Source organism: Antarctobacter albus (assembly GCF_900101505.1).
Taxonomy (GTDB): Bacteria; Pseudomonadota; Alphaproteobacteria; order Rhodobacterales; family Rhodobacteraceae; genus Antarctobacter; species Antarctobacter albus.
In genome coordinates, this window is the sequence record NZ_FMZI01000002.1 from 276,872 (window position 1) to 331,069 (window position 54,198).

At 65.5% G+C, this 54,198-nt stretch carries 63 protein-coding genes and 1 pseudogene (2 of these 64 only partly in view); 53 read left to right on the forward strand and 11 right to left on the reverse strand.

What is annotated here, in order from left to right; genetic code table 11:
• Positions 1-682, reverse strand: the 5' portion of a protein-coding gene (gene moaA / locus BLQ71_RS04465; protein ID WP_074620858.1) for a GTP 3',8-cyclase MoaA. The gene continues 326 nt to the left of window position 1, outside the view; 682 of the gene's 1,008 nt are visible here — the first part of the coding sequence; the start codon lies at positions 680-682; its stop codon lies beyond the left edge, outside the window.
• A gap of 55 nt (positions 683-737) precedes the next feature.
• On the opposite strand from moaA, the gene BLQ71_RS04470 reads away from it, so the two are divergent.
• Positions 738-1,250 carry a hypothetical protein gene (locus BLQ71_RS04470; protein ID WP_074620859.1) on the forward strand — a complete coding sequence of 171 codons (513 nt, stop codon included), beginning with the start codon at positions 738-740 and terminating at the stop codon, positions 1,248-1,250.
• Here BLQ71_RS04470 and BLQ71_RS04475 read toward each other — a convergent pair.
• The 3 genes from BLQ71_RS04475 to glmU are packed head-to-tail and all read right to left on the reverse strand — an operon-like array spanning position 1,247 to position 5,127.
• Positions 1,247-1,924 carry a DNA alkylation repair protein gene (locus BLQ71_RS04475; protein WP_074620860.1) on the reverse strand — a complete coding sequence of 226 codons (678 nt, stop codon included), beginning with the start codon at positions 1,922-1,924 and terminating at the stop codon, positions 1,247-1,249. The two genes, BLQ71_RS04470 and BLQ71_RS04475, sit on opposite strands and share 4 nt — an antisense overlap.
• Entirely contained in the window at positions 1,921-3,738 is a 1,818-nt protein-coding gene (gene glmS, locus BLQ71_RS04480; protein ID WP_074620861.1) for a glutamine--fructose-6-phosphate transaminase (isomerizing), read from the reverse strand. The genes BLQ71_RS04475 and glmS overlap by 4 nt, the downstream gene beginning before the upstream one ends.
• A 36-nt stretch (positions 3,739-3,774) precedes the next feature.
• Positions 3,775-5,127 (reverse strand): bifunctional UDP-N-acetylglucosamine diphosphorylase/glucosamine-1-phosphate N-acetyltransferase GlmU, encoded by a 1,353-nt coding sequence (glmU, locus tag BLQ71_RS04485; RefSeq protein ID WP_074620862.1) that lies wholly within the window; start codon positions 5,125-5,127, stop codon positions 3,775-3,777.
• Between the two features lie 113 nt (positions 5,128-5,240).
• Here glmU and BLQ71_RS04490 point away from each other — a divergent pair, with 113 nt between their 5' ends.
• Complete coding sequence (locus BLQ71_RS04490) at positions 5,241-5,906, forward strand: HAD-IA family hydrolase (RefSeq protein ID WP_043143556.1); 666 nt, start codon at positions 5,241-5,243, stop codon at positions 5,904-5,906.
• Positions 5,907-5,948: 42 nt separating this feature from the next.
• Here the strand turns inward: BLQ71_RS04490 and BLQ71_RS04495 are convergent, their stop codons facing one another.
• On the reverse strand, positions 5,949-7,253 hold the full coding sequence (locus tag BLQ71_RS04495; protein WP_074620863.1) for an MmgE/PrpD family protein: 1,305 nt from the start codon (positions 7,251-7,253) through the stop codon (positions 5,949-5,951).
• Between the two features lie 176 nt (positions 7,254-7,429).
• Here BLQ71_RS04495 and BLQ71_RS04500 point away from each other — a divergent pair, with 176 nt between their 5' ends.
• Positions 7,430-7,669 (forward strand): DUF2798 domain-containing protein, encoded by a 240-nt coding sequence (locus BLQ71_RS04500; RefSeq protein ID WP_074620864.1) that lies wholly within the window; start codon positions 7,430-7,432, stop codon positions 7,667-7,669.
• A gap of 49 nt (positions 7,670-7,718) precedes the next feature.
• A complete protein-coding gene (locus BLQ71_RS04505) occupies positions 7,719-8,915 on the forward strand; it encodes a DegT/DnrJ/EryC1/StrS family aminotransferase (RefSeq protein WP_074620865.1) in 1,197 nt (398 codons plus the stop codon).
• Positions 8,916-8,922: 7 nt separating this feature from the next.
• Here the strand turns inward: BLQ71_RS04505 and BLQ71_RS04510 are convergent, their stop codons facing one another.
• Positions 8,923-10,446, reverse strand: a complete 1,524-nt coding sequence (locus BLQ71_RS04510; protein ID WP_074620866.1) for a fused MFS/spermidine synthase — start codon at positions 10,444-10,446, stop codon at positions 8,923-8,925.
• A gap of 96 nt (positions 10,447-10,542) precedes the next feature.
• Positions 10,543-11,460, reverse strand: a complete 918-nt coding sequence (locus tag BLQ71_RS04515) for a Hint domain-containing protein (RefSeq protein WP_083342148.1) — start codon at positions 11,458-11,460, stop codon at positions 10,543-10,545.
• 196 nt (positions 11,461-11,656) lie between these two features.
• Here BLQ71_RS04515 and BLQ71_RS04520 point away from each other — a divergent pair, with 196 nt between their 5' ends.
• The 12 genes from BLQ71_RS04520 to BLQ71_RS04575 all read left to right on the forward strand — a co-directional run bounded on the left by BLQ71_RS04520 (position 11,657) and on the right by BLQ71_RS04575 (position 22,563).
• A complete protein-coding gene (locus BLQ71_RS04520; protein ID WP_074620867.1) occupies positions 11,657-12,820 on the forward strand; it encodes an isovaleryl-CoA dehydrogenase in 1,164 nt (387 codons plus the stop codon).
• A 43-nt stretch (positions 12,821-12,863) separates the two neighbouring features.
• Entirely contained in the window at positions 12,864-13,175 is a 312-nt protein-coding gene (locus BLQ71_RS04525) for a hypothetical protein (RefSeq protein ID WP_437438245.1), read from the forward strand.
• The gene (locus BLQ71_RS04530) at positions 13,172-13,651 is read left to right on the forward strand and encodes a lysozyme inhibitor LprI family protein (protein ID WP_069211575.1); all 480 of its coding nucleotides are present in this window, start codon (positions 13,172-13,174) and stop codon (positions 13,649-13,651) included. Before BLQ71_RS04525 ends, BLQ71_RS04530 begins: the two co-directional genes overlap by 4 nt.
• Entirely contained in the window at positions 13,651-15,198 is a 1,548-nt protein-coding gene (locus tag BLQ71_RS04535) for an AMP-binding protein (protein ID WP_074620869.1), read from the forward strand. The genes BLQ71_RS04530 and BLQ71_RS04535 overlap by 1 nt, the downstream gene beginning before the upstream one ends.
• Before the next feature lie 16 nt (positions 15,199-15,214).
• Positions 15,215-16,816, forward strand: a complete 1,602-nt coding sequence (locus BLQ71_RS04540) for a carboxyl transferase domain-containing protein (protein WP_074620870.1) — start codon at positions 15,215-15,217, stop codon at positions 16,814-16,816.
• A gap of 103 nt (positions 16,817-16,919) precedes the next feature.
• Positions 16,920-17,216: a hypothetical protein gene (locus BLQ71_RS04545; protein ID WP_043143576.1), complete on the forward strand. Its 297-nt coding sequence runs from the start codon at positions 16,920-16,922 to the stop codon at positions 17,214-17,216.
• Positions 17,209-19,146 (forward strand): ATP-binding protein, encoded by a 1,938-nt coding sequence (locus tag BLQ71_RS04550; RefSeq protein WP_074620871.1) that lies wholly within the window; start codon positions 17,209-17,211, stop codon positions 19,144-19,146. The genes BLQ71_RS04545 and BLQ71_RS04550 overlap by 8 nt, the downstream gene beginning before the upstream one ends.
• Positions 19,143-19,811, forward strand: a complete 669-nt coding sequence (locus BLQ71_RS04555) for a glutathione S-transferase family protein (RefSeq protein WP_074620872.1) — start codon at positions 19,143-19,145, stop codon at positions 19,809-19,811. The genes BLQ71_RS04550 and BLQ71_RS04555 overlap by 4 nt, the downstream gene beginning before the upstream one ends.
• Before the next feature lie 110 nt (positions 19,812-19,921).
• Positions 19,922-20,776, forward strand: coding sequence for a hydroxymethylglutaryl-CoA lyase (locus BLQ71_RS04560; RefSeq protein ID WP_074620873.1), 855 nt, complete (start codon positions 19,922-19,924; stop codon positions 20,774-20,776).
• A gap of 1 nt (position 20,777) precedes the next feature.
• Positions 20,778-21,386, forward strand: coding sequence for a class I SAM-dependent methyltransferase (locus tag BLQ71_RS04565; RefSeq protein ID WP_074620874.1), 609 nt, complete (start codon positions 20,778-20,780; stop codon positions 21,384-21,386).
• An 8-nt stretch (positions 21,387-21,394) separates the two neighbouring features.
• Positions 21,395-22,171 (forward strand): crotonase/enoyl-CoA hydratase family protein, encoded by a 777-nt coding sequence (locus BLQ71_RS04570; RefSeq protein ID WP_074620875.1) that lies wholly within the window; start codon positions 21,395-21,397, stop codon positions 22,169-22,171.
• An 11-nt stretch (positions 22,172-22,182) separates the two neighbouring features.
• Positions 22,183-22,563: an NADH dehydrogenase gene (locus tag BLQ71_RS04575; RefSeq protein WP_074620876.1), complete on the forward strand. Its 381-nt coding sequence runs from the start codon at positions 22,183-22,185 to the stop codon at positions 22,561-22,563.
• A gap of 6 nt (positions 22,564-22,569) precedes the next feature.
• On the opposite strand, the gene BLQ71_RS04580 is transcribed toward BLQ71_RS04575, so the two are convergent.
• The gene (locus BLQ71_RS04580) at positions 22,570-23,301 is read right to left on the reverse strand and encodes an ATP-grasp domain-containing protein (RefSeq protein WP_074621007.1); all 732 of its coding nucleotides are present in this window, start codon (positions 23,299-23,301) and stop codon (positions 22,570-22,572) included.
• A 307-nt stretch (positions 23,302-23,608) separates the two neighbouring features.
• On the opposite strand from BLQ71_RS04580, the gene BLQ71_RS04585 reads away from it, so the two are divergent.
• From BLQ71_RS04585 to BLQ71_RS04755, 37 genes and pseudogenes are all read left to right on the forward strand, one after another.
• Positions 23,609-23,974, forward strand: a complete 366-nt coding sequence (locus BLQ71_RS04585) for an NADH-quinone oxidoreductase subunit A (RefSeq protein ID WP_043143593.1) — start codon at positions 23,609-23,611, stop codon at positions 23,972-23,974.
• Complete coding sequence (locus tag BLQ71_RS04590) at positions 23,965-24,582, forward strand: NuoB/complex I 20 kDa subunit family protein (RefSeq protein ID WP_229754806.1); 618 nt, start codon at positions 23,965-23,967, stop codon at positions 24,580-24,582. The genes BLQ71_RS04585 and BLQ71_RS04590 overlap by 10 nt, the downstream gene beginning before the upstream one ends.
• Entirely contained in the window at positions 24,579-25,187 is a 609-nt protein-coding gene (locus BLQ71_RS04595) for an NADH-quinone oxidoreductase subunit C (RefSeq protein ID WP_074620877.1), read from the forward strand. The genes BLQ71_RS04590 and BLQ71_RS04595 overlap by 4 nt, the downstream gene beginning before the upstream one ends.
• Complete coding sequence (locus BLQ71_RS04600) at positions 25,184-25,387, forward strand: NADH dehydrogenase (protein ID WP_069086698.1); 204 nt, start codon at positions 25,184-25,186, stop codon at positions 25,385-25,387. The genes BLQ71_RS04595 and BLQ71_RS04600 overlap by 4 nt, the downstream gene beginning before the upstream one ends.
• Entirely contained in the window at positions 25,384-26,607 is a 1,224-nt protein-coding gene (locus BLQ71_RS04605) for an NADH-quinone oxidoreductase subunit D (RefSeq protein WP_052244579.1), read from the forward strand. Before BLQ71_RS04600 ends, BLQ71_RS04605 begins: the two co-directional genes overlap by 4 nt.
• Positions 26,604-27,164, forward strand: a complete 561-nt coding sequence (locus tag BLQ71_RS04610; protein ID WP_074620878.1) for a hypothetical protein — start codon at positions 26,604-26,606, stop codon at positions 27,162-27,164. The genes BLQ71_RS04605 and BLQ71_RS04610 overlap by 4 nt, the downstream gene beginning before the upstream one ends.
• 49 nt (positions 27,165-27,213) lie before the next feature.
• The gene (locus BLQ71_RS04615) at positions 27,214-27,522 is read left to right on the forward strand and encodes a hypothetical protein (protein ID WP_043143603.1); all 309 of its coding nucleotides are present in this window, start codon (positions 27,214-27,216) and stop codon (positions 27,520-27,522) included.
• Positions 27,523-27,613: 91 nt separating this feature from the next.
• Positions 27,614-28,819, forward strand: coding sequence for an NADH-quinone oxidoreductase subunit E (locus BLQ71_RS04620; RefSeq protein WP_074620879.1), 1,206 nt, complete (start codon positions 27,614-27,616; stop codon positions 28,817-28,819).
• Positions 28,820-28,898: 79 nt separating this feature from the next.
• Complete coding sequence (locus BLQ71_RS25915) at positions 28,899-29,471, forward strand: hypothetical protein (RefSeq protein WP_133066118.1); 573 nt, start codon at positions 28,899-28,901, stop codon at positions 29,469-29,471.
• Between the two features lie 189 nt (positions 29,472-29,660).
• A complete protein-coding gene (locus BLQ71_RS04630; protein WP_052244581.1) occupies positions 29,661-30,332 on the forward strand; it encodes a helix-hairpin-helix domain-containing protein in 672 nt (223 codons plus the stop codon).
• A gap of 13 nt (positions 30,333-30,345) precedes the next feature.
• A complete protein-coding gene (locus BLQ71_RS04635; protein ID WP_043143606.1) occupies positions 30,346-30,564 on the forward strand; it encodes a DUF5337 domain-containing protein in 219 nt (72 codons plus the stop codon).
• 3 nt (positions 30,565-30,567) lie between these two features.
• On the forward strand, positions 30,568-31,866 hold the full coding sequence (gene nuoF, locus BLQ71_RS04640; protein WP_043143607.1) for an NADH-quinone oxidoreductase subunit NuoF: 1,299 nt from the start codon (positions 30,568-30,570) through the stop codon (positions 31,864-31,866).
• Between the two features lie 38 nt (positions 31,867-31,904).
• Positions 31,905-32,273 (forward strand): hypothetical protein, encoded by a 369-nt coding sequence (locus tag BLQ71_RS04645; RefSeq protein ID WP_074620881.1) that lies wholly within the window; start codon positions 31,905-31,907, stop codon positions 32,271-32,273.
• Positions 32,270-32,380, forward strand: a pseudogene (locus BLQ71_RS26750) (DUF3291 domain-containing protein); the annotation flags it as partial. The gene BLQ71_RS04645 and the pseudogene BLQ71_RS26750, both read left to right, overlap by 4 nt.
• 104 nt (positions 32,381-32,484) lie before the next feature.
• Positions 32,485-32,742, forward strand: a complete 258-nt coding sequence (locus BLQ71_RS26755; RefSeq protein WP_229754805.1) for a DUF3291 domain-containing protein — start codon at positions 32,485-32,487, stop codon at positions 32,740-32,742.
• A gap of 76 nt (positions 32,743-32,818) precedes the next feature.
• The gene (locus BLQ71_RS04655) at positions 32,819-33,301 is read left to right on the forward strand and encodes a DUF3291 domain-containing protein (RefSeq protein WP_069211591.1); all 483 of its coding nucleotides are present in this window, start codon (positions 32,819-32,821) and stop codon (positions 33,299-33,301) included.
• Between the two features lie 173 nt (positions 33,302-33,474).
• A complete protein-coding gene (locus BLQ71_RS04660) occupies positions 33,475-33,810 on the forward strand; it encodes a hypothetical protein (protein WP_074620882.1) in 336 nt (111 codons plus the stop codon).
• A 1-nt stretch (position 33,811) separates the two neighbouring features.
• Positions 33,812-34,162, forward strand: a complete 351-nt coding sequence (locus tag BLQ71_RS04665; RefSeq protein ID WP_083242518.1) for a hypothetical protein — start codon at positions 33,812-33,814, stop codon at positions 34,160-34,162.
• Positions 34,163-34,288: 126 nt separating this feature from the next.
• Positions 34,289-34,681 carry a DUF5333 domain-containing protein gene (locus BLQ71_RS04670; RefSeq protein WP_043143615.1) on the forward strand — a complete coding sequence of 131 codons (393 nt, stop codon included), beginning with the start codon at positions 34,289-34,291 and terminating at the stop codon, positions 34,679-34,681.
• A gap of 212 nt (positions 34,682-34,893) precedes the next feature.
• On the forward strand, positions 34,894-36,879 hold the full coding sequence (nuoG, locus tag BLQ71_RS04675; RefSeq protein WP_074620883.1) for an NADH-quinone oxidoreductase subunit NuoG: 1,986 nt from the start codon (positions 34,894-34,896) through the stop codon (positions 36,877-36,879).
• 1 nt (position 36,880) lies between these two features.
• Positions 36,881-37,276, forward strand: a complete 396-nt coding sequence (locus BLQ71_RS04680; RefSeq protein ID WP_175459221.1) for a YNQ4 family lipoprotein — start codon at positions 36,881-36,883, stop codon at positions 37,274-37,276.
• 7 nt (positions 37,277-37,283) lie between these two features.
• Positions 37,284-38,321, forward strand: coding sequence for an NADH-quinone oxidoreductase subunit NuoH (gene nuoH / locus BLQ71_RS04685; protein ID WP_074620884.1), 1,038 nt, complete (start codon positions 37,284-37,286; stop codon positions 38,319-38,321).
• 56 nt (positions 38,322-38,377) lie between these two features.
• A complete protein-coding gene (locus tag BLQ71_RS04690) occupies positions 38,378-38,710 on the forward strand; it encodes a hypothetical protein (RefSeq protein ID WP_043143622.1) in 333 nt (110 codons plus the stop codon).
• A 1-nt stretch (position 38,711) separates the two neighbouring features.
• The gene (gene nuoI / locus BLQ71_RS04695; RefSeq protein WP_043143624.1) at positions 38,712-39,206 is read left to right on the forward strand and encodes an NADH-quinone oxidoreductase subunit NuoI; all 495 of its coding nucleotides are present in this window, start codon (positions 38,712-38,714) and stop codon (positions 39,204-39,206) included.
• Between the two features lie 6 nt (positions 39,207-39,212).
• A complete protein-coding gene (locus BLQ71_RS04700) occupies positions 39,213-39,710 on the forward strand; it encodes a hypothetical protein (RefSeq protein ID WP_043143625.1) in 498 nt (165 codons plus the stop codon).
• Complete coding sequence (locus BLQ71_RS26315) at positions 39,707-39,874, forward strand: hypothetical protein (protein ID WP_157923277.1); 168 nt, start codon at positions 39,707-39,709, stop codon at positions 39,872-39,874. The genes BLQ71_RS04700 and BLQ71_RS26315 overlap by 4 nt, the downstream gene beginning before the upstream one ends.
• Positions 39,871-40,278: a carboxymuconolactone decarboxylase family protein gene (locus BLQ71_RS04705; RefSeq protein ID WP_043143627.1), complete on the forward strand. Its 408-nt coding sequence runs from the start codon at positions 39,871-39,873 to the stop codon at positions 40,276-40,278. The genes BLQ71_RS26315 and BLQ71_RS04705 overlap by 4 nt, the downstream gene beginning before the upstream one ends.
• The gene (locus BLQ71_RS04710; RefSeq protein ID WP_043143629.1) at positions 40,275-40,877 is read left to right on the forward strand and encodes an NADH-quinone oxidoreductase subunit J; all 603 of its coding nucleotides are present in this window, start codon (positions 40,275-40,277) and stop codon (positions 40,875-40,877) included. Before BLQ71_RS04705 ends, BLQ71_RS04710 begins: the two co-directional genes overlap by 4 nt.
• Positions 40,874-41,068, forward strand: a complete 195-nt coding sequence (locus BLQ71_RS04715; RefSeq protein ID WP_074620885.1) for a hypothetical protein — start codon at positions 40,874-40,876, stop codon at positions 41,066-41,068. Before BLQ71_RS04710 ends, BLQ71_RS04715 begins: the two co-directional genes overlap by 4 nt.
• Positions 41,069-41,243: 175 nt before the next feature.
• Entirely contained in the window at positions 41,244-41,549 is a 306-nt protein-coding gene (nuoK, locus tag BLQ71_RS04720) for an NADH-quinone oxidoreductase subunit NuoK (RefSeq protein WP_023849383.1), read from the forward strand.
• Between the two features lie 6 nt (positions 41,550-41,555).
• Positions 41,556-43,682: an NADH-quinone oxidoreductase subunit L gene (nuoL, locus tag BLQ71_RS04725; protein ID WP_074620886.1), complete on the forward strand. Its 2,127-nt coding sequence runs from the start codon at positions 41,556-41,558 to the stop codon at positions 43,680-43,682.
• Positions 43,682-45,250: an NADH-quinone oxidoreductase subunit M gene (locus BLQ71_RS04730; protein WP_043143637.1), complete on the forward strand. Its 1,569-nt coding sequence runs from the start codon at positions 43,682-43,684 to the stop codon at positions 45,248-45,250. Before nuoL ends, BLQ71_RS04730 begins: the two co-directional genes overlap by 1 nt.
• Before the next feature lie 13 nt (positions 45,251-45,263).
• A complete protein-coding gene (nuoN, locus tag BLQ71_RS04735; RefSeq protein ID WP_074620887.1) occupies positions 45,264-46,706 on the forward strand; it encodes an NADH-quinone oxidoreductase subunit NuoN in 1,443 nt (480 codons plus the stop codon).
• 136 nt (positions 46,707-46,842) lie between these two features.
• The gene (locus BLQ71_RS04740) at positions 46,843-47,586 is read left to right on the forward strand and encodes a biotin--[acetyl-CoA-carboxylase] ligase (RefSeq protein WP_074620888.1); all 744 of its coding nucleotides are present in this window, start codon (positions 46,843-46,845) and stop codon (positions 47,584-47,586) included.
• A gap of 9 nt (positions 47,587-47,595) precedes the next feature.
• On the forward strand, positions 47,596-48,378 hold the full coding sequence (locus BLQ71_RS04745; protein ID WP_069211599.1) for a type III pantothenate kinase: 783 nt from the start codon (positions 47,596-47,598) through the stop codon (positions 48,376-48,378).
• Complete coding sequence (locus BLQ71_RS04750) at positions 48,375-50,042, forward strand: ribonuclease J (RefSeq protein ID WP_074620889.1); 1,668 nt, start codon at positions 48,375-48,377, stop codon at positions 50,040-50,042. Before BLQ71_RS04745 ends, BLQ71_RS04750 begins: the two co-directional genes overlap by 4 nt.
• Positions 50,043-50,113: 71 nt before the next feature.
• On the forward strand, positions 50,114-50,809 hold the full coding sequence (locus BLQ71_RS04755; RefSeq protein ID WP_074620890.1) for a hypothetical protein: 696 nt from the start codon (positions 50,114-50,116) through the stop codon (positions 50,807-50,809).
• A 46-nt stretch (positions 50,810-50,855) separates the two neighbouring features.
• On the opposite strand, the gene BLQ71_RS04760 is transcribed toward BLQ71_RS04755, so the two are convergent.
• The 3 genes from BLQ71_RS04760 to BLQ71_RS04770 all read right to left on the reverse strand — a co-directional run.
• The gene (locus BLQ71_RS04760; RefSeq protein ID WP_074620891.1) at positions 50,856-52,247 is read right to left on the reverse strand and encodes a DEAD/DEAH box helicase; all 1,392 of its coding nucleotides are present in this window, start codon (positions 52,245-52,247) and stop codon (positions 50,856-50,858) included.
• A gap of 199 nt (positions 52,248-52,446) precedes the next feature.
• Positions 52,447-53,397, reverse strand: coding sequence for a glycosyltransferase family 2 protein (locus BLQ71_RS04765; RefSeq protein ID WP_074620892.1), 951 nt, complete (start codon positions 53,395-53,397; stop codon positions 52,447-52,449).
• On the reverse strand, positions 53,394-54,198 hold the final stretch of the coding sequence (locus BLQ71_RS04770) for a glycosyltransferase family 2 protein (RefSeq protein WP_074620893.1). The gene runs 923 nt beyond the window's last position; 805 of the gene's 1,728 nt are visible here — the last part of the coding sequence; the start codon falls outside the window, past its right edge; the stop codon is at positions 53,394-53,396. Before BLQ71_RS04770 ends, BLQ71_RS04765 begins: the two co-directional genes overlap by 4 nt.

Consider the following 54,198-nt stretch of genomic DNA (forward strand, 5'->3'; position numbering starts at 1 on the left):
GAAGGTCGGTCACGGTATACTGTTCCGCCAGCCGCGCGCGCAGGTCGGTCAGTTTCCAGTATTGATCCAGCCGGTCCTCGTTGCCGATGTCGCCCATCGGCATGACCTCGATCCACGTCAGGTCCATGTCGCGTTCGGCGCACCATTCGGTGATCGAAAACAGCTCGTCCTCGTTGAAGCCCTTGAGCGCCACGGCGTTGAGTTTGACCCGGAGACCCGCAGCCTGTGCCGCGTCCAGCCCGCGCAGGACCTGCGGCAGACGGCCCCAGCGTGTGACGTCGGCAAATTTCTTTTCGTCCAGCGTGTCGAGCGAGACATTCACCCGCCGCACGCCCGCCGCGTAGAGATCCCCGGCGAAGCGTTCCAGCTGCGATCCGTTGGTCGTCAGCGTCAACTCCTTGAGCGCGCCGGAGTCGAGATGCCGCGTCATGCGGCGGAAAAACGTCATGATATCCCGGCGCACCAGCGGTTCCCCGCCGGTGATGCGCAGTTTCTCGACCCCCAGTCGCACAAAGGTCGAACACATGCGATCCAGCTCTTCGAGCGTCAGCAGCTCTTTCTTTGGCAGAAAGGTCATGTTCTCCGACATGCAGTAGACGCAGCGGAAATCGCAGCGGTCGGTGACGGAGACCCGAAGATAGGAGATCGGGCGCTGAAAGGGATCGATGAGCGATTGTGTCATGTGCGAGACACTAGTCCTCGGTCGGAAATTCGGCAAGAGTGCCGTGGGAAATGTCATGAAGGGGGAGGGACGCAAATTGCGCGGCATCCTGACGACACTGTTGATTTGCGCCGCTCTGGCGCCCGCAGGCTGCGGCAAACTGCCCTTCCTCAAGGACCGCTCGCAGGCCGAGGTGCCTGCACCACAGCCGCAGACCCCGCCGGAGGGCGCAGCCGCGGTCAGGCCGCCAGAGGGCGCGCGCACGGCGGAACAGTTCGATACGACCACCGCCGATGAGCGCAAGAAGGCAGCCGAGGCGCCAAAACCGGGGGGTGAGAGCCTGCTGGGCGAAACCGTGGCCAGCCTGGGCGATCCGGCGGCGGCCGGGTTCTGGCTGGAAACGCCGCTGGTGACGTCGGTGCGGCAGGGCCGGGTGGAAAACCCGGCAACCGGCAAATCCTCGCAAGTGGAACTGAGGCCGATCGAAGGGCCGAAAACCGGCGGCAGCCGGATCTCGCTGGCGGCCATGCGGCTGATCGGCGCCTCGCTGACGGATCTGCCGACACTCAAGGTCTTTGCCGGCGGCTAGGGCAGGTATTTGCCTGCCTCCTTGCGCGCAAAGGGTTTCATCGCTGCGCCATGCGAGTCGAGGAAACCCTGCGCGGCCCCGGCGTCATGTTTCGACAATTCGCGAATCCACCAGGCCACGGCCTTCTGGATGAACCATTGCGGGTCTGGAACATAGCGGGCGGCCCAATCCAGCACGCGCGCCCGGGCATCGGCCTGCTCGGGCTTGGGAAAATTCAGATGCGCCAGGGGCAGGGTGATGACCAGCGCCGCGCGTTTCGTCCAGAGATGGTCGCTGGTGGTCCAGCTCTCGACCTCGTCCAGCCGAGACAGATCCGCCATGATCCGGCGTTGCCCCGCCATGCAGGCGTGATCGGCCACCGCCCAGGCGTCGAAGGTCGGCACCCAGGAACAGATCAGCCGCCAGGCCTCGTCGTCGGGCCGCAGCCGGGCCTGTGTCAGCAGCTTGGCGGCCAGGATGCGCGCCTCGTGGATGTCACTGGCCCAGAGCGCACTGGCCAGCGCCACGCGGCCCGGCACGTCCATGACCTGCCGCCATTCCTTTGCCAGATCGTTCAGCACCGGGTTGGGCACGCCCAGATAGAGGCGGTCCACCTTGTGATAGCGCGCCGATCCCTCGGCGCGCTCTGCGTCTCCCTGAGCGCGCAGTGTGTCCAGAGCCTGTTCGGGCGTCACTCCACCGTCACCGATTTTGCGAGGTTGCGCGGCTGGTCGACGTCGGTGCCCTTGGCGATGGCCGTGTGATAGGCCAGAAGCTGCGCGGGCAGGGCATAGAGGATGGGCGCCAGCACGTCTGGCACCGTCGGCATCTGAACCACGCGCCAGACGTCCTGGCCTGCGGCGGCGGCGCCTTCGGCATCGGTGACCAGGCAGACCTTGCCACCGCGCGCCATGACCTCCTGCATGTTCGACACGGTCTTTTCGAACAGCGCGTCCTTGGGGGCCATGACCACCACAGGCACATGTTTGTCGATGAGCGCGATGGGGCCGTGTTTTAGCTCTCCAGACGCATAAGCTTCGGCATGGATGTAGCTGATTTCCTTGAGTTTTAACGCACCTTCAAGCGCGAGGGGATACATCAGGCCGCGCCCCAGGAAAAGGATATCGCGCGCCTCTGCCAGCTTGCGCGCCACGCCGGCGATCACCTCGTCGCGGTCCAAGGCGGCGTTGAAGGTGCCGGGCAGCGCGCGCAGGCCCTTGAGGATCTCGTCGCGGGCCTCGGGCGTCAGCCGCCCGCGCGCCTCTGCCGCCTTGAGTGCCAGCAGCAGCAGCACGTTCAACTGGCAGGTAAAGGCCTTGGTCGAGGCAACCCCGATTTCCACGCCAGCGTGGATCGGCAGCGCCAGGTCGCTTTCCCGCGCGATCGAGCTGTTGGGCACGTTGACCACGGAAAAGATCTTGTCGGCCTTGTCCGCGCAATAGCGCAGGGCGGCCAGCGTGTCCGCCGTTTCGCCCGACTGGCTGACGAAAAGCGCCGCGGTTCCGGGCAGGACGGGCGGCTCGCGGTAACGGAACTCGGACGCGATATCGACCTCGACCGGCAGGCCTGCAAGCTGTTCGAACCAGTATTTCGCCGTCAGGCAGGCGTAGTAGGCGGTGCCGCAGGCGACCATCGTCAGCCGGTCGATTTTGGCAAAGTCGATGCCCGGATCGGGCAGGGCGATGCCCTCTTCGGTCAGGTAGGCGTTCAGCGCGTCGGACAGGACCTGCGGCTGTTCCGCGATCTCCTTGGCCATGAAATGCTTGTACCCGGCCTTGTCGACCCGGGCCGCGTCCATCTGGACCTTGCGCATCTCGCGGTTGACCAGGCGGCCCGCCTCGTCGTGGATGGTCACGCCTTCGCGGGACAGGACCGCGCGGTCGCCTTCTTCCAGGTAGGTGATGCGCGGCGTCAGCGGGGCCAGCGCGATGGCGTCGGAGCCGACGTACATCTCGCCCTCGCCATGCCCGATTGCCAGCGGAGAGCCCTTGCGCGCCGCGACCATCAGGTCGTCTTCGCCGTCAAAGAGAAAGGCCAGGGCAAAGGCACCTTCCAGCTTGTCGATGCAGGCCATCGCCGCATCCACCGGCCCCATGCCCTTTTGCATCAGGCTATGGGTCACAAGGGCGATGGTCTCGGTGTCGGTTTCGGTCGTGGGCGCCAGTCCCGAAGATTTAACTTCGGCGCGCAACTCCTTGTAGTTCTCGATGATTCCGTTGTGAACAACGGCCACGGGGCCGGATTTATGCGGGTGGGCATTGTCGGTCGAGGGTTCGCCGTGGGTGGCCCAGCGGGTGTGCCCGATGCCCGATTTTCCCGCCAACGGGTTGTGCACCAGCGCGTCCGAGAGGTTGACCAGCTTGCCCATTGCCCGGCGCCGGTCCAGGTGGCCGTCATGCACGGTTGCGATGCCGGCGCTGTCATAGCCGCGATATTCCAGCCGACGCAGCGCCTCGACCAGTTGCGGGGCCACTTCGTGGGTCCCAAGAATGCCTACGATTCCACACATCTTCTCAAATCCCTCGTCTCAAAATAATCCGCCCGGTCAGGCGTTTGCCTTCTGCTTGGCCTTTTTCGCGCGCAGCATGTTCATCAGCTTTTCCGCCAGGCCCGGCTTGGTTTCCTGCTTGCCCCGCGCAATCGCCAGCGCCCCGGCCGGCACGTCCGAGGTGATGGTCGATCCCGATCCTGTCATGGCGCCGTCACCAATCGTCACCGGGGCCACCAGCATCGTGTCCGACCCGATGAAGGCGCGTTTGCCGATCACGGTGCGGTGCTTGAACACGCCGTCATAGTTGCAGGTGATGGTGCCGGCGCCGATGTTGGTCTTTTCGCCGACCTCGGCGTCGCCGATATAGGTCAGGTGGTTGGCCTTGACGCCTTCGTGCAGCACCGCGTTCTTGACCTCGACAAAGTTGCCGACATGCACGTCCTCGGCCAGTTCGGCACCGGGACGCAGGCGGGCATAGGGGCCGACGATGGCGCCACGGCTGACGTGGCAGCCCTCGAGATGGGAAAAGGCACGGATGCGGGCGCCGGATTCCACGGTGACACCGGGGCCAAAGACCACGTTCGGTTCGATCTCGGCATCGCGGCCCACCACCGTGTCCCAGGCCAGGTGCACCGTTTCGGGAGCCTGCAGCGTGACGCCCAGGTCCAATAGCTCGGCCCGCGCGGCGGCCTGAAAGGCGGCCTCGGCAAAGGCCAGGTCGGTGCGCGAGTTCACGCCCAGGGTTTCCGCCTCGGGGCAGCGGACGACGGTTGCGCTCCTGCCCTCGGCGCGGGCGATGCCCGGCACATCCGTCAGGTAGTATTCGCCACTGGCATTGTCGTTTCCGACCTTGGCCAACATCTCGGCCAGCAGGCCCGCGTCTGCCGCAATTACACCTGAATTGCAGAGAGTTATGCTGCGTTCTTTATCCGTCGCGTCCTTGAACTCGACGATCTTGACCAGGTCGTCGCCCTCCATCACCAGCCGGCCATAGCGGGCCGGGTCAGCGGCCTCGAACCCTAGCACCACGACGTCATGCGTGGCCCGCGCGGCGCGCATCGCCTCCAGCGTGTCGGGCGAGATGAAGGGGGTATCGCCATAAAGCACCACCACGTCGCCCTCGAACCCCTCCAGCGCGGGCAGCGCGATACGCACCGCATGGCCGGTGCCCAGCTGTTCGGCCTGTTCGACCACGGAGAGGTCGGGGTCATAGTCGCGGGCCGCCTCGGCCACCGCGTCGAACCCGTGGCCACCCACGACCACCGTCCGCTCGGGCGCCAGCGCGGCGCCGGCGCGCAGCGCGTGCCAGAGCATCGGCGCCCCCGCGATCCGGTGCAGGACCTTGGGTTGGTCCGAGTTCATGCGAGTGCCCTTGCCGGCGGCAAGTACGATCAGGGCGGTGCTCATCAGGCTGCTCCGGAATTGCCTCTTTTTCCTGCCCGTTTTATCGGAGTGTTCGAGTGGTGCAAGGTGGCGTGGTTCACGGCAGGTTGCGGCATGTGACAGCAGGGGGCAGGCAAATGAAGAAATGCGTCATCTTTGATCTGGACGGCACCTTGGCCGACACCAGCGGCGACCTGATCGCCGCCGCCAATGCCTGTTTCGAAGGCATGGGAGAGGCGGTGCGCCTGGACCCGGCCACGGATGCGGGCGTGGCCCTGCGTGGCGGCCGGCGGATGCTGACCGAGGGGCTGACGCGCGCGGGCCGCATGGACGAGGATGTGGTGGACGCCTGGTATCCGCACCTGCTGGAGCATTACGGCGCGGCGATCGACACGCACACGCGGCTCTATGACGGTGCGGTCGAGGCGGTCGAGGCCCTGCGCGGAGCGGATTACGCCGTCGGGATCTGCACCAACAAGCCCGAGGCGCTGGCCCAGGTCCTGCTGGAACGGCTGGGGGTGCGCGGGTTGTTCGGCTCGCTGATCGGCGCCGACACCGGGCCGACACGCAAGCCGGATGTCGCGCCATACTGGGCGGCGGTCGAAGGCTGCGGCGGTCTGCGCGAGGCTTCGCTGCTGGTGGGGGACAGCGACACGGACCGCAAGACCGCCGCCGCGGCGGGCGTGCCCTCGGTTCTGGTCACCTTCGCGCCCGAGGGGCAGGCGGTCAGGGCGCTGAACCCGGAAGGTGTGATCGACCATTTCGACGAGTTGTCAGGGGTCGTCCGGCGTCTGATCGGGTAGCGGCAAGGCCCTTGGACCGCGCTTTCAAGCGCGTTTCTCCACCTATGGCGCCCGATACAGAAGATCGGTCAGCGCAGTCAGCGGCCCGGTTTCAAGTTGAGCTATGGCCCTGTCGATGGCTTGGGCACGGTCCGGTCCCAGGACCGGGTCGGCCAGGGCGCGGTATTTCCCGGCCAGTTCCTCTTCTGTCGGCGGCGCCTCGGCGTCCCATCGCGGCTGAACCCAGTCGCCCTGGACCACGCGCCCGTCACGCAGGTGCAGCCGCACCCGCGCCAGCCGCGTTCCCGGAAAGACCGCGTTGGCATGGGCGTCTTCGGACATGGTCAGCCCTTCGGACAGGCGCAGGATCTCGGGGTCGCGCAGGCTGTCGCCGTCGAGATCCTCTGGCCCAAGAGCGCCGCGCACCAGCGCCACGGCACAGGGGAACGACGTCGAATACTGCGCCTCTTCGGTGGTCCGGGGGCGCGCCGTGGCCAGGCGGATCGACTCGTGAAAGCTCTCGACCTCGATGCGGTCGACATCGCCCGAGGTCAGCCCATGCGCCCGCCGCAGCGCCAGCACGCCTTCCACCGGCGCCTGGGCCCAGCGGCAGACCGGGTAGGGTTTGAAGTACTGCCGCAGGATACGCCAGTCTTCGCCCAGACCGGTCCAGACCTGCGGCGCCTGTTCAACCGTGATCGCGGGCGCACCGGTAAAGCCGCGCCGCGCCAGCTGGACCGCCGAGACGCCGCACATGGCGCCCCAGCCGGACCCGTCCTTGACCATCGTCGGCCAGTCGATGCAGCGCATCATCTGGCTGCGCGGGCCGTGGTATTCCGCGATTCCCAGGGCCTGCCGCGTCTGCTCCGCCGAAAGTTCCAGAAGGCGGGCGCCCCCCGCCGCCGCCGTCACCGCGCCCCAGCTGCCCGAGGTGTGGTAGTCGGGGCAGGTGGCGTGCTGGGCCTCGGCCGCGCGTGCGCCAAATTCATACCCCATGACCAGAGCGGTCAGGAACGCTTGCCCCGAGACCTGTGCCTGGTGACCGAAGCCCAGCAGCGCGGGCAAGAGCGGGCAACCGATATGTCCCTTGGAAGGGTTATAGCCGTCGTGACCATCGAGGCTGTCGATGGTCATGCCCGCGGCCATTGCCGCCGCCGCAGGGGCCGCAGCGCGATTGTCGAACAGCATCGGTGCCGTGCCGGGCAGATCCTCGGCGGCGTGATCGCGGATGATCCGCGACAGGTCGGTGCCAAGACCACCCGCCGCGACGCCGATCAGGTCACGCAGGCAGCGCTTGGCCTGGGCCTGAACTCTCCGGGGCAGGTCGTCCCATCGCAGGGTGTGGATAAAGGTCAGGGCATCGCTCATGCCCCAAGTCTTTGACCGGGGCGCCCCGGATTCTGCGCGGATCGCGACAGGATTCCCCCCGGAGTGTCGGAAACGAAGACTGTGCGCCGGAACAGGTCCGATGTGAACCGGCGTGCGTGCCCTTGGTCGGCAGGAGTGATAACGACGCGCCGTAGTTCCGAGAAAGGCCGTGCCCGATGATTCCCGCCAGATACGCCCATGTCCTGTTCAGCCTGCTCTTGTCCGGGCTGATGTCCCTGCTGGTGTCGTTGATCGCGACACTCAAGAACGCGGGGCTGAAGGCCGATATCCTCTCTCTCTGGATGGGGGCCTGGTTGTCCAGCTGGCTGCTGGCCTTTCCTGCCGTCCTGGTCATCGCACCGATGGTGCGCCGCCTGGTGGCGCGGCTGACCGTGGCCGAGGATCACGCGGCCTGACGCGCGGAGGGGAATTGACCGCATCCGATCAAGGCGGCATCAAAGACGGATGACAGAGCGTTTCACCGGCACTTTCACCCAGCAGGAACCGATCCCCGAGGAGGCCATCGCCGCCGCGGTCGAGGTCATGCGGGGCGGACGGCTGCACCGATACAACACCCTTCCCGGAGAGACCGCAGAGGCGGCCCTGCTGGAACAGGAATTCGCCGCCCTTACCGGGGCGCGCTACTGCCTGGCGGTGGCCTCGGGGGGCTATGCGCTTGGCTGTGCCTTGCGGGCGGTCGGCGTGCAACCGGGCGAGCCGGTGCTGACCAATGCCTTTACCCTGGCCCCCGTGCCGGGGGCGATTGCCGGGGCGGGGGCGGTGCCGGTCTATGTCGGCGTGACAGAGGATCTCGTGATCGACCTCGACGACCTTGAAGCAAAGGCGGATCGCGCGCGTATCCTGATGCTCAGCCACATGCGCGGGCATCTTTGCGACATGGACCGCCTGATGGCGATCTGCGGCGCGGCGGGGATCACCGTGATCGAGGATTGCGCGCATACGATGGGCGCGGCCTGGAACGGCGTTCCCTCGGGGCGCCACGGCGCCTTGGGCTGTTACTCGATGCAGACCTACAAGCATGTGAACTCGGGCGAGGGCGGGTTGCTTGTCACCGACGACGAGGAGATCGCGGCGCGCGCCGTGATGCTGTCGGGGTCCTACATGCTCTATGACCGGCACCTGGCCGCGCCGGGGCCGGAGGTCTTCGAGCGGGTGAAATACACGACACCCAATGTCTCGGGGCGGATGGACAACCTGCGCGCGGCGATCCTGCGTCCGCAACTGCGGGCGCTGGACACCCAGGTGGACCGCTGGAACGACCGTTACGCGGTGGTCGAGGAGGGCTTGCGCGGGACACCCGGTCTGCACCTGCCGCGGCGTCCGCAATCGGAACGCTATGTCGGCTCTTCGATCCAGTTCCTGCTGCCGGGATGGACCGGCGAGGCGGTGCAGGAAGTGCTGTCACGCTGCGCCGCGCGGGGTGTCGAACTCAAGTGGTTCGGCGGGGCCGAGCCCAGCGGCTTTACCTCGCGCTATGACAGCTGGCGCTATGCCCCGTCCGAGCCGATGCCGCAGACCGACCGTATCCTGCGCGGCCTTCTGGACATGCGCCTGCCGCTGACCTTCAGCCTCGAGGATTGCGCACTGATCGCCCGGATCATCCGGGCCGAGGTCGGCGCGGTCTTCCAGGCGCGGGGCTGAGAGCCGCCTAGTCGATCACCGGGTCCAGCCCCATCAGCCGGCTGACAGGCGCGTGGTCGTCGGTTAGGATCATCGGGTCCTTGGCGCTCAGCACGCTGTCGATGAACTCCGGTCCCAGCGCGGCAAAGCGGATCTCTTGCGGGGCACGCGTGGTGATGGTGGACACCTGGCTGTCCCCGGCGCCCGCCAGCAGGACGAAAATCCTCCGCTCTCCGGGTTGCGGCGGGCGCGCCTCGGTCCAGACCTCGACGCTGGGAAAGACCGCGCGCAGGGTTTCCACGATTGCGGCCAGCGCATCCAGCCGGTCGGTGCTGTCGATCAGGTTCATCGCAAAGACGCCATCCGGGGCAAGCCGGTCACGGACCAGCTGAAAAAACTCGCGCGTGACCAGGTGTTCGGGCACGGCGATGTCGGTAAAGGCATCGCCGATGATCACGTCGTAGGGCGCGGCGCTGTCGCGCAAGGCGGTGCGCGCGTCGCGGTGCAGGACGGTGACGGTATCGGTGTCGAACCAGAAATCGGCCACGGCCCGCGCGGTCACCTCGGGGTCGATCTCGGCCACGGTGATGCCGGTGATGCCGCGATCCGCCCAGGCGCGCGGGACCGAGTAAGAGCCGCCGCCGATGTGGAACGAGGTGAAGTCGCGATCCCCCATGCGCATCCGGGGCAGGGCGTCCAGCATGGCGGTGTGGTCGGTGAACATGACGCGCGGGTCTTCGCGCGCGCTGATGCCGTGAGCCAGGTGGTCGAGCACCATGAGGCGGACCGGCGCCTCGGTGTCCTCGGACAGGTCCACGGTGCGGATGCAGAAATAGCTGCTTTCCCGGTCGCAGATGGCGGGCAGGCGCAGCGCCGACACCCCCAGCAGCAGCGCCAGCGCCAGCGTGCCGCCCGCGGTGGCCCACTGGCCGCGTGACCCGCCCGCAAGGCCAAGGCAAACCAGGGCCGAGACCGCATAGACCGCCGCGATCACCGTCAGCGAGGCGACCGAGCCGAGCCAGGCCACGAAGAGGAACCCGGCCAGCAGCGTGCCGGCGATGGCCCCAACGGCGCCCGCGGCGAACATCGCCCCCAGCGCCTGTTCCGATTTCTCGCGCCCGCGCATTGCCGCAACGCTGAGGATGGGCGCTGGCACCCCGGCAAAGAGCGACGGCAGGAAGAAGGCCAGCGAGGAAATCGCCGTGATCGCCGCCAGCGGATGGGTCAGCGCGCCCAGCACCGGCCCCGCCGTGGAGCGCAGCAGCAGAGAGGCGCCGGCAGTGGCCACTGCCGCCGCCACCATGCACCAGGCCGCCCGGCGGAGCGCGCGGCCCGTCTCCAGCGCGGCGATCCGTCCGCCCCACCAGTGGCCGACCGACAGGCCCGCCAGGACGACGGCGATGATGGCGGTCCAGGTGTAAAGGCTCATGCCGACATAGGGGGCGATCATGCGTCCGGCGACGATCTCGACCACCATGCTGGCGGCGGACACCGTGGCCTGCAACAGGATCATAAGCCAGAGCGGGGCGTGCGGGGATGTGGGTCCGGTCATGGCGCCATTAGGACAGCCGGGAAATCCCGGTCAAGCCGGAAGCGCGGGACGGCATTAGCCGGACCGGCGCCCTGCGGCTTGACCGGTCCGGTTGCGTCAGGCGCTGCGCCGTGTCGCGTTGGTGCCCGCTGCCCTTGGGGCAAGGCGTTCACGGAGTGCCGCAGGCAGGTGCCGCCGGGCCGAAATCCGCGGGCGGGGCATCTCGGGGATGATCCGTTCAACCCCGTAGAGGTCGAGGTATTCACCAAAGTTGTCAAAGGCCCGTCGACCGACAAGGTCGATGAAGGTTTCCGCAGGCGCGCCGTTGGCCAGGATCACGTCATGCGCCTCTGTCTCGACATGGTAGACGGTGAACCGCTGGGGCAGATCGGATAGCGGGACAAAGTCGATACTGTCCCCGTTGACCATTGCGCTGGCGTTCACCACCAGCCCGTCGAGGATCATGCCGTGATCCGCTGTCACCGTCAGGTCGCGATGCGGAATGCCGTCCCCCAGCGCGCCCGCGCGAATGCGGACCATCTGCGCCCTCCTGGCGGCTATCCCTGTGCGAAGGGCCTGACGCCCCAGCCATTTGACCGGCACGATGCGTCCGTCCGCAGTGAGGACGAGATCGCCTATGGTCAGCGACTCCACGGGGCGGCTGCCTGAGGGCGTGGCAATCTCCGTCCCGGCGGCGAAACAATAGGTGTAGTCGCCGCTGGTGACCGGGCCGACAAGAACAGAGCCGTCGGCATCGTAGAACCTGTTGGATGCCACCCAGTAAGACGTGCTGAGCGTGCCCGTGATGGCGATGATCGGATCGCCATCGGCGTTGAAGCCATAAAGCGTGACGGGGTTCTGGGCCGTCCCCGTCCATGTCAGCGGATCGCCGACAGTCGTGGTGTCATTGCTTGCGCCATCGGCACCGTCCGTCATCGTCGTGTCGGTCACATAGCGATTGGTATAGGCGGTGGAGCCGTCCGGCGGCGTCGTGCCGAGGAAGTAGGCGTAGGAATAGGAATCGGGGCTGGGCATTCTGTCGTCTTTCCTTGGTCGTCCGGTGGCTTGGCCTCGGGTGTCCTGTCGCTTTAACGCATCCAGCCGGGCAGCGGCTTGAGGCAGATCAAAGGTCCCGCAGCCAAGTGGCCGTGCCGCGCGTTTGCAACCCCATTGACCCGACTCGCTTGCTCGCGTTAAATGAACAAGCGTTCATTACTTGGGAGGAGCGGGCGTGTTTCTGGCGACGATGAAGTTTGACCTGGGCGAGGATGTGCTTGCGCTGCAGGAGATGGTGCACAAGTGGGCGCAGGAGCGGGTCAAGCCGATGGCCGCCGAGATCGACCGCAGCAACACGTTTCCCGCCGAACTCTGGCGCGAGATGGGGGACCTGGGCCTGCTGGGGATCACCGTGCCCGAGGAATTCGGTGGCGCGGGCATGGGCTATCTGGCCCATACCGTCGCGGTCGAGGAAGTGGCGCGGGCCTCTGCCTCTGTCTCGCTGTCCTACGGGGCACATGCCAACCTCTGCGTGAACCAGATCAAGCTGAACGGCAGCGATGAACAGCGCCGCAAGTACCTGCCCGGCCTGATCTCGGGCGAACACGTGGGCGCGCTGGCCATGTCCGAACCGGGGGCCGGCTCGGATGTCGTCAGCATGAAGCTGCGCGCCGAAAAGCGGAACGACCGCTTTGTTCTGAACGGCAACAAGTACTGGATCACCAACGGGCCGGACGCCGATACGCTGGTGGTCTACGCCAAGACCGATCCCGACGCCGGGGCCAAGGGCATCACCGCCTTCCTGGTCGAGAAGACCATGAAGGGCTTTTCCACCAGTCCGCATTTCGACAAGCTGGGGATGCGCGGATCGAACACCGCCGAGCTGATCTTCGAGGATGTCGAAGTGCCCTTCGAGAACATCCTTGGCGAAGAAGGCAAGGGTGTGCGCGTGCTGATGTCCGGGCTGGACTATGAGCGTGTCGTGCTGGCGGGCATCGGCCTGGGCATCATGGCCGCCTGCATGGACGAGATCATGCCCTACTTGGTCGAGCGCAAGCAGTTCGGCCAGTCCATCGGGAACTTCCAGCTGATGCAGGGCAAGATCGCCGACATGTACACGGCCATGAATTCCGCCCGCGCCTATGTCTACGAGGTCGCCAAGGCCTGCGACCGGGGCGAGGTCACGCGGCAGGACGCGGCGGCCTGCTGCCTTTACGCCTCGGAACAGGCGATGGTGCAGGCACACCAGGCGGTGCAGGCGATGGGCGGCGCGGGCTTCCTCAACGATGCGCCGGTGGCGCGGATCTTCCGCGATGCCAAGCTGATGGAGATCGGCGCCGGCACGAGCGAGATCCGCCGGATGCTGGTCGGGCGCGAGCTGATGGGGGCCATGTCCTGATGAGGGGCGCCGCGCCCATGCGGACCAGGGGCCGGCGGTCGCGGTGAGCATGCGCCTGCTGCTCTGGGCGCCGCTGGCGGCGCTGGTGGCCCTGGGCGCGCTCCTGGCCTTTCGGGCCGGTTGGATCGCGGCCCACCTGACAGAGAGCATGGCGATCGAGAGGTATGCCGCCCGCTACATGGCCGAAACCGGCGCGCAGGCGGCGGATTGCTCGGCGGTTCCGGGGGCACGGGTCTGGCTGGTGATACGCTGCGGCACGGGGCAGGATCGGCGGGTCTACCGGGTGAACCGAATTGGCGGACTGGTCACGGGACAGCCGGCGGACGGTGACAGGATGAAGGAACCAAGTACATGAGATCTATTGCCTTTGCCATTGTTGCCGCTTGTGCGGCACTGCCCGCCACGGCGCAGGAGCTGGTGTTCTCGCCGCGCGCGACCGAAAGCTGCCTGGGATCGGGCGCGGACTTTCGCAGCTGTATCGGGCTGTCGGCCGCGGCCTGCGTCGAGGACAACGGTTATGCCACGGTGGTTCTCAGCGGCTGCTACGGGCGCGAGCTGGACTGGTGGGACGACCGCCTGAACGCCTCTTACGGATTTGCGATCCGCTATGCCAAACAGGCCGACATCGACAACGCCAGTTTCGCCCCTTCGCAAGAAGAGGCCCTGCGCGAAATGCAGCGCGCCTGGATCCGGTTCCGTGACGCCAAATGCGCCTATGCCCGCAGCCACTGGGGCGGAGGCACCGGTGCCGGGCCCGCAGGCGTCGAATGCCTGATGCGCGAGACCGCCGAGCAGACCTGGTACATCGAAAGCATGGTGACGCCGGGCTGATGCTGAAATCTGCCCCCACATATGACGCGCTGCGCGCGGGCTTTCGCTGGGATCTGCCGGCGCGGTTGAACATGGCCGAGCAGGCCTGCGACCTCTGGGCGCGCCGCGACCCGGACCGCGTTGCGATCCTGGATCATGCCAGCGGCGCGGCGGTGACTTACGGCGCCCTGGCGGCCCTGTCGCGGCGGGTGCAGGCGGCGCTTCTGGCGCGCGGCGTGGGGCCGGGCGACCGGGTGGGCGTATTGCTCAGCCAGTCGCCGCTGTGCGCGGCCGCGCATCTGGCCTGCTGGCGCATGGGGGCGATTTCCGTGCCGCTTTTCATGCTGTTCCGAGAGGACGCGCTGCGCTCGCGCCTGTCGGACAGCGGCGCGGGCGTGGTGGTCACGGACGCGGAGGGCGCCGGGATGCTGGCACCTTTCGACCTGGAGGTTCTGCGCGAGGACGAGCTGCCGCCAGAGGGGGCCGAGGGGCCGGCGTTTGACAGCGGGCCGGAAACGCCCGCCGTGCTGATCTATACCTCGGGTACCACGGGCACGCCCAAGGGCGCGTTGCACGGGCACCGGGTCCTGACCGGGCACCTGCCGGGGGTGGAGATGAGCCATGATTTCCTGGGTCAGCCGGGCGACGTCCTGTGGACGCCCGCCGACTGGGCCTGGATCGGCGGATTGTTCGACGTGCTGATGCCGGGGCTGGCGCTGGGGGTGCCGGTGGTCGCGGCGCGGATGCGGCGCTTCGACGTCGATGAGTGCACAAGGATCGTCTCGGAACACGCTGTCAGGAATGTGTTTTTTCCGCCGACGGCCCTGCGTATTCTGAAGGCTGCGGATGCCCGGATCACCGGGCTGCGCTCTGTCGCCAGCGGTGGCGAGCCGCTGGGAGCCGAGATGCTGGCCTGGGGGCGCGCGGCGCTGGGTGTCACGATCAACGAATTCTACGGCCAGACCGAATGCAACATGGTGGCCAGTTCCTGCGCGGCGCTTTTCGATCCGATACCGGGCGCCCTTGGCCGGGCGGTGCCGGGCTTCGACATCGCCGTGATCGATGAGGACGGTTCGCCGGTCGAGGGCGAAGGCGACATTGCCGTGCGGCGCGGCTGTGCCTCGATGATGCTGGAATACTGGAACCGGCCCGGGGCGACGGCGGAAAAGTTTCGCGGTGACTGGCTGGTGACGGGCGACCGGGGGAGGCTCGACGCGGGCTTTATCCGTTTCGTGGGCCGCGAGGATGACGTCATCACCTCTGCCGGCTACCGCATCGGTCCGGCGGAAATCGAGGACTGCCTGCTGACCCATCCCGGCGTCGCCACCGTGGGGGTGGTGGGCAAGCCCGATCCGCTGCGGACAGAGATCGTCAAGGCCTACGTGGTCCGCAAACCGGGTGTCGAGGTCGACGCCGGGACGCTGCAGGCATGGGTGAAGGATCGCCTCGCAAGCTATTCCTATCCAAGGGAAATCTCTTTTCTGGACGCCCTGCCGATGACGGTGACGGGCAAGGTGATCCGCAAGGAACTGAAGGCGCGCGCGGCGGCCGAGACCGCGCAGGAATGAACAAGGGGACGGGGACATGAAACTGCAATCCCAGGTGCTGACGGCGGGTGAGGCCTATGAGGCCAACCGCGCGGCCCATCTCGAGGCGCTCGACCAGATCCAGGAGGCCGCCGCGCTGGCCATGTCCGGCGGCGGGGAAAAGGCGCGCGACCGCCACCTGAGCCGGGGCAAGATGCTGCCGCGCGAGCGGGTGGCCAACCTTCTCGACCCCGGGTCGCCTTTCCTGGAGGTCGGGACCACGGCGGCGCATGGCATGTACGGCGGCGCGGCGCCCTGCGCGGGGGTGATCGCGGGCATCGGGCTGATTCAGGGGCGGCAGGTCATGGTGATCTGCAACGATGCCACCGTGAAGGGCGGCACCTATTATCCCATGACGGTCAAGAAACACCTGCGCGCGCAGGAGATAGCCGAGGAAAATGCGCTTCCTTGTGTCTACCTCGTGGACAGTGGTGGTGCCAACCTGCCGAACCAGGACGAGGTGTTCCCGGACCGCGACCATTTCGGGCGGATCTTCTACAACCAGGCGCGGATGTCGGCCAAGGGCATCGCGCAGATCGCCGTGGTCATGGGTAGTTGCACGGCGGGCGGGGCCTATGTGCCCGCCATGTCGGACGTGTCCATCATCGTCAAGGAACAGGGCACGATCTTCCTGGCCGGGCCGCCTTTGGTCAAGGCGGCGACGGGAGAGGTGGTGACAGCCGAGGACCTGGGCGGCGGCGACGTTCATACGCGCCTGTCTGGTGTGGCCGACTACCTGGCCGAGGATGACGCCCATGCGTTGGCCTTGGCGCGGCGGGCGGTCGGATCGCTTGGGGGGCATGGGTGCAAAGCACCCATCCTACAGGGCGAAGCGCCGGCCTATGACCCGGATGAACTGCTCGGCGTGGTGCCTGCCGATCTGCGTACACCCTATGACATCCGCGAGGTCATCGCGCGGATCGTGGACGGCTCCTACTTCGACGAGTTCAAGCCCCGATTCGGCGAGACGCTGGTCTGCGGATTTGCCAAGCTGGAAGGCATGGATGTGGGCATCATCGCCAACAACGGTGTGCTCTTTTCGGAAAGCGCCTCCAAAGGCGCGCATTTCGTCGAGCTTTGCTCGCAGCGGCGCATCCCCCTGGTTTTCCTGCAGAACATCACCGGCTTCATGGTCGGCCGCAAGTACGAGAACGAGGGCATCGCGCGCCACGGGGCCAAGATGGTCACCGCTGTCGCCACCACCTCGGTGCCCAAGGTGACGGTGCTGGTCGGCGGCAGTTTCGGGGCGGGCAACTACGGCATGGCGGGCCGCGCCTACCAGCCGCGCTTTCTGTGGACCTGGCCCAACAGCCGGATCTCGGTCATGGGCGGCGCCCAGGCGGCGGGCGTGCTGGCCACCGTGAAACGCGACGCCATCGAACGCTCGGGCGGCACCTGGTCCGAGGAGGAAGAGGCCGAGTTCAAGCGCCCGACGCTGGAGATGTTCGAGGAACAGTCGCATCCCTTGTATGCCAGTGCCCGGCTCTGGGACGACGGCATCGTGGACCCGCGCAAGACCCGGCAAGTCCTGGCACTTTCCCTGCGCGCCGCGCTGAACAAGCCGGTCGAGGAGACACGCTTTGGCGTGTTCCGGATGTGATGCCTGCGCAAGCACCGACTTGCGCAGGCGGTGGCCAAGGTCACACCCGCGCAGCGGATGTGACAGGCCACACAGCAACCACTTCTATCGAAAGGCCGAACGCATGCGGTTTCGCGGTCAGGTTGATGTCTGTTTCCTGGCGGGTGAGAAGGGCTTGGTCGTGATGCTGAACCGTATTGAGGGTATGCCGAAAACGGGAATGCGGGTTTGCATCGGCGAAACTGAAACGCGAATTATCGACGTCGGTCGCAATTCAACCGATGGGCAGCCGGTTTCTACCCGCGATTGCCTGACCGGGCGGCCATGTTCGCCTTACGGATTCATCCTGATCGATTTTCTTGAGCAACGCCCGAAGCGCGGCGTGTGGGTCGAAGAGGCAAGGGACAATGACCATGTTTGACACCATCCTGATTGCAAACCGGGGCGAGATTGCTGCCCGTGTCATCCGCACCGCCCGTGCGATGGGTCTGCGCACCGTGGCCGTTCATTCCGACGTGGATGCCGATGCCTTGCACGTGGCGCTGGCGGACGAGGCGGTCTGTATCGGCGGCGCGGCGCCCTCGCAGAGCTACTTGCGGACCGACGTGATCATCGAGGCCGCGCAAACCACCGGCGCGCAGGCGATCCACCCGGGCTACGGCTTTCTCAGCGAGAACCCGGATTTCGTCGAGGTGGTCGAGGCGGCGGGCCTGACCTTTGTCGGGCCTTCGGCGCAGGCGATCCGCCAGATGGGGCTCAAGGACGCGGCCAAGCGGCTGATGGACGAGGCTGGCGTACCCGTAGTGCCCGGTTACATGGGCGAAGACCAGGACCCCGGCCACCTGGAGGTCGAGGCACACCGTGTCGGCTATCCTCTGCTGATCAAGGCGGTCGCGGGCGGCGGCGGCAAGGGGATGCGGCTGGTCGAGGCGCCCGAGGAATTTGTCGACGCGCTGGAAAGGGCCAAGGCCGAGGCGCTGACCGCCTTCGGAAACGATGCGGTGCTGATCGAGAAATACATCCAGCGCCCGCGCCATATCGAGGTGCAGGTCTTTGGCGACGGGACGCGGGCGGTCCATCTGTTCGAACGCGACTGTTCCCTGCAACGCCGCCACCAGAAGGTGATCGAGGAAGCGCCTGCGCCCGGCATGACCGAGGAGATGCGTGCCGCGATGGGGGCCGCCGCCGTGCGCGCCGCCGAGGCCATCGGCTACAAGGGCGCGGGCACGGTGGAATTCATCGTGGACGGAGCCAACGGCCTGCGCCCCGACGGGTTCTGGTTCATGGAGATGAACACCCGCCTGCAGGTGGAACACCCGGTGACCGAGGAAATCTGCGGTGTCGACCTGGTGGAATGGCAGATTCGGGTCGCCTCGGGCGAACCATTGCCCGCCCGGCAGGAGGACCTGAAGATCAACGGCCATGCCTTCGAGGCGCGGCTATACGCCGAGGACGTGCCGGCGGGATTCCTGCCCGCTACGGGCACGCTGTCGGACCTGTCGTTCCCCGAGGGGTTGCGCGCGGAAACCGGCGTGCGGGCCGGTGATGCCATCAGCCCGCATTACGACCCGATGATCGCCAAGCTGGTGGCGCATGGCCCCACGCGGGCCGTGGCCCTGCGACGCCTGGCGCGGGGGCTGCGCAACAGCCGGGTGGCGGGCACGGTGACGAACCTCGCCTTTCTTGGCGCGCTTGCGGAACACGAGGGCTTTGCGCGGGGAGAGGTGGACACCGGGTTGATCGCGCGGGACATCGACGCGTTGACCGCACAGCCCGAGATCACGCCTGCGATCTGGGCCGAGGCGGCGCTGACCGCGCTGAGGCTGACGGAGGCCGTGGACTGGGAAACCGGCTTTGCCCTCTGGCGGCCGGAATGGCGTAGGGTGGTGCTGGAACAGGGCGGCACCCGGCGCGAGATCGGCGTCAAGGTCAGAGGGCCGGGCTCTGTCCTGGTCTCCGTCGAGGGGCAGGTCGTCGAGGCGCTGCGCGGGGTGCGCGGCTGGACCTTCGATGACACGCCGGCTGCGGGCGCCTATCTGGCGCCGGGGCAGGTGACGGTCTTTGCCCATTACGGGATCGCCTTCGATCTGCCCGATCCGCTGGCGCGGGGCGCCGCGGCTGCGGGCGCCCTGGACGGGGCGCTGGCGCCGATGCCGGGGCGGGTCGTCTCTGTCCATGTCGCTGTCGGCCAGGAGGTCGCGGAAGGCGACCGGCTGGTGGTGCTGGAGGCGATGAAGATGGAACACACCATGCGCGCGGGCCGCGCGGGCGTGGTGTCCGAGGTGCTGGTGGCCGAGGGCGACCAGGTCGAGGCGGGCGCGCCGCTGGTCCTTTTGGAGGAGGACGGATGATCCGCCTGCACCACGTCCAGTACGGGCGCAGCTTTCGCGTCCTCTGGCTGATCGAAGAGATCGGCCCGGAGCGGTTCGGTGGGCTGGAAGTGATCGAGCACCGCATCGGCACGCCGGAGATGCGTGAAAGCGGCCTGGCGCGCGTTTCGCCTGCGATACGCATCCCGGCGATCGAATGGGACGGGCTGGAGATGAGCGAATCCGGTGCCATCGTGGAATACCTGGCCGAACGGCTGGCGCCGGACCTGACCCGCGCGCCGGACCACCCGGAGCGCCCCGCCTTCCTGCAATGGCTGCACTATGCCGAGACGATGGCCAGCCTGATCGAGAACCTGAACCTTCAGATGGTCTTTTTGCGCCCGCCTGCGAAACCGGCGCCTGTGGTGGTCAAGCTGCATGTGGCGCGCCTGCGCCAGACCCTGCGGGGGATGGAAGAGGCGCTGGGGGAGAAGGAGTGGCTTTTGCCCTCCGGGTTCTCGGCGGCGGACATCATGATGGGGTTCAACCTTTTTGCGGCGCCTTACTACGTGGACATGGAGGAATTTCCGCGCCTTCTGGCCTACCGCGCCCGGATGGAGGCGCGTCCTGGCTATCAGCGGGCGGTTGAGCGCGAGGGGCCGCAACGGTTTTACGCGCAGGACTTCTACCCGGTGCCGGAGGCGTGAGGGGGCAATCCGATTGAGCGCCTTCGGCGCACTGGTTTTCTCGCCTTTCGCCTGCGGCGGGCGGCTCGGCGAATGGGTATTTGGACCAAGAAGAAACCCGGAGGGGGAAGATGAGCGAGACAGTCGAGATCTTCGAGGTGGGCCCGCGTGACGGGCTGCAGAACGAAAAGCGCGAGATTCCGACTTCGGAGAAGGTGGCGTTGGTCGATCTCTTGTCCGGGGCGGGGTTTCGGCGCATTGAATGCGCCTCATTCGTGAGTCCGAAATGGGTGCCGCAGATGGCGGATTCCGGCGAGGTCCTGGCAGGGATCACACGGGCGCCGGGCGTGTCCTACGCGGCGCTGACGCCGAACCTGAAGGGGTTGGAGCGGGCTTTGGCGGCCAAGGCGGACGAAGTGGCGGTGTTCGGTGCGGCCTCGGAAGGATTTTCCAGGGCCAATATCAACGCCAGTGTCGACGAGGGGCTGGCGCGTTTCGTGCCGGTGGCCGAGGCGGCGAGAGAGGCGGGGCTGCCGGTGCGGGGCTATGTGTCCTGCGTGGTGGAATGCCCCTATGACGGCGCGGTGGCGCCCGGGGCCGTGGCCCGGGTTGTGGCGGTGCTGCGCGACATGGGCTGCTACGAGGTCTCCCTTGGCGACACCATCGGGCGGGGTGTGCCCGAGGCGGTGGACGCCATGCTGGCGGCGGTGCTGGACGAGATGCCCGCCGCGCGGCTGGCGGGGCATTTCCATGACACATCCGGCCGGGCGCTGGAGAATATCGACGTCGCGCTGGAGCGGGGCCTGCGGGTTTTTGATGCAGCCGTGGGTGGGCTGGGGGGATGTCCCTATGCGCCGGGGGCGGCGGGCAACGTGGCGACGGAGGCGGTGCACGATCACCTGGTTGCCAAGGGCTACGTCACCGGGCTGGACCGGCCGGTGCTGGACAGGGCCGCGCAGGTGGCGCGGTCCATGCGTGAGGGCTGAAATGGACAGGGAACATTGGGATGCCGCCTACGCAGAAGGCGTCGAGGGCAAGAGTTGGCACGAAGCCGTGCCCGAGGCCTCGCTGCGGATGATCGAACGGTCCGGGCTGGTGCCTGGGCGGGCGATCGACGTGGGCGGTGGCGCCTCGTCCCTGGCCGGGCATTTGCGCGGGCTGGGCTGGGATGTGACAGTCCTGGACATTTCCGCGGCAGCGCTGGAGCTGGCGCAGGCGGCGCTTGGGACGGGAGCGGCGCAGATCACCTGGGTTGCCGAGGACATCACGCGCTGGCGGGCCTCGGTGCCCTTCGATCTCTGGCATGACAGGGCGGTGTTCCATTTCCTGACGGACCTGGAGGACCGGTTGGCCTATGCGCGTGCCCTGCGCGACGGGCTGCGGCCTGGCGGTGCGGCTGTGATCGCGACCTTTGCAGAGGATGGGCCGGAGCGTTGCTCGGGCCTGCCGGTGCGGCGCTATTCGCCTGAAGGTCTGTTGGCTGCGCTGGGGCAGGGGCTGCGCCTGGAGGGCGCCGAGCGGGTCCGCCACGTCACGCCATCTGGGCAGGAACAGAAATTTCAGGTCAGCCTGCTGCGGCGGCTGCCAAAGGAGTGAGGACAAGGATGGAGTTGATCGGGGTATCGCGCGACGCGCGGGGTGTGGCGGAGATCAGCCTGCGCCGGGCGGACAAGCACAACGCGCTGTCGGCGCAGATGATGACCGAGCTGGAGGCCACGGCGCGCAGCCTTGCGTCGGACGCGGAGGTGAAGGTCGTGGTGCTGTCGGCCGAGGGCAAGTCCTTCTGCGCCGGCGGTGACCTGGCCTGGATGCGCGCGCAGTTCGAGATGGACCGGGCGACACGGCGCGAGGAATCCTCGCGCATCGCCAAGGCTTTGGGCGCGCTTTATGCGCTGCCGCAGCCCCTGATCGGCAAGGTGCAGGGCAATGCCTTTGGCGGTGGGTTGGGGCTGATTTCCGTTTGCGACATTGCGCTGGCCGCCGAGGGCGTGAAATTCGGGCTGACCGAGGTCAAGCTGGGTTTGATCCCGGCCAATATCGGGCCCTACGTGATCGCCCGGCTGGGCGCTGTGAAGGCGCAGGAGATCTTCATGAACGGTCGGATCTTTGGCGCCGCCGAGGCGATGGCGCTGGGGCTGGTGAACCGGGCGGTTGCCCCGGATGACCTGGACGAGGCCGTCGCGGCGGAGGTGGCCTTGCCGCTGGCCTGTGCCCCGGGGGCGGTTCGGGATGCCAAGGCCCTGTTGCGGCGGCTGGCGGGCGAAGTCACCGAAGCCGAGGTTGAAGGGGCCATCGACGCCTTGGCCGACCGCTGGGAAACCTCTGAGGCGCAGGAGGGAATCGCGGCCTTTTTCGACAAGCGGCCCGCGCCCTGGGCGTGACCGGGGGCGGGATGCTGATCCAGATCGCCCATCTTTATGCGACGGCCTGCCTGGCGGTGGTCTTTTTCCAGTTTGCGCTGATCGGTGGGGCGCCGCTGGGGCCCTGGACGCAGGGCGGGCAGCATGAGGGGGCCTTGCCCATCTCGGGCAGGGTGATTGCGGCTTTTTCGGTACCGGTGCTGATCTTCCAGGGGCTTGCGATCCTCTCGGTGGCAGGCTTTCCGGGGCTGGACTGGCCGCGCTGGTGCGGGTGGGCGGCCCTTGGGGTCAGCACGGTCAGCGCGGTGCTGAACGGGATCACCCCCTCTGCGCGTGAACGCGCGGTCTGGTTTCCGGTCACTTTGGTGATGGCCGGACTGGCCGCCTATGTCATGATTTCTACCGCGCGCTGAACAGGCTCATCGCTGCGCGGCGAGTTCCGCCCAGCGGGTGGCGATCAGCCGGGCATAGCGCATGGGCGAGAGGCCGTAGGCGCCCACGGCGTAGCTGTCGTTGATCTCGACCACCAGCGTCCGGTCCTCGGAGGTGACCCCGAAATCCAGCGCATAGGCCGCGGGTGCGCCCGCCTGCGACTGGGCGGCCAGCGCGGCGCGGATCACCTGCGGATCGGGGAAACGCAGCGGATCGCCCCGGTAGGGCCGCAGGTCGATCAGATCCCCCTGCAGGACAAAGCCGCGATACTCGGTCACGAAATCCACCGGTTCGGCACAGATCACGGGCTCGGCGTCGGCGATATGCGCCGTCGGGATCAGGTCGGCAAAGCTGGACAGCAGCGTTCCGGTAAAGAGCTTTGGCTGGTCGGGCAGGGGCTTGACGAAGATCGCGCTGCCATTGCCCGCCAGTTGTCGCGCCTCGGCCATCGTCGCCTGCCAGATGCGCCGCCCGGCAAAGGGCATCAGCGCCTCGGGGATGCTGTCGAGATCGGGCACCGGAATGCCAAGCCGTTCCATGCCCTGCCGGGCATAGCGGATGCCGCCCACGACGATATCCCCCGGGACCAGCGCGAGGGCGTCGAAATCCCCGGGCGCGAAGAGGCGGACCTCTTCGCCAAGCTGCGCAAAGCCCACGCGGGCGATATCGCGGTTGACGCTGAAGATCGTGTCGTCGGGGGCAAGGATGTGAACGGTCATGGCACTGTCTTTCCTGTCTGTCCGAGGCAGGTAGCGCAGGCGGCCCGACATGAACATGGCGGGATTCCCGCCCCCGGCGCATGTGATCACAACACCGGGCGCGACGCTTGCGCGCGGCGTGTGCTGCCGTGCAGCATGGGATTTCCGGACATCCCATTGTCAACAAAGGAAAATCCGCCAATTTCAGGGAAAGCCTTTTGTTCGCAGGGATTTGAATGCTTGCGCCTCGTGTTGACCCTGCCAGATGGCAGCGATAAGGGACAATAAGCCAAGCGCCACAGCGCCCGATCCTTGAAGGAGCCACGTCTTGGAAGAGATGCTGCGGGAATACCTTCCCATCCTCGTCTTTCTGGCCATTGCCATCGGTCTCGGCCTTGTCCTGATCCTTGCCGCGGTGATCCTCGCCGTGCGCAACCCGGACCCGGAAAAGGTGTCGGCCTACGAATGCGGGTTCAACGCCTTCGACGATGCCCGGATGAAATTCGACGTCCGGTTCTACCTGGTCTCGATCCTCTTCATCATCTTCGATCTTGAGATCGCCTTCCTGTTTCCCTGGGCGGTGGCCTTCAAGGATGTTTCGATGGTGGGCTTCTGGTCGATGATGGTTTTCCTGGGCGTGCTGACCATCGGCTTTGCCTACGAATGGAAGAAGGGGGCACTGGAATGGGAGTGACCGACGACAAGGCGCTTGTCACCGATGTGCAGGGTGACGGCCAACAGGGGCCGCGTGTGAAGTCGGGCCCCTCCGCGCTGTCGCCCTACGGGTCGAACACCGCTGGCGGTGACCGCGAGGTCGCGACCCAGACCCTCAACCGCGAGCTGCAGGACAAGGGGTTCCTGCTGACCTCGACCGAGGACATCATCAACTGGGCGCGCACCGGCAGCTTGCACTGGATGACTTTTGGCCTGGCCTGCTGCGCGGTCGAGATGATGCACTCCTCGATGCCGCGTTATGACCTGGAGCGGTTCGGCACCGCGCCGCGCGCTTCCCCGCGCCAGTCCGACCTGATGATCGTGGCCGGCACGCTGACCAACAAGATGGCCCCGGCGCTGCGCAAGGTCTACGACCAGATGCCGGAACCGCGCTACGTGATCTCGATGGGGTCCTGTGCCAACGGCGGCGGCTACTACCACTATTCCTACAGCGTGGTGCGCGGCTGTGACCGCGTCGTGCCGGTGGATGTCTATGTGCCCGGCTGCCCGCCGACGGCAGAGGCGCTGGTCTACGGCATCATGGCGTTGCAGAAAAAGATCCGCCGGACGGGGACATTGGTGCGATGAGCGATTTGCTGAACGAACTGGGTGGCCATATCGAGGCCAAGCGTCCCGACTGCGTGATCGGCTGGGACGTCACGCATGGCGAGCTGAACGTCGACGTGGCGCCCTCGAACATCCGCGGTTTCGTCGAGTTCCTGAAGACCGACCCGACCTGCAAGTTCTCGACCTTGGTGGACATCACGGCGGTGGACTACCCCGAGCGGCCCAAGCGGTTCGACGTGGTCTATCATTTCCTGTCGATGTACCAGAACCACCGCATCCGCCTGCGCGTGGCGATCCGCGAGGACGAGATGGTGCCGTCGATCGTGTCGGTGCACCCCTCGGCCAACTGGTTCGAGCGCGAGGTCTTCGACATGTTCGGCATTCTCTTTGCCGGCCATCCGGACCTGCGCCGCATCCTGACGGACTACGGGTTCCGCGGTTTTCCGCTGCGCAAGGATTTCCCGACCACGGGCTATACCGAGGTGCGTTACGACGAAGAGCAAAAGCGCGTCGTCTACGAACCGGTGAGCCTGGTGCAGGAATACCGCCAGTTCGATTTCATGTCGCCGTGGGAGGGGGCACAATACGTGCTGCCCGGCGATGAGAAGACGGAAGAAAAGGCATGATGGGCGGCTGGGGCTTTGGTGGCGGCGGTCTGTTGTGGCTGATTGTCATCGGCGCACTGGTGGTCGTGCCATTCTGGAAGCTCCTGCCGCGTTTTGGCATTCCCAACTGGGTGGCGATTTTCGCCATCTTCCCGCTTGTGGCGTTGATCCTGCTCTGGGTCATGGCGTTCAAGGATCAGATTGACGGAGGTCGCGCGTGATGGACGGCTCCAAAGGCTTCGAAGACGCCCTGACGGGTGAACAGAAGATCCGCAACTTCAACATCAACTTCGGGCCCCAGCACCCGGCGGCGCACGGCGTGCTGCGCCTCGTGCTGGAGCTGGACGGCGAGATCGTGGAACGCTGCGACCCGCATATCGGCCTGCTGCACCGTGGCACCGAAAAACTGATGGAAAGCAGGACATACCTGCAGAACCTGCCGTATTTCGACCGTCTCGACTACGTTGCGCCGATGAACCAGGAACACGCCTGGTGCCTGGCCATCGAAAAGCTGACCGGGGTCGAGGTGCCGCGCCGGGGTTCGCTGATCCGCGTGCTCTACTCGGAAATCGGCCGTGTCCTGAACCACCTGCTGAACGTGACCACGCAGGCGATGGACGTGGGCGCGCTGACGCCGCCGCTCTGGGGCTTCGAGGAACGCGAAAAGCTGATGGTCTTCTATGAGCGGGCCTGTGGCGCGCGCCTGCACTCGGCCTATTTCCGGCCCGGGGGCGTGCACCAGGATCTGCCGCCCGCGCTGATCGACGACATCGAGACCTGGGCCAAGGAATTCCCGGCCAAGCTGCAGGACATCGACGACCTGCTGACCGAAAACCGCATCTTCAAGCAGCGCAACGCCGACATCGGCGTCGTGACCGAGGAAGAGATCAACGAATGGGGTTTCTCCGGCGTCATGGTGCGTGGCTCGGGCCTTGCCTGGGACCTGCGCCGCGCGCAGCCCTACGAGTGCTACGACGAGTTCGACTTCAAGATCCCGGTCGGCAAGAACGGCGACTGCTATGACCGCTACCTCTGCCGCATGGCCGAGATGCGCGAGAGCGTGAAGATCATCCTGCAGGCCATCGAGAAGCTGCGCGCGCCCGAAGGGCAGGGCGACGTCCTGGCCCGCGGCAAGATCACCCCGCCGAAACGCGGCGAGATGAAGACCTCGATGGAAGCGCTGATCCATCACTTCAAGCTCTACACCGAGGGTTTCCACGTCCCCGAGGGCGAGGTCTACTGCGCCGTCGAGGCCCCCAAGGGAGAGTTTGGCGTCTACCTCGTTGCCGATGGGTCGAACCGGCCCTACCGCTCCAAGATCCGCGCGCCGGGTTACCTGCACCTGCAGGCGATGGACCATGTCGCCAAGGGCCACCAGCTGGCCGACGTCGCGGCGATCATCGGGACGATGGACGTCGTTTTCGGGGAGATCGACCGGTGAGAGCGCTGATCGCGCTTTGCGCGCTGGCGGTGACGCCGGCGCTCGCTCAGGATCTGCCCATCTTCCAGGAAGAGCGCGGCTATGAAATCCTGGGCGGCATCGACGATGGTCTGCTGGTCCGCAATGGCGGTCATGCGTTCTACTGTGAAGTCGACGAAGGCCCGGACGACCGTTTCCTGGTGATGGAACGCTGCCTTCCGATCCTCGGCCCCAAGGCAGCGGCATCCGCCTCCCGGGCGACGCTCTCCAGGGCGCGCGGCGAAAAGGCCTTTGTCGAGGCCATCGAGGCGCTGCCGCCCTCCGTCTTTATCCCGGCGGTGACGCAGACGATGAAGGAATTCGGCTGCGTGCTGGACATGCGCACCGGCGAGGACGCCTTTCTGGCCGTACTGGCGCGCCACGTCGCCGAAGAGGCGGTCTATGACGGCGAGATGACCGAAGGCCTGATCGACGCCATTGGCGAAGTGACCGAGGATACCGCAGAGATCATGATGGACCAGGGCCTGATCGTTCTGGACCGCGCCGCCGGCAAGGCGCATCTGGTGAATTGCCCCTGACGGGGAAAGATGGGCCGCCGCCGCGCGGCCTTTTACGAGGGACGACACGATGAAGAGATACGCTTTTGCCCTGGTCGCGACGGGACTGGTTTCGGGCTGTTTCCTGCCCGAGGGCGTCACCGAAGAAGACCTTGCGGCCTTTGATGCGGCGGTGGCCTCGATCGGTTGTGACCTCGTGAACGAAAGCGATTATCTGCCCGTGGAGCTGCAGACCGGGATGCCGCGCGAAAAGGTGGTGACCATCTCGCAGTACAAGGTCGAACAGAAACAGGCCGTGCCGCTGTCGAACGGCGGTGTGCGCCTTCAGACCGGCGCCTGCGCCCCCAAGACAGAGCCCGCGCCCGAGGCGGCAACGTGACGTGACCGGCCCCCGAGGCCGGACTGGATGCAAGATTGAAACCCGAGGCGCCGCGCCCTGGCGCCGGACGTAAGACGGAAAGCCGAAAGCCATGCTGCGCCGACTGCACCCCGAACAGCCCGATAGTTTTGCTTTTACGCCCGCCAACCTGGCCTGGGCGCGCGAGCAGATCACCAAGTATCCCGAGGGCCGCCAGGCCAGCGCGATCATACCGCTGCTGTGGCGGGCGCAGGAACAGGAAGGCTGGCTGACCCGTCCGGCGATCGAACATGTCGCCGACATGCTGGGCATGGCCTATATCCGCGCGCTCGAAGTGGCCAGCTTCTACTTCATGTTTCAGCTGCAGCCGGTCGGCTCGCTGGCGCATATCCAGATCTGCGGCACGACGTCGTGCATGATCTGCGGTGCCGAGGACTTGATCGCCGTCTGCCGCGAAAAGATCGCCGACAAGCCGCACGCCTTGTCGGAGGACGGCAAGTTCAGCTGGGAAGAGGTGGAATGCCTGGGCGCCTGCACCAACGCGCCGATGGCCCAGATCGGCAAGGACTATTACGAGGACCTGACCGCGGAAAAGCTGCGCGATCTGCTCGACGCGCTGGCGCGGGGCGAGGTGCCCACGGTGGGGCCGCAGAACGGCCGTTTCGCCTCGGAACCCAAGCCGGGCATCACCACGCTGACCGAATTCGTGAACGGCTCGATCAAGCTGAACGCCAGCGCGCAGCTGGCCGATGACATCGGCGACACGATCAAGCGCATCGACGGCACCGAGGTGCCGCTGGCGGCGCCCTGGAACGACCAGTCCGGCACCCGTGGCAGCCAGCCGGACGCCCCCGAGGCACATGTCCCGGCCAAGGAGGCCCCGCAACCGGCCAAGCCCGCGCCCAAGCCGGAGAAGGTCGCCAAGGCACCCGCCGAGGTCGAGCAGGCGCTGGTCCAGCCCAGCACGCCGCTGCCGGGGCAGGACGACCTGTCCAGCCGCAAGGGCAGCTGGCGCTACGAGGCGCCCGAAGCGGAGGACAAGCCCGCGGCAGAGCCGGCCGCTCCTTCGGCAGAGGACAAGCCCGTGGGTCTTGATGCCCCGCGCGAGGGCAAGGCCGATGACCTTAAGGAAATCAAGGGCGTCGGACCCAAGCTGGAAAAGCTGCTCAACTCGCTGGGCTTCTACCACTTCGACCAGGTTGCCGCCTGGACCGACAAGGAACTGGCCTGGGTCGATGACAATCTGGAAGGCTTCAAGGGCCGGGCCACGCGCGACGAATGGGTGGCGCAGGCCAAGGAGCTGGCGGCGCGGTCCTAAAGTCTGATAGCCCCGGACACCTTTTTTCGTGATACTCCGGTCCAGACAGGACCGGATATCGGCGACAGGGAGGAATGTCATGGGGGATCGGACTGAGCAGGGGAACTGCGGTCAGTTGAGTTGGGGATTGGCGGCTTTGGCCGCCTTTCTTGTATTCGTATTGCTGTTGACGCTGGGCGACTGGCGCGTGATCCAGGCGGTCTTTGCAGGAGGGGCCACGCTCGTCGTGCTTGGCCTGCTGTTCTCCAAGCTGTTCTGTGCCGGCGCGGCAGAGGCCCCGGCACCCGCCGCGCGGCCCACGCCACCGCCCAGGGCTGCCCCGGCGCCGCAACCAGAGACGGCCCCCGAGCCTGAACAGGCGCCCGCCGCAGCCGAGAGCGCGGACACCGGATCGCTGGTCAAACCCAGTGGTGCCCTGCCCGGCGAGGAAGACCTTGCCAGCCGTAAGGGCAACTGGACCTACAGCGCCGACAGCACCGCCGAGGCGGAACCGGCCCCGGCAGAGGCGCCCGCTCCATCGCCCGAACCGGCACCCACCCCAGCCCCTTCCGAGCAGTCAGCTGCACCGCTGGTGAAGACAGGGACGGTGCTGGCTGGCGAGGCGGAACTGGCCTCGCGCAAGGGCAGCTGGACGTATAAGCCCGGCTACTGATCCCAAGGGAATTGCTGGTCACAGAGTGGTCAAACCGGCGGTCGCGGCCCCTGAAAAGGGGCTGCGACAACGCCATGTCTTGCGTGCCGCGGCGCAGTATGTCAGGCGTGGCACCGGCACTGTTGGGGAGGAACGGCGCTAAGACACGCGCAGGATGCTGCGCCCGTTTAGTGGAGCGAGAACGTGACCATGACGACCCCGATCTTTTCGATGACACCCGACTTTACCCCGCTGATGCGCATGATGCAGTTGCAGACTCGTTTTGCGATGGAAGCCAGCCAGGGGATGATGAAACTGGCCATGATGCCCTGGACCGGAATGCCGGCGGGCTTCGGCTCGATCTGCACGCCGATGGGTGGCGTGACGGTCGCAGCCTCGGTGACGACCACCGAAGAGGCTGCCCCGGTTGACGACGTGGCGGAAACCGTCGTCGTCGAGGCCACGGCAGAGCCGGTGGCCGAGCCCGAGGTGACTATCGAGGAACCCGTGGCAGAAACCGTTGCGGAACCTGTGGTGGAACTGGCTCCGGCCCCCGAGGCTGCCCCCGAGAAAGCCGAGACCGCGCCTGAGGCCGCACCCACTGTTGCGCCCGCGCCGGAAACGGAGGCCGCCGCAGAACCCGCGATGGTCAAACCCGCTGCATTGAAGGCGCCCAAGGGCGAAGCGGACGACCTGACCGTCCTGAACGGGGTCGGCCCCAAGCTGGCCGAGGCGCTGAACGCCGAAGGCATCTATCATTTCTCACAGATCGCCGGCTGGACCGAGGAAAACGTCGCCTGGGTCGACGAGAACCTGGCGGGTGTGCGCGGCCGGGCCTCGCGCAATGGCTGGGTGGCGCAGGCCGCCGAACTTGTGAAATAAGGCACGGGCGGCAATGGCCGGGAACCAGGACTACAACCGGAGAGGCCGCGCGATTGCGCTGGTGATCGTCGGGACGGCTCTCGGCTGGGTCGCGGCCAATGTGATCGGCGCGGCGGTGGACCTGAGCCACCGCTGGCGCGCGCTTTTCGACCTTGCTGCAATTGGTGGCTTTGTCTGGGCGCTGTGGATGTTATACGGGCTCTGGCGGGAGCGCCAGGAACACAAGGATTGAGAGATGCTAGCTGACCAGGACCGGATCTTTACCAACCTCTACGGCATGCATGACCGCACCCTCGACGGCGCGAAAAAGCGTGGCCACTGGGACGGGACAAAGGATCTGATCGCCAAGGGGCGCGACTGGATCATCGAGGAGATGAAGGCCTCGGGCCTGCGCGGTCGCGGTGGCGCCGGTTTCCCGACCGGCCTGAAATGGTCTTTCATGCCCAAGGAATCGGATGGGCGTCCGGCCTACCTGGTGGTCAATGCCGACGAGTCCGAGCCGGGCACCTGCAAGGACCGCGAGATCATGCGCCACGATCCGCATACGCTGATCGAAGGCTGCCTGATCGCCAGCTTCGCCATGCAGGCCCATGCCTGCTACATCTATATCCGCGGCGAATATATCCGCGAGCGTGAGGCCCTGCAGGCCGCCATTGACGAGGCTTATGACGCCGGTCTTCTGGGCAAGAACGCCGCCGGATCGGGCTGGGATTTCGAACTTTTCCTGCATCACGGTGCGGGCGCCTACATCTGCGGCGAGGAAACCGCGCTGCTGGAAAGCCTCGAAGGCAAGAAGGGCATGCCCCGGATGAAGCCGCCGTTCCCGGCGGGCGCGGGTCTCTATGGCTGCCCGACCACGGTGAACAACGTCGAATCCATCGCGGTCGTGCCGACGATCCTGCGCCGTGGCGCGGAATGGTTTTCGTCCTTCGGGCGTGACAACAACAAGGGCACCAAGCTGTTCGCGGTGTCCGGCCACGTCAACAACCCCTGCGTCGTCGAAGAGGCCATGTCGATCAGCTTTGAGGAGCTGATCGAAAAGCACTGCGGCGGTATTCGCGGCGGCTGGGACAACCTCAAGGCGGTGATCCCCGGCGGATCTTCGGTGCCTTGTGTGCGCGGCGAAAAGATGCGCGACGCGATCATGGACTTCGACTACCTGCGCGGCGAGCTGGGCTCGGGTTTGGGCACGGCGGCGGTGATCGTGATGGACAAGGACACCGACATCATCAAGGCGATCTGGCGCCTGGCCAAGTTCTACAAGCACGAAAGCTGTGGCCAGTGCACCCCGTGCCGCGAAGGCACCGGCTGGATGATGCGGGTGATGGAGCGCCTGGTAAAGGGCGAGGCCGACGAGGAAGAGATCGACATGCTCTGGGACGTGACCAAGCAGGTCGAGGGCCACACGATCTGCGCGCTCGGCGATGCGGCGGCCTGGCCGATCCAGGGCCTGATCCGCAACTTCCGCGACGAAATCGAGGACCGCATCAAGGCGCAGAAGACCGGACGTCTCAGCGCCGTCGCCGCGGAATAATCGTGGTCTTCTCGGATGTTATCAGGGCCTCCTGCCAAATGGCGGGAGGCTTTCTGCTTTTGGCGTCAACCGCGCTGGCGCAGGGCAAGATGCCCTATGAAATCAGTGATGAGGTGATCTACAACAGGCGATCCTTCGACGTGTGGTTCGGCCTCTACGAGACCGAGACGGTGCGTGACGCGCCGGACACGGGGCTGCCGCAAAAGGAATGGATCGAGCAGAGCCGCCTTGTTGTGCGGACCAACCAAGACCCCCAGATCGGTCCGGGCGATAAGGTGCTGGCGCGCAAGGTCGGCATCGCCTTTTGCAGGCACTACGGGCTGACAGTCCGATCTGCGCCCGGGGACGCACATGAGTGGCAGGGCGAGTGGTCCTTTGTCGACCTGTGCTGGAAAGACGGCTGGTGACCGGCTGGCACCTGGCCGAGTTCAACATCGGCATCCTGCGATACGACTGGGAAGATCCGCGCATCGCCGAATTTAGTGACAACCTGGACAGGGTCTTTGCCGTCGCGGAACGCAGCCCCGGTTATGTCTGGCACATGGCCGAAGCCGAGATGGATGCGGCGCAGACCGATCCGGGTGGTCCGCTTGGCGGCAATCCCGGACCGCGTCGACCTTGTCGGTCTGGCGCGACCTGCCGAGCCTCGAACATTTCGTCTGGCAGACCGTGCACCGGCGGTTCTACGACCGGCGCGCGGAATGGTTCGATGCTGCGGGGCAGGGGCTGCGGCTGGTGATGTGGTGGGTGCCCGAAGGCCACCGGCCCGGGATCGCGGAGGCGGCGGACAAGCTGCAGCAGTTGGCAAAAACAGGAGAGAGCGACGCGGCCTTCGGCTGGACCCATGCCCGGGCGCGATGGGGCGCATCGGGATAATTCATTGGGCGTGGCAGGGGCCGCGCGCTACAGCTTGCGGGCCGATTGGCCGACTTGATTTCAGAAAGGACATCACATGCACCTGGCGGAATTGAACATCGGGCGCCTTCTGGCCCCCACGGACGACCCGCGCGTGGCGGAATTCATGGACAACCTCGACCGGATCAACGGGCTGGGCAAGCGGATGCCGGGCTTTGTCTGGATGATGGAAGGCTCGGGCGAGCCGGGCACAGGAAACACCGAAGCCAAGATCGACGGCGACCCGCAGTTCGTGTCCAACCTGACGGTATGGGAGGACGTGGAAAGCCTGGAACGCTTTGTCTGGGGCACCATCCACAAGCAGTTCTACGACCGCCGCACCGAGTGGTTCGAGATCATGGGCGACCAGCATTTCGTCATGTGGTGGGTGCCCGAGGGACATCAGCCGACGCTGGACGAAGCGCTGGAACGACTGGAGATGCGCAAGACGCAGGGCGACACGGATGCGGCCTTTGGCTGGTCCTACTTGCCGCAGGCGCAGATGTGGCGTGCAAGGCACTGTACGCCCGAGACCGTGTGACGCCAGTTGTGCCTTGCCCATGTTTCCTTCGGTTGCCGTCATCGTGGCAGGCCGTCGCTCACGGGGCGGGGCGCCCGCTCCTTGACCTCTTGCCCCGCAGGCGCGACAGTGCGCGGCACGCGTGGGCCGGGTGTGGCGGGCGCGCGATGCGAGCAGAAAAGACACGGGTTGGAATGATGAAACGGATTTTGGGAACGGCGGTGCTGATCGCGGCGCTGGCGCCCGTGGCGCAGGCGGAAACCGTCCGCTCCAAGAGCTTCGTGGGCGATATTCAGCGCCGCGCGGTGACGATGCAGGCCCGTGACGGATCGGGCTCTGCCCAGGCGCTGCAGGCCTATGTCAGCGTGACCACGGTTGCCGGGGTGGTTCCCGCGCAGGCACAGATCCAGGCCGCCGGAGCCTTTGCCGCCAAGGCCGGGTGTCGCGATGCGCGCGCCCTGACCACGATTCTGGCCGGGGTGACGGCCAAGGCAGCCGAGTTCGAGGTACTGTGCCGGGGAGGCCAATAAGATGATGACTCGCGTGTTGTGCATTCTGGCCCTCGCGGCCACACTCGGGGGCTGCGGTCGCGCCGGGATCTTCAAGTCGGACCAGCCGATGTTCGACGGTCAGCGCTTTCGCACGGTGGTAAAGACCGAACGCAAGAACCGGCAGGTCTTTGCCGTGACGGTTCACCAGGTATCGAAATCGGTGGAGGGCGCGCGCGCTGCGGCAGATTACAAGGCGAAGCAGCACTGTATCCAGTATTTCGGCACCTCCGAGATCGACTGGACCGTTGCGCCGGATGCCGACGGGCAGAGCCTGCGCATCGTGGACAACACCCTGACTTTCCGGGGGAGCTGTCACGACGAGGCGGCCTGAGGCGCGCAAGGGGGCGCCGGATGCGTGGATCCTTGCCGAAACAGAGGCCTGCGGGGGCCGGATATTGAATATCCGCCCCCTCTGCCCCCACCTCAAGGGCACCAGTCTGAAAACGGAGAGCCGCGTATGCGCCTGATTCTCACTTCCATCGTCTGCATGACCCTGGCCCTGCCGGCCGTGGCCAAGCCGCCCCTGCGCGAGGTCAGCGAAATTGACGACGGTCTGATGGCGATCGCGATCGCGGACGAGATCCGCAAGAATTGCGACGACCTGCAGCCGCGCATGGTGCGGGCGTATCGCCAGATCAAGGCGCTTGAGAAACGCGCCAAGGCCCTGGGCTACTCCGAGACCGAGATCGACGACTATGTGAAGTCCGACAAGGAAAAGAAACGGATGCGCGGCAAGGCCGAGACCTGGCTGGCCTCAAAGGGGGTCAATCCCAAGGACACGCGCGCCCTGTGCAAGTTCGGTCGGGACGACATTTCGCGCGGCGGGCCTGTCGGTTACTTCCTGCGCTGAGTCGCGTCCGGGCCGCTAACAGGCGGTACACATTCAACTTTTGTGATCACAATGGCGCGGTGTGCGGGGAAAACTCGTGCGCCGCGTCGTTTTTTCCTGCCTTTTCGCTGCACCTGCATCTGGTAACGTCCGGCGGACCACGATAGAACCCCGAGGACTGCGGCCTGCCTGCCAGCGGGCGCTGCCAGCCGAAGAACGGGAGAGGCTCAGGCATGTCCGATACGCGAAAGATCATCATCGACGGGCAGGAGATTGAGGTGGACGGGGCCATGACCCTGATCCAGGCCTGTGAAGAGGCCGGGATCGAAGTTCCTCGCTTCTGCTACCACGAACGTCTGTCGATTGCCGGCAACTGCCGCATGTGCCTTGTCGAGGTCGTGGGTGGCCCGCCCAAGCCCGCCGCCTCCTGCGCGATGCAGGTGCGTGACATGCGCCCGGGCCGCAACGGTGAACCGCCGGAAATCAAGACAAACTCGCCGATGGTCAAGAAGGCCCGCGAGGGGGTGATGGAGTTCCTGCTCATCAACCACCCGCTGGATTGTCCGATCTGCGACCAGGGCGGCGAATGCGACCTGCAGGACCAGGCGATGGCCTATGGCGTCGATTTCAGCCGGTTCCGCGAGGCCAAGCGCGCGGTGGATGATCTGGACCTGGGTCCGCTGGTCGAAACCCACATGACGCGCTGCATTTCCTGCACCCGCTGCGTGCGCTTCACGACAGAGGTCGCGGGCATCACCCAGATGGGTCAGACCGGCCGGGGCGAGGATGCGGAGATCACCTCGTACCTGAACGAGACGCTCGATTCGAACCTGCAGGGCAACATCATCGACCTGTGCCCGGTGGGCGCGCTGGTGTCGAAGCCCTACGCCTTTACCGCGCGTCCCTGGGAGCTGACCAAGACAGAGACCATCGACGTGATGGATGCGCTTGGGTCCAGCATCCGGGTCGATACCAAGGGCCGCGAAGTCATGCGGATCCTGCCGCGCAACCATGACGGCGTGAACGAGGAATGGATTTCCGACAAGACGCGCTTTGTCTGGGACGGGCTGCGCCGCCAGCGTCTGGATCGCCCCTATGTGCGCGAAAACGGCAAACTGCGTCCCGCAAGCTGGCCCGAGGCGCTGGGGGTTGCCGCCAAGGCGATCAAGGGCGCCGAAAAGCTGGCCGGGATCGTCGGCGATCTTGCCCCGGTCGAGGCGATCTACTCGCTGAAAACGCTGGTCGAAGGGCAGGGCGGTGCCGTCGAAAGCCGGACTGACGGGGCCAAGCTGCCCGCTGGCAACCGGTCCGGCTATGTCGGCAATGTCGCCATCGAAGAGATCGACACGGCAGTTGAGATCATCCTGGTCGGAACCAACCCGCGCGACGAGGCGCCGGTGCTGAACGCCCGTATCCGCAAGGCCTGGGCCAATGGAGCCAAGGTCAAGCGCGTCGGCCCCGCGGTCGACCTGACCTATGACGTCGAGGACTGCGGCACGGGTCGAGATGCACTGTCCCGGCTGACGGCCGGTGACGATGCCATCGTGATCGTCGGGCAGGGCGCCCTGAACGAGGCGGACGGCGCCGCGGTGCTGGGCGCCTGCATGGCGCTGTCGGGCCGGATGCTGGTCCTGCACACGGCGGCCAGCCGCGTGGGCGCGCTGGACGTGGGCGCGGTGAACGACAATGGCATGGAGGCGGTTCAGTCCGCTGACGTGATCTACAATCTCGGCGCGGACGAGGTCGAGATCGGCGAAGGCGCTTTCGTGATCTACCAGGGCTCGCACGGCGACCGGGGCGCACATCGCGCCGACGTGATCCTGCCGGCTGCTGCCTACACCGAGGAACAGGGCCTTTTCGTCAACACCGAGGGCCGCCCCCAAATCGCGCTGCGTAGCGGGTTCGCCCCGGGCGAGGCCAAGGAAAACTGGGCCATCCTGCGGGCGCTCTCTGCCGAGGTTGGCGCGCAACTGCCCTGGGACAGCCTCGCGCAACTGCGCCAGGCTCTGGTCAAGGATGTGCCGCACCTGCAGCAGATCGACGACGTGCCGGAAAACGAGTGGCAGCCGCTGGATGCGGGCAAGCTGGGAGAGGCCGATTTCCGGTACGCGGTGCGCGACTTCTACCTGACCAATCCGATTGCCCGCGCCTCCGAGCTGATGGCGGAACTGTCGAAACAGGCGCGCGACCGCGCCGCGGCGCCGCTGGCGGCGCAATAACTTGCGCGGACTGGCGATCATAACACTTCTGGTGATTGCCACCGGGCTGTCGGCCTGCACCGAAGAGGCCGCCTCTGACGCGCCTTTCACGCCCAGCTATGCCGGGATCGAAACCCGGCTTCTGGATGGCGATCTGGTGCAGTTCGAGGTCGAGATGCGCGGCGCCCGCGACGAGGGCGACGTGAAGGATTATGCCGAATGCGCAGCCGCGCAATACGCGCTGATCCGGGGTTACGGTTTTGCGCGTCATTTGCGCACGACCGTTTACGAAGAGGGTGGCCTATGGCGTGGAGATGCGGTTTACACCATCTCGGCAGCGCTGCCCCCAGGGCTCAAGACCATCGACGCCGAAGTGGCGGCGCTGGCCTGTGCCGAGAACGGAATACCGATGGTGTGAGGACCTGATGGAAAACTTCTTCGCCACGCCTCTGGGCACCTTTGTCATCATCTTCGCGCAATGCCTTGCGGTGCTGGGCTTCGTGATGGTGTCGCTGCTCTTCCTCGTCTACGGCGACCGCAAGATCTGGGCCGCGGTCCAGATGCGGCGCGGTCCGAACGTGGTGGGCATCTACGGCCTGCTGCAGACCGTGGCCGACGCGCTGAAATACGTCGTCAAGGAAGTGGTGATCCCGGCAGGGTCGGACCGAACGGTCTTCATGCTGGCACCGCTGACAAGTTTCGTGTTGGCGATGATCGCCTGGGCGGTGATCCCCTTCGGCGACACTTGGGTCCTGTCCGACATCAACGTGGCGATCCTCTATGTCTTCGCGGTGTCCTCGCTCGAGGTTTACGGCGTGATCATGGGGGGCTGGGCCTCGAACTCGAAATACCCCTTCCTCGGGTCGCTGCGCTCGGCGGCACAGATGATCTCCTACGAGGTCTCCATCGGCCTGATCATCATCGGTGTCATCATCTCGACCGGATCGATGAACTTCGGTGACATCGTGGACGCGCAGGACGGCGCTTATGGTTTCTTCAGCTGGTACTGGCTGCCGCATTTCCCGATGGTCTTCCTGTTCTTCATCTCGGCCCTGGCCGAGACCAACCGCCCGCCCTTCGACCTGCCGGAGGCGGAATCGGAACTGGTGGCCGGTTACCAGGTGGAATATTCGGCAACGCCCTTCCTGCTGTTCATGGCCGGTGAATACATCGCCATCTTCCTGATGTGTGCGCTGACCACGCTGCTGTTCTTCGGCGGCTGGCTGTCGCCGATCCCGGGTCTGCCGGACGGGGCACTGTGGATGGTCGGCAAGATGGCGTTCTTCTTCTTCATCTTCGCGATGGTGAAGGCGATCACGCCGCGTTACCGCTACGACCAGTTGATGCGCCTTGGCTGGAAGGTCTTCCTGCCGTTCTCGCTGGTCTGGGTGGTCTTCGTTGCCTTCGCCGCGAAATTCGGCTGGTTCTTCGACGGCTATGCCCGCTGGGTGACCGGGGGCTGAATTGGTGACGTTTCGGAAACATATCGTTTCGGACAGCCAGCTGAGGGGAGGGCGCCATGTCTGACCTCAAGAGCGCGATCCTGGATGCGAAATACATCGACATGATCGATCTCGGTGATTTCGTCGTCCGCGACACCGGGCTGCCGGACGTGGACAGCGACGGAAATCTGATGCCGCAGGCCACGGAGATTGCCGCCGCGATCTTTCGCTGGGCGGCGGACATGCAGGCGGCCGAGGCCGCGCGCGCCGAACAGGCCGATCCGGCGCCGGAGACATCCGGCCCCGAGGCAACCAAGGAATACGATGAGCAGGGCGATCCGGGGACGGATGCGCCCACGGCCGCAAAGCTGGAGGCCGAATTGCACAAGCTGGCACAGGAGCAAGGATAGAATGGCGACCATCGACTACGGCCGGGCCGCGAAATACTTTCTGCTCGCGGATTTCGTGAAGGGGTTTCAGCTGGGCCTGAAATACTTCTTCGCGCCCAAGGCCACGGTGAACTACCCGCACGAGAAAGGCCCGCTGAGCCCCAGGTTCCGCGGCGAACACGCGCTGCGCCGCTATCCCAACGGCGAGGAACGCTGCATTGCCTGCAAGCTCTGCGAGGCGATCTGCCCGGCGCAGGCCATCACCATCGACGCCGAGCCGCGTGACGACGGCAGCCGCCGTACCACGCGCTACGACATCGACATGACGAAATGCATCTACTGTGGCTTCTGCCAGGAAGCCTGCCCGGTGGATGCGATCGTCGAAGGCCCGAACTTCGAGTTCTCGACCGAAACCCGCGAAGAACTTTACTACGACAAGGCCAAGCTGCTGGAAAACGGCGAACGCTGGGAAGCCGAAATTGCCCGCAACCTCGAACTGGACGCCCCGTACCGCTGACCCGAGATGATCAGAGCCGCCGCCATCATACTTATCCTTGCCGCCCCGGCCACGGGCGCCCAGACGATTGTCGAGGGCGGTCCGGAATGGCTGGACAAGCGCGCCGAGGTTTTTTCCTCGGTCTGCATGGCCGCGGCGCCGGATTTTGCGGCCTTTGACGCAAAGGCAGAGGCGGCCGGCCTGGAACGGATAGAGCAGGGTTGGCACCTGCCGCCCGAGGCATTTCTCAGCCTTCGCGCGCACGACGGGTTCTGCAGTTGCTTCATGACCGTGGGGGCGCCGGACCAGACCGAAATGGTCGGGGCCATCTTTGGCCGCCTGATGCAGGACTGGGGGGCGTCTTTTACCGGCAAGGCTGAAGGGCTGGCCAATGTCGCGCCATTCCAGCGGGATGGGATCGAGGCGGTTTCGATCCTCGAACCGCGCAAGATTGACGGCCAGAACTGGCTGTCCGCGCGGGTCACGGTCTTTGGTGCCTGTCCCGACGGGGAGGGCGGCCAATGAGCAAGACGCACACGCGCCTCGACGGTTTTCTGAAGGCCGCTGAACACAAGGCGCAAGCCCTGTCCGACTGGTCGGATCGCGCCACAGCCATGGTCGATATACTGAGCCGGCGGATCGACAACTCTGTCGATAAGGCGCTGGCCGCCAAGGAGGGCCGGACATGAGCGAGAACAAGACCCCCTTCGAGCTGATGATGGCCCAGGCCCAGGAAATGGCCAAGGCCTTCAATCCGGCCATGAGCAGTTTTGACCCCAAGGGCTTTGAAAAGCTCTGGCCGACCATGTCCAAGGACGCGATGGAGATGTGGTTCGGCAAGGGTATTTCCAAGCAGGGGTTGGACGCCAAGACGCGCCTGCTGCTGACCCTGTCGGGTCTGACCATGCAGGGCGCGCAGGCCGAAACACCGTTCCGTCTGACCGTGCGCCACGCGCTCGAGGCAGGCGCGACCTCTGAAGAAATCGCCGAGACCATTGGACATATGTCGATGTTCGCAGGCATTCCGGCGATGACCCGCGCAATGGAACTTGCGCGCGAAGTCATCAATGAAAACAAGGATGACGAGACATGATGGTCTTTGCCTTCTACCTCTTCGCACTCGGCGCCATCGCGGGCGGGTTGTTCACCGTGGTCAGCCGCAACCCGGTGCACTCGGTGCTCTGGCTGATCCTGGCCTTCCTGTCGTCTGCGGGGCTCTTCGTGCTGATGGGCGCGGAATTCGTCGCCATGCTGCTGGTCATCGTCTACGTCGGCGCGGTCGCGGTGCTGTTCCTGTTCGTCGTCATGATGCTGGATGTCGATTTCGCAGAGCTGAAGGCGGAAATGGCGCGTTATATGCCGCTGGCCCTGCTGATCGGGCTGGTGATCCTGATGCAGCTGGCGATGGCCTTTGGCGCCTGGCAGGCCTCGGACATGGCGGCGGGCCAACTGGCCCAGCCGACGCCCGAGGGCATGCACAACACCCAGGCGCTGGGGATGATCCTCTATGACGAGTACTTCCTGCTGTTCCAGCTGGCCGGCCTGATCCTGCTGGTCGCCATGATCGGTGCCATCGTGCTGACGCTGCGCCACCGCCAGGACGTCAAGCGCCAGGACATCCTGGCCCAGATGTACCGCGATCCGGCCAAGGCGATGGAGCTGAAGGACGTGAAACCGGGGCAGGGGCTTTGAGCGGGTTCTGGGACGTGGTCCTGTCCCCGACGGGATTGGTCCTCTACGCCGGGTTCTGGGCCTTCAAGATCGTGGCCGGTGCCTGGGTCCTGCGGCGGGCCATGCTGCTGCTTCCGGTGCGGGCGCAGGTCTGGACAGAGGACCGGCTGGCCCGGCTGAAACTGCGGGGCCTCCGCCGCCCTTTGGGATGACCCGCCCGGCGCGGGAGAGACAGACAAGAGGTCCCGGATCAGGTCCGGGACAGGGGGCGCAAGGCCCCGCAGGGCCCGCAGCGAGACGGGCCACAAGAGCGAAAGAGGGCCCCGGCACCAGCGCGGGGCACGATTTGGAAGACCAAAAGCGGGCAAAACGCCCGGAGGGACGCACATGATCGGATTGGAACATTACCTGACGGTGGCGGCGGTGCTTTTCGTCATCGGCATCTTCGGGCTCTTCCTGAACCGCAAGAACGTCATCATCCTGCTGATGAGCATCGAGCTGATGCTGCTGGCAGTGAACATCAACCTCGTCGCCTTCTCGACCCATCTGGGCGACCTGGTGGGGCAGGTCTTTACCCTCTTCGTGCTGACCGTCGCCGCCGCCGAGGCCGCCATCGGCCTGGCGATCCTGGTCTGCTTCTTCCGCAACCGCGGCACCATCGCCGTGGAAGACGTCAACGTGATGAAAGGCTAAAGCCTCATGGAGAGCATCATCCTCTTTGCGCCCCTCGCGGGCGCCCTGATCGCGGGCTTTGGCTGGAAGCTGACCGGCATCCGCGGTGCCCAGTGGATCACCACCGGCCTGCTGTTCCTGGCCTGTGCCTTTTCCTGGATCACCTTCTTTACCCACGGTCCGGACACCCAGCACATACAGATCATGCGCTGGATCGAAAGCGGCACGCTGTCGACCGACTGGTCGATCCGGCTGGACCGGCTGACCTCGATCATGCTGATCGTCGTGACCACGGTCTCGGCGCTCGTGCACCTGTATTCCTTCGGCTATATGGCGCATGACGACAACTTCAAGGAAGGCGAGGAGAGCTACAAGCCACGCTTCTTCGCCTACCTGTCGTTCTTCACCTTCGCCATGCTGATGCTGGTGACCTCGGACAATCTGGTGCAGATGTTCTTTGGCTGGGAAGGCGTGGGCGTCGCCTCCTACCTGCTGATCGGCTTCTACTATCGCAAGCCCTCGGCCAATGCCGCCGCGATCAAGGCCTTCGTGGTCAACCGGGTCGGCGACTTCGGCTTTGCGCTGGGGATCTTCGCGCTGTTCTTCCTGACCGACAGCATCAAGTTCGACGACATCTTTGCCGCCGCGCCCGAGCTGGCGGAAACCCAGCTGACCTTCCTCTGGACCAGCTGGAACGCGGCCGAGCTGGTGGCCTTCCTGCTGTTCATCGGCGCGATGGGCAAATCGGCGCAGTTCATCCTGCACACCTGGCTTCCGGACGCGATGGAAGGCCCGACCCCCGTGTCGGCCCTGATCCACGCCGCAACGATGGTCACCGCAGGCGTTTTCCTGGTCTGCCGCATGTCGCCGATCATGGAATTCGCGCCGAACGCCACCGGTTTCATCACCTTCCTGGGCGCCACGACGGCCTTCTTTGCCGCCACCGTGGGCCTGGTACAGAACGACATCAAGCGCGTCATCGCCTATTCGACCTGTTCGCAGCTGGGCTACATGTTCGTGGCGGCGGGCGTGGGCGTCTACTCGGTCGCCATGTTCCACCTCTTCACGCATGCCTTCTTCAAGGCGATGCTCTTCCTGGGGGCCGGTTCCGTGATCCACGGCATGCACCACGAGCAGGACATGCGGAACTACGGCGGCCTGCGCAAGAAACTGCCCTATACCTTCTGGGCGATGATGATCGGCACGCTGGCCATCACCGGCGTCGGCATCCCACTGACCACCATCGGCTTTGCCGGGTTCCTGTCCAAGGACGCCGTGATCGAGAGCGCCTACGCGGGCACCAACGGCGGCTTTGCCTTCTGGGCTCTGGTCATCGCGGCCCTGTTCACCAGCTTCTACAGCTGGCGTCTGATGTTCCTGACCTTCTACGGCAAGCCGCGCGGCGACAAGCACACGCATGAGCATGCCCACGAAAGCCCGACCGTCATGCTGGCCCCGCTGGCCGTGCTGGCGCTTGGCGCGGTCTTCTCGGGGATGATCTGGTACGGGTCGTTCTTCGGCAAGGAAGACTACGTCAACAAGTTCTTCGGCATTCCGGTCGCCGAGGCGGCAGAGCATGGCGAAGCCGCCGATGCGGGCCATGCGGCGGCGGCGGACGCCGGCGACCATGCCGCACCGGCCGCCGACTACGGGGACGATCACGCCGCACCGGCGGGCGATCATGCGGCGGTCGCCGCTCCCGGGGCAGGAGCTATCTACATGGGCGCGGACAACCACGTCCTGCACGACGCGCACTATGTGCCGAAATGGGTCAAGGTCTCGCCCTTCATCGCCATGGTGATCGGCTTTGTCGTGGCCTTCTGGTTCTACATCGTGAACCCGAAGCTGCCGGTCAAATTGGCCGAGAACCAGCGCCCGCTGTACCTGTTCCTGCTGAACAAGTGGTACATCGACGAGATCTACAACTTCCTCTTCGTCCGGCCCGCCTTTGCGCTGGGGCGCATCCTGTGGAAGGGCGGTGACGAGTCGATCATCAAGGGCGGCATCAACGGCCTTGCAATGGGGATCATCCCCTTCTTCACCCGGCTCGCAGGCCGGGCGCAGTCCGGTTACATCTTTACCTATGCCTTCTGGATGGTGATCGGGATTGCGGTCTTCATCACCTGGATGACGCTCAGCGGAGGGGCACACTAATGGGCAACCTGCTTTCCATCGTCACCTTCCTGCCCGCGCTGGCGGCCCTGATCCTGGGTCTGTTCCTGCGTGGCGACGACGCGGCGGCACAACGCAATGCCAAGTGGCTTGCGCTGATTGCGACGACGGCGACCTTCGTCATCTCGCTCTTCATCCTGTTCCAGTTCGACGCAGGCAATACCGAGTTCCAGATGCTGGAAGAGCGGGAATGGCTTCTGGGGCTGAGCTATCGGATGGGGGTGGACGGGATCAGCGTGCTCTTCGTCATGCTGACCACCTTCATGATGCCGCTGGTCATCGCGGCCAGCTGGGACGTCAGCCACCGGGTCAAGGAATACATGATCGCCTTCCTGGTGCTGGAAACTCTGATGCTGGGCGTCTTCATGGCGCTGGACCTGGTCCTGTTCTACCTCTTCTTCGAGGCGGGCCTGATCCCGATGTTCCTGATCATCGGCATCTGGGGCGGCAAGGATCGCATCTACGCCAGCTTCAAGTTCTTCCTCTACACCTTCCTCGGCTCGGTGCTGATGCTGGTGGCGATGGTGGCGATGTATTCCGACGCGGGCACCACCTGTATCGGCGGCTGCGACGTCTCGCTGTTGAAGCACAACTTCGCCTCCGAGAGCTTCAGCATCCTGGGCGTGCAGATCATCGGCGGCATGCAGACCATGCTGTTCATCGCCTTCTTCGCCAGCTTCGCGGTCAAGATGCCGATGTGGCCAGTCCATACCTGGCTGCCCGAGGCGCACGTTCAGGCGCCGACCGCCGGGTCGGTCGTTCTGGCGGCGATCCTGCTGAAAATGGGCGGCTACGGCTTTCTGCGCTTCTCGCTGGCCATGTTCCCGGTCGGTTCGGACGTGATGGCGAACTTCGTCTTCACGCTGAGCGTCATCGCGATCATCTACACCTCGCTGGTGGCGCTGGTGCAGGAAGACATGAAAAAGCTCATCGCCTATTCGTCCGTCGCGCACATGGGCTACGTGACGATGGGGATATTTGCCGCCAACCAGCAGGGCGTGGACGGGGCGATTTTCCAGATGATTTCGCACGGCTTCATCTCGGGCGCGCTCTTCCTTTGTGTCGGCGTGATCTATGACCGGATGCACACGCGCGAGATCGAGGCCTACGGCGGTCTTGTGAACCGGATGCCGGCCTATGCGCTGATCTTCATGCTGTTCACGATGGCCAACGTCGGCCTGCCGGGGACCTCCGGCTTTATCGGGGAATTCCTGACGCTGATGGGCATTTTCCAGGTCAATACCTGGGTGGCTGCGGGCGCGGCCACTGGCGTGATCCTCTCGGCGGCCTATGCGCTGTGGCTTTACCGCCGGGTGGTCATGGGCGACCTGATCAAGGAAAGCCTGAAGACCATCAAGGACATGACCACCCGGGAAAAGGCGATCTTTGCGCCGCTGGTGGTCATGACGATCTGGATGGGTGTCTACCCGGCACCGATCCTCGACCGGACCGGCCCCGCGGTAGAGGCGCTGGTGACGAAATACGACACGGCGCTTGCCGCTGCCGGCCGCACAGAGGCCGACACGCAAGTCGCCGTCGCGGAACACTGAGGGAGAGCGGGACATGATCTCGGCCGATCTGAACATCATCCTGCCGGAAATCCTGCTGTCGGTCTTTGCGATGGCAGCGCTGGTGGGCGCGGTCTACTCGGGCAAGGACAAGCTGGCACCGCTGCTGGTCTGGATCACCTCGGCGCTGTTCCTGGCGCTGGCCTTCTGGATCGGAACCACCGGCGAGGGCACGCAGGTGGCCTTCAACGGCATGTTCGTGAACGACGGCTTCGCGCGCTTTGCCAAGGTGGTGATCCTGGTCTCCGCCGGTGCCGTGCTGCTGATGAGCGAAGGCTACATGCAGCGTCGCGGCCTCTTGCGGTTCGAATACCCGCTGCTCATCACGCTGGCCGTTGTCGGCATGATGATGATGGTCTCTGCCGGTGACCTGATGGCGCTTTACATGGGGCTGGAGCTGCAGTCTCTGTCGCTTTACGTCGTGGCCTCGCTGCGCCGTGACAGCGCCAAGTCGACCGAGGCGGGTCTCAAGTACTTCGTGCTGGGTGCGCTCTCCTCGGGCCTGCTGCTCTATGGTGCCTCGCTGACCTACGGCTTTGCCGGGACCACGCTGTTCTCGGGCATCATCCAGACCGCGACCGATGGCAACATGCCGGTCGGCCTGCTCATCGGCCTGACGATGCTGATCGCGGGCCTGGCCTTCAAGGTCTCTGCCGTGCCCTTCCACATGTGGACGCCGGACGTCTACGAAGGCTCTCCGACGCCGGTCACCGCCTTCTTTGCCACCGCGCCCAAGGTGGCGGCGATGGCCTTGTTTGCGCGCCTGATGCACGATGCCTTTGGCGAGGCGACCAGCGACTGGGGGCAGGTCATCGCGCTCTTGTCGGTCCTGTCGATGTTCCTGGGCGCGATCGCCGCGATCGGACAGCGCGACATCAAGCGCCTGATGGCCTATTCCTCGATTGCCCACATGGGTTATGCGCTGATGGGGCTGGCCGCCGGGACCGAGCTGGGCGTGCAGGCGATGCTGATCTACATGGCGATCTACGTCACCATGAACGTCGGCACCTTTGCCTTCATCCTGTCGATGGAACGTGATGGTCAGCCGGTGACGGATATCCAGAGCCTGGGCATGTATTCGACCAAGGAACCGGGCAAGGCGCTGGCGATGCTGGTGCTGCTGTTCAGCCTTGCCGGTGTGCCGCCGCTGGTGGGCTTCTTCGGCAAGCTCTACGTCCTGCGCGCCGCCTATGACGCCGGGCTGGCCTGGCTGGCGGTGGCGGGTGTTGTCGCCTCGGTGATTGGCGCCTTCTACTACCTGCGGATCGTCTACTACATGTACTTTGGTCAGGACCGCGAGGATGCGCTGGACGGGGGCAAGTCGCCGGTTCTCTGGGGGTTCCTGATGGTGTCGGCGGTGATCATGGTGGTCGGTGTGGTCAATCTCTTCGGCATCGAAGGCGTCGCACAGGCGGCGGCTGCGACGCTGGTGAACTGATGCGGTGGCAGCACGCCCGGCGGGCGTGCTGTTGCGGGGGGCGTCATGCCGAAGGCATGCCCTTAACGTGCCCCCGCCTCCCTTCGGTCGACTCCCCCGAGGTATTTTGCAAACCAAAGAAACAGGGGTGCGCGCCATGAACTGGCCCGAGGGCTATCGACGGCGGGTGATGGCCGAAGTGGACAGCACCAATGCCGAGGCGGCGCGGATTGCCGCCGGGCTAAGCGGACCGGAATGGATTCTTGGCCTGCGCCAGACCGCCGCGCGCGGCAGGCGGGGGCGGCCTTGGGTCAATCCGGCGGGCAATTTCGCGGCGACGCTGGTCATCCGCCCCAAGGATAGCCCCGACAAGCTGGCCCTGCGTTCCTTCGTGGCGGCTCTCGCGCTTTATGACGCCCTGGCCTCGGTTACCGGGACGGAAACCGGGCTGGCGCTGAAATGGCCCAACGACGTGCTGCTGAACGGCGGCAAACTGGCCGGCATCCTGCTGGAGGGGATTGGCGGTCCGGGGGGGCACCTGGCCATCGGGATCGGCGTCAACCTCCTGGCCGCGCCAGGGCGGGATGCGGTGGAACCCGGCGCCGTGCCGCCGGTGTCGCTCTTGGGGGAAACCGGGGTGCGGGTTCTGCCGGAGGCCTTCCTCGCAGCGCTGGCCGCTGCATATGCCACCCATGAGGCCCGGCTGACCAGCTACGGGTTCGAGCCGATCCGGACGCTCTGGCTGGCCCGGGCGGCGCGGCTCGGAGAGGTGATCACCGCGCGCACGGCCCGCGACAGCGTCACCGGCGTCTTCGAGACAGTGGACGGCACCGGGCAACTTGTCCTAAAGACGCCCAAAGGCCGCGTCAGCGTGGCTGCGGCAGAGATATTTTTCGAATAGGCGGGCCTCATGCTCTTGGCCATCGACTGTGGCAACACCAATACCGTTTTCTCGATCTGGGACGGGCAGGATTTTGTCGCCACCTGGCGGACCGCGACCGAACACCAGCGGACGGCGGACCAGTATTACGTCTGGCTGTCGACCCTGATGGAATTCCAGGGGATCGAGGCGGATATCACCGATGTCATCGTGTCGACCACCGTTCCGCGCGTCGTGTTCAACCTGCGGGTGCTGGCAGACCGCTATTTCAACACGCGGCCCATTGTCGTCGGCAAACCCGATTGTGCCTTGCCGGTGGCGGTGCGCGTCGATGAGGGGACGCAGGTCGGCCCCGACCGGCTGGTCAACACCGTGGCGGGCTACGACCTATTCGGGGGCGACCTGATCGTGGTGGATTTCGGTACGGCCACGACCTTTGACGTGGTCGACGTGGACGGGGCTTATGTCGGCGGCGTGATCGCGCCTGGCGTGAACCTCAGCCTTGAGGCGCTGCACCTTGCCGCCGCCGCCCTGCCGCATGTGGACATCACCAAGCCGCAGCGCGTGGTGGGCACCAACACGGTGGCCTGCATGCAATCCGGCGTTTTCTGGGGCTATGTCGGGCTGGTGCGCGAGATCTGTTCGCGGATCAAGGCAGAGCGGGAACGCCCGATGAAGGTGATCGCTACGGGCGGCCTGGCGCCGCTGTTCCAGCAGGCCGATCCGCTGTTCGACGCATTCGAGGAATTCCTGACCATGCATGGCCTGGTCCGCATCTACAATCACAACAAGAAAAACGAGGCCAACGCATGAGCGACTCCAGACTGATCTACCTGCCACTGGGCGGTGCCGGCGAAATCGGCATGAACTGCTATGTCTATGGCTACGGCAAACCCGGTGAAGAGCGGCTGATCGTCGTGGACATGGGTGTGACCTTTCCGGACATGGACACGACGCCCGGCGTCGACCTGATCCTGCCGGACATCACCTGGCTGAAAGAGAACAGGAACCGGATCGAGGCGCTGTTCATTACCCATGCGCATGAGGATCACGTGGGCGCCGTAGGCCATACCTTCGACGCGTTGGGGGTTCCGATCTATGCCCGCGCCTTCACCGCCAATATCGCACGCGGAAAACTGGCGGAATACGGTGTCGAGGGAAAGGCGGTGCGGACCGCCTCGGCCTGGCCGGAAACCGTCAAGGTGGGGCCGTTCACGGTGGGGTTCCTGCCGATCTCGCACTCGATCCCCGAAAGCAGCGCGCTGGTGATCGACACGCCCGCGGGCCGGGTGATCCATACCGGCGATTTCAAGCTGGACGTGACACCGCTGGTGGGCGAGGCATGGGATCCCGCGCTCTGGGAAGAGGTGTCAAAGGACGGGGTCAAGGCGCTGGTCTGTGACTCGACCAACGTGTTTTCACAACACGCGGGCCGGTCAGAGGCGACGGTGGGCCCGGCGGTCGAAAAGCTGGTGAGCGAGGCGCGCAACATGGTCGTGGCGACGACCTTTGCCTCTAACGTGGCGCGGGTCAAAACGCTGGCCGAGGCGGGCGACCGCGCTGGCCGCTCGATCTGCCTTCTGGGCCGGGCGATGCGGCGGATGATCGAGGCGGCGGTGGAAACCGGCGTCCTGACCGGTTTTCCCAAGGTGATCGGACCCGAGGATGCGGCGCAACTCCCGCGTGAGAATGTCATGCTGCTGGTCACCGGCAGCCAGGGGGAGCGGCGCGCCGCCAGCGCGCAACTGGCGCGGGGCAAGTACAACGGGATCGAGCTGAAAGAGGGCGACCTCTTCCTGTTTTCATCGAAAACGATTCCGGGCAACGAACGCGACGTGATCCGCATCATGAACCAGCTTTCGGAAAAGGGCGTGGACGTGGTGGATGACGCGATGGGCGATTATCACGTCTCCGGCCACGCCAACCGCCCCGACCTGGAAACCGTGCAGAATCTGGTCAAGCCGCAGATGGTTGTTCCCATGCACGGCGAACACCGCCACCTGCGCGAACACGTCAAGCTGGCGGGCCAGAACGGCCGCGCGGGCGTGCTGGCGGTCAACGGCATGATGATCGAGCTGAGCGGAAACGAGCCGCGCGTCGTGGAATACATCGAGACCGGGCGCACCTACCTGGACGGCAGCGTTCAGATCGGCGCCCTGGACGGCATCGTGCGCGATCGTATCCGCATGGCTCTGAATGGCCACGTGGTCGTGACCGTGATTCTGGACGAGGACGACGAACCCCTGGGCGAACCCTGGTGCGACCTGATGGGCCTGCCCGAACAGGGTCGCAGCCACGCGCCGCTGGTCGATATCCTCGAGGAGGACCTGGCCCAGTTCATGGGCCGCGCCGGTGGCAAGACGCTGACCGACGACGACAAGCTGGAAGAAGGCCTGCGCCGCGTCGCGCGTCAGACTGCGATGAACGAGATCGGCAAGAAACCCGAGGTCACGGTGGTGGTCAGCCGGCTCAGCTGAGCCGGACAGGCGGGTTGCACGCAAGGGGCGGCTTGGGCAGGTTGCTGACGTAACCTGTTCAGGAGCGCTTTATGCCATTTCGACCCGCCTTGATTGCATTCTCCTTATTTGCCGCCGCCAGTGCTACCGCGGAACCCGCACCGGGCACGGTTCTGGTCTATGACACGATGACCGCCGTGATGGGCGACACGCCGGATCGGGACGAGATGCGGCTGACGCTGTTGCGCGCGCCCGAAGGGCTGAACGCCTTGTCCGAATGTCGCGGGCCGACGTTCTGCATGGTCTCCCTGCGTCGGGGCCTGTTTCAATATGTCCGTGCCGCCTATCCCGAAGCGGGCAGTTTCGATCCCTCCCTGACCTATGGGACCGATACGTTTGACGACATGGAGATGCTGCAAAAGATCACCGTTTCCGAGCAGACAGGCGGTTCGATCTTTCCGCTGGTCGACGGCAAGCGTGTCACCTGGACCGAAACCTGGGCCTCGGACGATTTCAACGCGGTCTATCACATGTCAGTGGAGCAGAGCTGTTGCGTGCCCGCAGACAACCCGCTGGCACACTCAGACGAGGTCTGGACGCTGAAATACACGTTCGAGGAGGTGCAGTCGGACCGGGTGGCCGGTGGCGATTTCACCTTCGTCTACGATCCGGCGCTTGGATGGTGGACCGGATCCAAAAGCGTGAACCGCAGCGCGCCAAGCAAGGACGATCCACTGCGCACGATTCTGATTGAACACCGTCTGAAAGCGATCGAAGCGCCCGAGTGAGGCGCAGTCCGGGCCCCGGCCTATGCCGTGGCCCGGTTTTCAGGGATCAGCTGGCGCGGCGCTCTTCAAAGCTCAGCGCGATGAATTCGGGCATGTGGTCGCCCATGCCGACCACGGTCTTGTCGCGGCCACCCCCGCTACGGCGGTCCGACGACCGCCCGCTGTCCTTGGACCGCGACGGGCGGCTGTCGCCCTTGTCGCTGTCAGAACGGCGGCTGCGGCTGCTCTTGCGGGTGTCATCCTTGGGGGTGTCTTCCCTGGCTTCGACAGGGGCCGGGGCAGGTGCTTCGGCCACGGGGTTGTCGAGACGCGGGATCTCTTTCTGCAGCAGCTTTTCGACGGCCTCGAAATATTTCTCGTCGCGCGGTGTGCAGATGGTAAAGGCCTTGCCCGAGCGTCCGGCGCGGCCGGTGCGGCCGATGCGGTGAACATAGTCCTCGGCATGGCTGGGCACGTCGAAGTTGAACACATGGCTGACAGCGGGAATGTCCAAGCCGCGCGCGGCCACGTCAGAGGCGATCAACAGGCGCACGTCGCCGTTGCGGAATCCATCGAGCGTTTTCGTGCGTTGAGACTGGTCCAGGTCACCGTGGATCGGCGAGGCGTTGTAGCCGTATTTCTTGAGAGATTTCGCCACCACGTCCACGTCGACCTTGCGGTTGCAGAAGATGATGGCGTTTGTGCAGGCTTCGCCCTCGGTGTCGATCAGCGCGCGCAGAACCTTGCGTTTCTCGCTGCCTTCGCGGTCCTTGCGGGAGGGTTTGAAAACGACGGCGCCCTGTTCGATGGTCTCCGACGCGGTGGCCTGGCGGGCTACCTCGATCCGCGCGGGGGCAGAGAGGAAGGTATTGGTGATGCGCTCGATCTCGGGCGCCATCGTGGCCGAGAAGAACAGCGTCTGGCGGGTAAAGGGCGTCAGCGAGAAGATGCGCTCGATGTCGGGGATGAACCCCATGTCGAGCATCCGGTCGGCCTCGTCCACCACCATGATCTCGATGCCGGTCAGCAACAGCTTGCCGCGTTCGAAATGGTCCAGCAGGCGGCCCGGGGTTGCGATCAGCACGTCGACACCCTTGTCGATCAGCTGGTCCTGTTCCTTGAAGGAAACGCCACCGATCAGCAGGGCCTTGGTCAGCTTGACGTATTTGGAATAGGTGTCGAAGTTCTCCGCCACTTGCGCGGCCAGTTCCCGCGTCGGGCAAAGCACCAGCGAACGGGGCATCCGGGCGCGGGCGCGGCCTCGGGCCAGCTTGCAGATCATCGGCAGGGTGAAACTTGCGGTCTTGCCGGTGCCGGTCTGGGCGATGCCGAGGACATCCTTGCCGTCGAGCGCGTGTGGAATCGCGCCTTCCTGGATCGGCGTGGGTGTCTCGTAGCCGGCCTCTTCGACGGCTTTCAGGACTTTCGGGCTGAGGTTCAGATCAGAGAATTTGGTCATTTATGTCCGATTGGTTTGCGGACACTTTGCCTGGCCCGCGCGTCTGATGGGGAGCGGACCCGTGTGGCCCGGTGGCAGTGCATTCATCCCCTTGGTGGCGCATCCCATAGTGAAAACACATAGAAACGTCAATCAAAGCTTGCACCGACGTGGCGGAGGGTGGCGCATTCCGGTCCCAATTCGGGGTCAATCGGGGCCGTCACCCCGGATTGACCCTCGGAAAATGCCGCATGCGCAGTTGGTCAAGCTCCATCGCCCGGCGTCGCAGCAGCCCTTCGGCCTGCAACCGGTCGCACAGCCTGCGGTCCGCCACGCAGACCTCGTCGAAGAAGGCCCGCAACGCCGTTTCGCCGCCCGCGTCCTCGATGCTTTGGAACAGGTCGTGCAGGTTGACCGCGCCAGCCTGACGGACCTGCGGTTTCAATTCTGCGCGGTAGGACCCGCGCGACAGGCGGAACCGGTAGGAGGCCAGGAAATGCTCCCAGCTGTCGGCGTGGAAATGGCCCAGTTCGATCCCGGGCAGGGTGACCTGCCCAGGGTTCTGTTCCCCGTTCAGGATCACGTTGTGAATCCTGACCTGCAGCCCCTTGGTGCCGGCCCGAAAGAAGAGCTTGCCCGCGACATGGCTGAGGAACCCGCCCGACAGCTGCGGTCCCCAGGTTGGAAAACAGTCCCGCGCAGCCCGTTGGCGGGCGGCCTGGTCCAGGTGGAAGGCCTTGAAGGCGGTCTCTCCGGGGATCGTGCCGCTGCCCGGTGCCAGCGCCTCGACGGGACGCATGCGGGCGCAGAGCGCATCTGCGGGCAGGGCGGACAGTTGTTCATCCACCGGCGTGGCGGGCAACAGGAACTCGTCCACGTCGATATGGGCCAGCCAGTCGACCTCTGGCTTGCGGTTGTTGGCGTGGCGCGCGTTGGCGGCCTGTCGCGCCTGGTGTTTCTCTGGCCGGCCGTTGCGTTTCGACCACCAGGCGTCATCGGTCTGGACCACGCGGATCTTGGGATGCGCCTTGAGTGCTGCAAAGGTCCGTGGCGCCTCCTCGTCGAGGTAGAGATACAGCCGATGCGCCCCTTGTTCGAGATGCCAGGCGGCGAAATCCAGGATCGCCCGCAGAGGCGCCTTGACCGTCGTGACGGTGCCCCATCGGGTCATGGCAGGGTCCCGAAGACGCGCCGGACACTACCGTCGAAGTCGAAGTCATGCGCCAGCAGCATCCCGTGCCGCGACAGGCGGTCGCGCAGCTCCGGCGTATCGGCACAGATCTCGTCAAAGAACGCGCGCAGGCCTGCCTCTCCCTCTTGCGCCTGCAGGTAGGACAGCAGTTCGCCCTGACCCATTTCCGGGCGCGCGTCATTGGCCCGGTAGGACCCTTTCTCGCGGCGAAAATCGAGGTGGCTGCGGAAATGGGCCCAGTCCGGGGCGTGGAAATGCGCCAGGTAGATCCCGTCCGGTTTGATCCGGTTGGTGGCGTCCTCACCCTTGTACTTGAGCGTATGGATGCCCAGCCGCGTGTCGGGAATGCCGGGGCGGGCAAAGATCTTGCCGCCGGTATGGCTGAGGAAACCCCCAAACAGGTGCAGGCCGAAGGTGGGATAGATTTCCTGCAACAGGGATTTCTTGATGCCCGCCTGCTTGTGCGTCAGCTTGAAATGCCGGGGCGGTCCGTTCTCTCGGGCCAGTGCCTCGGCAGGCGGAATGCGGGCGATGGCCCGGTCCGGAGGGACATGGGCCAGGATTTCGGACAGCGGGCGGTTGGTGACCAGGAACTCGTCATGGTCGATGTGCCCCAGCCAGTCCAGCGCCCCGGCGCTGTCGCGCAGGGTGCGGGTGGCATTGAAGGCCTGCCGCAACTGGTGCTGGGCCATGCGGTCCCGGCCAGAGGCCTGCCAATAGGCGGCGTCGCATTGCGTGACATGGATGCGGGGATGGCGCCCCAGGAAGGCGGCGGCATCC

Coding starts and splice junctions, on each gene's coding strand:
- BLQ71_RS04470 (WP_074620859.1), top strand. CDS start 738: ATGAAGGGGGAGGGACGCAAATTGCGCGGCATCCTGACGACACTGTTG.
- glmS (WP_074620861.1), bottom strand. CDS start 3,738: ATGTGTGGAATCGTAGGCATTCTTGGGACCCACGAAGTGGCCCCGCAA.
- glmU (WP_074620862.1), bottom strand. CDS start 5,127: ATGAGCACCGCCCTGATCGTACTTGCCGCCGGCAAGGGCACTCGCATG.
- BLQ71_RS04490 (WP_043143556.1), top strand. CDS start 5,241: ATGAAGAAATGCGTCATCTTTGATCTGGACGGCACCTTGGCCGACACC.
- BLQ71_RS04495 (WP_074620863.1), bottom strand. CDS start 7,253: ATGAGCGATGCCCTGACCTTTATCCACACCCTGCGATGGGACGACCTG.
- BLQ71_RS04500 (WP_074620864.1), top strand. CDS start 7,430: ATGATTCCCGCCAGATACGCCCATGTCCTGTTCAGCCTGCTCTTGTCC.
- BLQ71_RS04505 (WP_074620865.1), top strand. CDS start 7,719: ATGACAGAGCGTTTCACCGGCACTTTCACCCAGCAGGAACCGATCCCC.
- BLQ71_RS04510 (WP_074620866.1), bottom strand. CDS start 10,446: ATGACCGGACCCACATCCCCGCACGCCCCGCTCTGGCTTATGATCCTG.
- BLQ71_RS04515 (WP_083342148.1), bottom strand. CDS start 11,460: ATGCCCAGCCCCGATTCCTATTCCTACGCCTACTTCCTCGGCACGACG.
- BLQ71_RS04530 (WP_069211575.1), top strand. CDS start 13,172: ATGAGATCTATTGCCTTTGCCATTGTTGCCGCTTGTGCGGCACTGCCC.
- BLQ71_RS04535 (WP_074620869.1), top strand. CDS start 13,651: ATGCTGAAATCTGCCCCCACATATGACGCGCTGCGCGCGGGCTTTCGC.
- BLQ71_RS04540 (WP_074620870.1), top strand. CDS start 15,215: ATGAAACTGCAATCCCAGGTGCTGACGGCGGGTGAGGCCTATGAGGCC.
- BLQ71_RS04545 (WP_043143576.1), top strand. CDS start 16,920: ATGCGGTTTCGCGGTCAGGTTGATGTCTGTTTCCTGGCGGGTGAGAAG.
- BLQ71_RS04550 (WP_074620871.1), top strand. CDS start 17,209: ATGTTTGACACCATCCTGATTGCAAACCGGGGCGAGATTGCTGCCCGT.
- BLQ71_RS04555 (WP_074620872.1), top strand. CDS start 19,143: ATGATCCGCCTGCACCACGTCCAGTACGGGCGCAGCTTTCGCGTCCTC.
- BLQ71_RS04560 (WP_074620873.1), top strand. CDS start 19,922: ATGAGCGAGACAGTCGAGATCTTCGAGGTGGGCCCGCGTGACGGGCTG.
- BLQ71_RS04565 (WP_074620874.1), top strand. CDS start 20,778: ATGGACAGGGAACATTGGGATGCCGCCTACGCAGAAGGCGTCGAGGGC.
- BLQ71_RS04570 (WP_074620875.1), top strand. CDS start 21,395: ATGGAGTTGATCGGGGTATCGCGCGACGCGCGGGGTGTGGCGGAGATC.
- BLQ71_RS04575 (WP_074620876.1), top strand. CDS start 22,183: ATGCTGATCCAGATCGCCCATCTTTATGCGACGGCCTGCCTGGCGGTG.
- BLQ71_RS04580 (WP_074621007.1), bottom strand. CDS start 23,301: ATGACCGTTCACATCCTTGCCCCCGACGACACGATCTTCAGCGTCAAC.
- BLQ71_RS04590 (WP_229754806.1), top strand. CDS start 23,965: ATGGGAGTGACCGACGACAAGGCGCTTGTCACCGATGTGCAGGGTGAC.
- BLQ71_RS04595 (WP_074620877.1), top strand. CDS start 24,579: ATGAGCGATTTGCTGAACGAACTGGGTGGCCATATCGAGGCCAAGCGT.
- BLQ71_RS04600 (WP_069086698.1), top strand. CDS start 25,184: ATGATGGGCGGCTGGGGCTTTGGTGGCGGCGGTCTGTTGTGGCTGATT.
- BLQ71_RS04615 (WP_043143603.1), top strand. CDS start 27,214: ATGAAGAGATACGCTTTTGCCCTGGTCGCGACGGGACTGGTTTCGGGC.
- BLQ71_RS04620 (WP_074620879.1), top strand. CDS start 27,614: ATGCTGCGCCGACTGCACCCCGAACAGCCCGATAGTTTTGCTTTTACG.
- BLQ71_RS25915 (WP_133066118.1), top strand. CDS start 28,899: ATGGGGGATCGGACTGAGCAGGGGAACTGCGGTCAGTTGAGTTGGGGA.
- BLQ71_RS04630 (WP_052244581.1), top strand. CDS start 29,661: ATGACGACCCCGATCTTTTCGATGACACCCGACTTTACCCCGCTGATG.
- BLQ71_RS04635 (WP_043143606.1), top strand. CDS start 30,346: ATGGCCGGGAACCAGGACTACAACCGGAGAGGCCGCGCGATTGCGCTG.
- nuoF (WP_043143607.1), top strand. CDS start 30,568: ATGCTAGCTGACCAGGACCGGATCTTTACCAACCTCTACGGCATGCAT.
- BLQ71_RS04645 (WP_074620881.1), top strand. CDS start 31,905: ATGGCGGGAGGCTTTCTGCTTTTGGCGTCAACCGCGCTGGCGCAGGGC.
- BLQ71_RS04655 (WP_069211591.1), top strand. CDS start 32,819: ATGCACCTGGCGGAATTGAACATCGGGCGCCTTCTGGCCCCCACGGAC.
- BLQ71_RS04660 (WP_074620882.1), top strand. CDS start 33,475: ATGATGAAACGGATTTTGGGAACGGCGGTGCTGATCGCGGCGCTGGCG.
- BLQ71_RS04665 (WP_083242518.1), top strand. CDS start 33,812: ATGATGACTCGCGTGTTGTGCATTCTGGCCCTCGCGGCCACACTCGGG.
- BLQ71_RS04670 (WP_043143615.1), top strand. CDS start 34,289: ATGCGCCTGATTCTCACTTCCATCGTCTGCATGACCCTGGCCCTGCCG.
- nuoG (WP_074620883.1), top strand. CDS start 34,894: ATGTCCGATACGCGAAAGATCATCATCGACGGGCAGGAGATTGAGGTG.
- nuoH (WP_074620884.1), top strand. CDS start 37,284: ATGGAAAACTTCTTCGCCACGCCTCTGGGCACCTTTGTCATCATCTTC.
- BLQ71_RS04690 (WP_043143622.1), top strand. CDS start 38,378: ATGTCTGACCTCAAGAGCGCGATCCTGGATGCGAAATACATCGACATG.
- nuoI (WP_043143624.1), top strand. CDS start 38,712: ATGGCGACCATCGACTACGGCCGGGCCGCGAAATACTTTCTGCTCGCG.
- BLQ71_RS04700 (WP_043143625.1), top strand. CDS start 39,213: ATGATCAGAGCCGCCGCCATCATACTTATCCTTGCCGCCCCGGCCACG.
- BLQ71_RS26315 (WP_157923277.1), top strand. CDS start 39,707: ATGAGCAAGACGCACACGCGCCTCGACGGTTTTCTGAAGGCCGCTGAA.
- BLQ71_RS04705 (WP_043143627.1), top strand. CDS start 39,871: ATGAGCGAGAACAAGACCCCCTTCGAGCTGATGATGGCCCAGGCCCAG.
- BLQ71_RS04710 (WP_043143629.1), top strand. CDS start 40,275: ATGATGGTCTTTGCCTTCTACCTCTTCGCACTCGGCGCCATCGCGGGC.
- nuoK (WP_023849383.1), top strand. CDS start 41,244: ATGATCGGATTGGAACATTACCTGACGGTGGCGGCGGTGCTTTTCGTC.
- nuoL (WP_074620886.1), top strand. CDS start 41,556: ATGGAGAGCATCATCCTCTTTGCGCCCCTCGCGGGCGCCCTGATCGCG.
- BLQ71_RS04730 (WP_043143637.1), top strand. CDS start 43,682: ATGGGCAACCTGCTTTCCATCGTCACCTTCCTGCCCGCGCTGGCGGCC.
- nuoN (WP_074620887.1), top strand. CDS start 45,264: ATGATCTCGGCCGATCTGAACATCATCCTGCCGGAAATCCTGCTGTCG.
- BLQ71_RS04740 (WP_074620888.1), top strand. CDS start 46,843: ATGAACTGGCCCGAGGGCTATCGACGGCGGGTGATGGCCGAAGTGGAC.
- BLQ71_RS04745 (WP_069211599.1), top strand. CDS start 47,596: ATGCTCTTGGCCATCGACTGTGGCAACACCAATACCGTTTTCTCGATC.
- BLQ71_RS04750 (WP_074620889.1), top strand. CDS start 48,375: ATGAGCGACTCCAGACTGATCTACCTGCCACTGGGCGGTGCCGGCGAA.
- BLQ71_RS04755 (WP_074620890.1), top strand. CDS start 50,114: ATGCCATTTCGACCCGCCTTGATTGCATTCTCCTTATTTGCCGCCGCC.
- BLQ71_RS04760 (WP_074620891.1), bottom strand. CDS start 52,247: ATGACCAAATTCTCTGATCTGAACCTCAGCCCGAAAGTCCTGAAAGCC.
- BLQ71_RS04765 (WP_074620892.1), bottom strand. CDS start 53,397: ATGACCCGATGGGGCACCGTCACGACGGTCAAGGCGCCTCTGCGGGCG.